General features: G+C 32.4%; 49 protein-coding genes (1 of these 49 running past the window's edge). 38 read left to right on the forward strand and 11 right to left on the reverse strand.

All coding sequences use genetic code 11. The annotated features are described in order from the left end of the window. On the forward strand, nucleotides 1-263 hold a 263-nt coding region (locus AB8B52_RS08810; protein WP_406027217.1), incomplete at its 5' end, for a hypothetical protein. A 79-nt stretch (nucleotides 264-342) separates the two neighbouring features. Here AB8B52_RS08810 and AB8B52_RS08815 read toward each other — a convergent pair. The 3 genes from AB8B52_RS08815 to AB8B52_RS08825 form a co-directional block, all read right to left on the reverse strand. Further along, the gene (locus AB8B52_RS08815; RefSeq protein WP_406027218.1) at nucleotides 343-1,101 is read right to left on the reverse strand and encodes a hypothetical protein; all 759 of its coding nucleotides are present in this window, start codon (nucleotides 1,099-1,101) and stop codon (nucleotides 343-345) included. 4 nt (nucleotides 1,102-1,105) lie between these two features. Then, nucleotides 1,106-1,723, reverse strand: coding sequence for a LysE family translocator (locus tag AB8B52_RS08820; RefSeq protein WP_406027415.1), 618 nt, complete (start codon nucleotides 1,721-1,723; stop codon nucleotides 1,106-1,108). A gap of 111 nt (nucleotides 1,724-1,834) precedes the next feature. Further along, on the reverse strand, nucleotides 1,835-2,863 hold the full coding sequence (locus tag AB8B52_RS08825) for a quinone-dependent dihydroorotate dehydrogenase (RefSeq protein ID WP_406027417.1): 1,029 nt from the start codon (nucleotides 2,861-2,863) through the stop codon (nucleotides 1,835-1,837). Nucleotides 2,864-3,011: 148 nt separating this feature from the next. On the opposite strand from AB8B52_RS08825, the gene AB8B52_RS08830 reads away from it, so the two are divergent. The 5 genes from AB8B52_RS08830 to AB8B52_RS08850 all read left to right on the forward strand — a co-directional run bounded on the left by AB8B52_RS08830 (nucleotide 3,012) and on the right by AB8B52_RS08850 (nucleotide 6,526). Then, on the forward strand, nucleotides 3,012-3,842 hold the full coding sequence (locus AB8B52_RS08830; RefSeq protein WP_406027220.1) for a universal stress protein: 831 nt from the start codon (nucleotides 3,012-3,014) through the stop codon (nucleotides 3,840-3,842). A gap of 100 nt (nucleotides 3,843-3,942) precedes the next feature. Next, nucleotides 3,943-5,187 (forward strand): peptidase T, encoded by a 1,245-nt coding sequence (gene pepT / locus AB8B52_RS08835; protein WP_406027222.1) that lies wholly within the window; start codon nucleotides 3,943-3,945, stop codon nucleotides 5,185-5,187. A gap of 1 nt (nucleotide 5,188) precedes the next feature. Further along, on the forward strand, nucleotides 5,189-5,908 hold the full coding sequence (locus tag AB8B52_RS08840) for an acetolactate decarboxylase (protein ID WP_406027224.1): 720 nt from the start codon (nucleotides 5,189-5,191) through the stop codon (nucleotides 5,906-5,908). A 40-nt stretch (nucleotides 5,909-5,948) separates the two neighbouring features. Next, nucleotides 5,949-6,161, forward strand: a complete 213-nt coding sequence (locus tag AB8B52_RS08845) for a DUF1801 domain-containing protein (protein ID WP_406027226.1) — start codon at nucleotides 5,949-5,951, stop codon at nucleotides 6,159-6,161. After that, nucleotides 6,137-6,526, forward strand: coding sequence for a YdeI family protein (locus tag AB8B52_RS08850; protein WP_406027228.1), 390 nt, complete (start codon nucleotides 6,137-6,139; stop codon nucleotides 6,524-6,526). The genes AB8B52_RS08845 and AB8B52_RS08850 overlap by 25 nt, the downstream gene beginning before the upstream one ends. A 35-nt stretch (nucleotides 6,527-6,561) precedes the next feature. On the opposite strand, the gene AB8B52_RS08855 is transcribed toward AB8B52_RS08850, so the two are convergent. Continuing rightward, nucleotides 6,562-7,269, reverse strand: a complete 708-nt coding sequence (locus tag AB8B52_RS08855) for a hypothetical protein (RefSeq protein ID WP_406027230.1) — start codon at nucleotides 7,267-7,269, stop codon at nucleotides 6,562-6,564. 116 nt (nucleotides 7,270-7,385) lie between these two features. Then, on the reverse strand, nucleotides 7,386-8,900 hold the full coding sequence (locus AB8B52_RS08860) for a DEAD/DEAH box helicase (protein ID WP_406027232.1): 1,515 nt from the start codon (nucleotides 8,898-8,900) through the stop codon (nucleotides 7,386-7,388). A 135-nt stretch (nucleotides 8,901-9,035) separates the two neighbouring features. Between AB8B52_RS08860 and AB8B52_RS08865 the strand changes: the two genes are divergently transcribed. After that, the gene (locus AB8B52_RS08865; RefSeq protein WP_406027234.1) at nucleotides 9,036-9,602 is read left to right on the forward strand and encodes an ExbD/TolR family protein; all 567 of its coding nucleotides are present in this window, start codon (nucleotides 9,036-9,038) and stop codon (nucleotides 9,600-9,602) included. Nucleotides 9,603-9,662: 60 nt separating this feature from the next. Here AB8B52_RS08865 and AB8B52_RS08870 read toward each other — a convergent pair whose 3' ends face one another. Both AB8B52_RS08870 and AB8B52_RS08875 read right to left on the reverse strand, forming a co-directional pair. After that, complete coding sequence (locus tag AB8B52_RS08870) at nucleotides 9,663-10,079, reverse strand: 3D domain-containing protein (RefSeq protein ID WP_406027236.1); 417 nt, start codon at nucleotides 10,077-10,079, stop codon at nucleotides 9,663-9,665. Between the two features lie 415 nt (nucleotides 10,080-10,494). Further along, a complete protein-coding gene (locus AB8B52_RS08875) occupies nucleotides 10,495-12,810 on the reverse strand; it encodes a T9SS type A sorting domain-containing protein (RefSeq protein ID WP_406027238.1) in 2,316 nt (771 codons plus the stop codon). A gap of 226 nt (nucleotides 12,811-13,036) precedes the next feature. Here AB8B52_RS08875 and AB8B52_RS08880 point away from each other — a divergent pair, with 226 nt between their 5' ends. Further along, the gene (locus AB8B52_RS08880) at nucleotides 13,037-14,296 is read left to right on the forward strand and encodes a dipeptidase (protein WP_406027240.1); all 1,260 of its coding nucleotides are present in this window, start codon (nucleotides 13,037-13,039) and stop codon (nucleotides 14,294-14,296) included. A 63-nt stretch (nucleotides 14,297-14,359) separates the two neighbouring features. Here the strand turns inward: AB8B52_RS08880 and AB8B52_RS08885 are convergent, their stop codons facing one another. Both AB8B52_RS08885 and AB8B52_RS08890 read right to left on the reverse strand, forming a co-directional pair. Beyond that, complete coding sequence (locus AB8B52_RS08885) at nucleotides 14,360-15,259, reverse strand: DUF6892 domain-containing protein (RefSeq protein WP_406027242.1); 900 nt, start codon at nucleotides 15,257-15,259, stop codon at nucleotides 14,360-14,362. A gap of 2 nt (nucleotides 15,260-15,261) precedes the next feature. After that, nucleotides 15,262-17,262, reverse strand: a complete 2,001-nt coding sequence (locus AB8B52_RS08890) for a thiamine pyrophosphate-dependent enzyme (protein ID WP_406027244.1) — start codon at nucleotides 17,260-17,262, stop codon at nucleotides 15,262-15,264. 146 nt (nucleotides 17,263-17,408) lie between these two features. Between AB8B52_RS08890 and AB8B52_RS08895 the strand changes: the two genes are divergently transcribed. The 5 genes from AB8B52_RS08895 to AB8B52_RS08915 all read left to right on the forward strand — a co-directional run bounded on the left by AB8B52_RS08895 (nucleotide 17,409) and on the right by AB8B52_RS08915 (nucleotide 21,550). Further along, nucleotides 17,409-18,359 carry an isopenicillin N synthase family dioxygenase gene (locus AB8B52_RS08895; RefSeq protein WP_406027246.1) on the forward strand — a complete coding sequence of 317 codons (951 nt, stop codon included), beginning with the start codon at nucleotides 17,409-17,411 and terminating at the stop codon, nucleotides 18,357-18,359. A gap of 87 nt (nucleotides 18,360-18,446) precedes the next feature. Next, nucleotides 18,447-18,776 carry a translation initiation factor gene (locus tag AB8B52_RS08900; protein ID WP_406027248.1) on the forward strand — a complete coding sequence of 110 codons (330 nt, stop codon included), beginning with the start codon at nucleotides 18,447-18,449 and terminating at the stop codon, nucleotides 18,774-18,776. Between the two features lie 5 nt (nucleotides 18,777-18,781). Beyond that, the gene (locus tag AB8B52_RS08905; RefSeq protein WP_406027249.1) at nucleotides 18,782-19,723 is read left to right on the forward strand and encodes a DUF1835 domain-containing protein; all 942 of its coding nucleotides are present in this window, start codon (nucleotides 18,782-18,784) and stop codon (nucleotides 19,721-19,723) included. Further along, nucleotides 19,713-20,585: a nucleoside phosphorylase gene (locus AB8B52_RS08910; protein WP_406027251.1), complete on the forward strand. Its 873-nt coding sequence runs from the start codon at nucleotides 19,713-19,715 to the stop codon at nucleotides 20,583-20,585. Before AB8B52_RS08905 ends, AB8B52_RS08910 begins: the two co-directional genes overlap by 11 nt. A gap of 110 nt (nucleotides 20,586-20,695) precedes the next feature. Further along, complete coding sequence (locus tag AB8B52_RS08915) at nucleotides 20,696-21,550, forward strand: substrate-binding domain-containing protein (RefSeq protein ID WP_406027253.1); 855 nt, start codon at nucleotides 20,696-20,698, stop codon at nucleotides 21,548-21,550. Nucleotides 21,551-21,876: 326 nt separating this feature from the next. Here the strand turns inward: AB8B52_RS08915 and AB8B52_RS08920 are convergent, their stop codons facing one another. Beyond that, nucleotides 21,877-22,551, reverse strand: a complete 675-nt coding sequence (locus AB8B52_RS08920) for a uracil-DNA glycosylase (RefSeq protein ID WP_406027255.1) — start codon at nucleotides 22,549-22,551, stop codon at nucleotides 21,877-21,879. A 111-nt stretch (nucleotides 22,552-22,662) separates the two neighbouring features. Here AB8B52_RS08920 and AB8B52_RS08925 point away from each other — a divergent pair, with 111 nt between their 5' ends. The 13 genes from AB8B52_RS08925 to AB8B52_RS08985 all read left to right on the forward strand — a co-directional run bounded on the left by AB8B52_RS08925 (nucleotide 22,663) and on the right by AB8B52_RS08985 (nucleotide 37,403). Beyond that, nucleotides 22,663-24,831 (forward strand): endonuclease MutS2, encoded by a 2,169-nt coding sequence (locus tag AB8B52_RS08925; protein WP_406027257.1) that lies wholly within the window; start codon nucleotides 22,663-22,665, stop codon nucleotides 24,829-24,831. Nucleotides 24,832-24,892: 61 nt separating this feature from the next. Beyond that, nucleotides 24,893-25,312 (forward strand): thiol-disulfide oxidoreductase DCC family protein, encoded by a 420-nt coding sequence (locus AB8B52_RS08930; RefSeq protein ID WP_406027259.1) that lies wholly within the window; start codon nucleotides 24,893-24,895, stop codon nucleotides 25,310-25,312. Between the two features lie 315 nt (nucleotides 25,313-25,627). Next, nucleotides 25,628-25,936, forward strand: coding sequence for a DUF4139 domain-containing protein (locus AB8B52_RS08935; RefSeq protein ID WP_406027261.1), 309 nt, complete (start codon nucleotides 25,628-25,630; stop codon nucleotides 25,934-25,936). Between the two features lie 197 nt (nucleotides 25,937-26,133). Next, nucleotides 26,134-27,333 (forward strand): alanine dehydrogenase, encoded by a 1,200-nt coding sequence (locus AB8B52_RS08940; RefSeq protein WP_406027262.1) that lies wholly within the window; start codon nucleotides 26,134-26,136, stop codon nucleotides 27,331-27,333. A gap of 42 nt (nucleotides 27,334-27,375) precedes the next feature. Next, nucleotides 27,376-27,753: a hypothetical protein gene (locus tag AB8B52_RS08945; RefSeq protein WP_406027264.1), complete on the forward strand. Its 378-nt coding sequence runs from the start codon at nucleotides 27,376-27,378 to the stop codon at nucleotides 27,751-27,753. A gap of 89 nt (nucleotides 27,754-27,842) precedes the next feature. Then, a complete protein-coding gene (locus tag AB8B52_RS08950; protein WP_406027266.1) occupies nucleotides 27,843-28,862 on the forward strand; it encodes an NAD-dependent epimerase in 1,020 nt (339 codons plus the stop codon). A 157-nt stretch (nucleotides 28,863-29,019) separates the two neighbouring features. Beyond that, nucleotides 29,020-30,399, forward strand: coding sequence for a nucleotide sugar dehydrogenase (locus AB8B52_RS08955; RefSeq protein ID WP_406027268.1), 1,380 nt, complete (start codon nucleotides 29,020-29,022; stop codon nucleotides 30,397-30,399). A gap of 85 nt (nucleotides 30,400-30,484) precedes the next feature. After that, a complete protein-coding gene (locus AB8B52_RS08960; protein WP_406027269.1) occupies nucleotides 30,485-31,525 on the forward strand; it encodes an alpha/beta hydrolase family protein in 1,041 nt (346 codons plus the stop codon). A 146-nt stretch (nucleotides 31,526-31,671) separates the two neighbouring features. Further along, a complete protein-coding gene (locus tag AB8B52_RS08965) occupies nucleotides 31,672-32,769 on the forward strand; it encodes an acyltransferase family protein (RefSeq protein WP_406027271.1) in 1,098 nt (365 codons plus the stop codon). A 3-nt stretch (nucleotides 32,770-32,772) separates the two neighbouring features. Continuing rightward, nucleotides 32,773-33,876, forward strand: a complete 1,104-nt coding sequence (locus AB8B52_RS08970; RefSeq protein WP_406027273.1) for a glycosyltransferase family 4 protein — start codon at nucleotides 32,773-32,775, stop codon at nucleotides 33,874-33,876. Further along, entirely contained in the window at nucleotides 33,877-34,833 is a 957-nt protein-coding gene (locus AB8B52_RS08975; protein ID WP_406027275.1) for a hypothetical protein, read from the forward strand. 5 nt (nucleotides 34,834-34,838) lie between these two features. After that, nucleotides 34,839-36,272, forward strand: a complete 1,434-nt coding sequence (locus AB8B52_RS08980; RefSeq protein ID WP_406027277.1) for an MBOAT family O-acyltransferase — start codon at nucleotides 34,839-34,841, stop codon at nucleotides 36,270-36,272. Between the two features lie 30 nt (nucleotides 36,273-36,302). Further along, nucleotides 36,303-37,403 (forward strand): O-antigen ligase family protein, encoded by a 1,101-nt coding sequence (locus AB8B52_RS08985; RefSeq protein WP_406027279.1) that lies wholly within the window; start codon nucleotides 36,303-36,305, stop codon nucleotides 37,401-37,403. Between the two features lie 219 nt (nucleotides 37,404-37,622). On the opposite strand, the gene AB8B52_RS08990 is transcribed toward AB8B52_RS08985, so the two are convergent. Beyond that, nucleotides 37,623-43,214, reverse strand: coding sequence for a T9SS type A sorting domain-containing protein (locus AB8B52_RS08990; RefSeq protein ID WP_406027281.1), 5,592 nt, complete (start codon nucleotides 43,212-43,214; stop codon nucleotides 37,623-37,625). A gap of 670 nt (nucleotides 43,215-43,884) precedes the next feature. Between AB8B52_RS08990 and AB8B52_RS08995 the strand changes: the two genes are divergently transcribed. The 12 genes from AB8B52_RS08995 to AB8B52_RS09050 all read left to right on the forward strand — a co-directional run. Continuing rightward, nucleotides 43,885-45,432 (forward strand): lipopolysaccharide biosynthesis protein, encoded by a 1,548-nt coding sequence (locus AB8B52_RS08995; RefSeq protein ID WP_406027283.1) that lies wholly within the window; start codon nucleotides 43,885-43,887, stop codon nucleotides 45,430-45,432. A gap of 33 nt (nucleotides 45,433-45,465) precedes the next feature. Continuing rightward, nucleotides 45,466-46,047, forward strand: coding sequence for a serine O-acetyltransferase (locus tag AB8B52_RS09000; RefSeq protein WP_406027285.1), 582 nt, complete (start codon nucleotides 45,466-45,468; stop codon nucleotides 46,045-46,047). Next, on the forward strand, nucleotides 46,040-46,978 hold the full coding sequence (locus AB8B52_RS09005) for an ATP-grasp fold amidoligase family protein (RefSeq protein WP_406027287.1): 939 nt from the start codon (nucleotides 46,040-46,042) through the stop codon (nucleotides 46,976-46,978). The genes AB8B52_RS09000 and AB8B52_RS09005 overlap by 8 nt, the downstream gene beginning before the upstream one ends. Further along, nucleotides 46,971-48,053: a glycosyltransferase gene (locus AB8B52_RS09010; protein WP_406027289.1), complete on the forward strand. Its 1,083-nt coding sequence runs from the start codon at nucleotides 46,971-46,973 to the stop codon at nucleotides 48,051-48,053. Before AB8B52_RS09005 ends, AB8B52_RS09010 begins: the two co-directional genes overlap by 8 nt. A 6-nt stretch (nucleotides 48,054-48,059) precedes the next feature. Continuing rightward, nucleotides 48,060-49,211 carry a glycosyltransferase gene (locus tag AB8B52_RS09015; RefSeq protein ID WP_406027291.1) on the forward strand — a complete coding sequence of 384 codons (1,152 nt, stop codon included), beginning with the start codon at nucleotides 48,060-48,062 and terminating at the stop codon, nucleotides 49,209-49,211. 12 nt (nucleotides 49,212-49,223) lie between these two features. Continuing rightward, nucleotides 49,224-51,128 (forward strand): asparagine synthase (glutamine-hydrolyzing), encoded by a 1,905-nt coding sequence (gene asnB / locus AB8B52_RS09020; RefSeq protein WP_406027293.1) that lies wholly within the window; start codon nucleotides 49,224-49,226, stop codon nucleotides 51,126-51,128. A 6-nt stretch (nucleotides 51,129-51,134) separates the two neighbouring features. Next, nucleotides 51,135-52,271, forward strand: coding sequence for a glycosyltransferase family 4 protein (locus tag AB8B52_RS09025; protein WP_406027295.1), 1,137 nt, complete (start codon nucleotides 51,135-51,137; stop codon nucleotides 52,269-52,271). Nucleotides 52,272-52,279: 8 nt separating this feature from the next. Next, nucleotides 52,280-52,894, forward strand: coding sequence for a sugar transferase (locus tag AB8B52_RS09030; protein WP_406027296.1), 615 nt, complete (start codon nucleotides 52,280-52,282; stop codon nucleotides 52,892-52,894). Between the two features lie 420 nt (nucleotides 52,895-53,314). After that, nucleotides 53,315-54,442 carry a DegT/DnrJ/EryC1/StrS family aminotransferase gene (locus AB8B52_RS09035; protein ID WP_406027298.1) on the forward strand — a complete coding sequence of 376 codons (1,128 nt, stop codon included), beginning with the start codon at nucleotides 53,315-53,317 and terminating at the stop codon, nucleotides 54,440-54,442. Further along, nucleotides 54,436-56,331: a polysaccharide biosynthesis protein gene (locus AB8B52_RS09040; RefSeq protein WP_406027300.1), complete on the forward strand. Its 1,896-nt coding sequence runs from the start codon at nucleotides 54,436-54,438 to the stop codon at nucleotides 56,329-56,331. Before AB8B52_RS09035 ends, AB8B52_RS09040 begins: the two co-directional genes overlap by 7 nt. Before the next feature lie 44 nt (nucleotides 56,332-56,375). Next, complete coding sequence (locus AB8B52_RS09045; protein ID WP_406027302.1) at nucleotides 56,376-57,146, forward strand: polysaccharide biosynthesis/export family protein; 771 nt, start codon at nucleotides 56,376-56,378, stop codon at nucleotides 57,144-57,146. A 16-nt stretch (nucleotides 57,147-57,162) separates the two neighbouring features. Continuing rightward, a protein-coding gene (locus AB8B52_RS09050; RefSeq protein ID WP_406027304.1) for a GumC family protein crosses the window boundary here: on the forward strand, nucleotides 57,163-57,671 show its 5' end (the start). 1,870 nt of this gene lie beyond the right edge of the window; the window shows 509 of its 2,379 coding nt (coding positions 1-509); it begins with the start codon at nucleotides 57,163-57,165; the stop codon falls past the right edge of the window.

Genomic DNA, 57,671 nt, shown 5'->3' on the forward strand with positions numbered 1-57,671 from the left:
AAGATGAAGAAGAAGATGAAGATGAAGATGAAGATGAAGATGAAGATGAAGATGAAGATGAAGATGAAGATGAAGATGAAGATGAAGATGAAGATGAAGATGAAGATGAAGATGAAGATGAAGATGAAGATGATAAGAAAAAATTAAATTATATTTTTCACTTCGTTAGTGTTGAAACTGGGTTTTCCATAAACCTTCTTCTTACACTCAAATTTATATTTAGAAAAAAAGCTCATTATTTCTTAAAGCTTAAAACCTTGTAAAAAGGTACTATTCAATTTTATCTCTTAAGAGATCATTTAATTAAGTAAAATTTAAAGGTCTTATAGCCATTTTTTTTTATTAAAAACGAAATAGTAATTCACCCAAAAAACCAAACCATAACACAAAACCCAAAATGCCGCCAATAAAGCCTGAAATTATAAAGGTAAATCGAAATTTCAATGGTATAATTTTCAACATGACATAAGAAGATATCACTAATCCTAAAATCATGGTGAATGTTGGGATTACCCATTCATGATAACCCAAATATCTTGAAATTCGGAACTCATCAGCGTGAAAATTAGATTCAGAATTAACAATCGTTGCAAAAAAGGCTTGGACGAAATTAAAGACTTCGCGCAATGCAAATAATGCCATAAAAACAGTCAACCAGTCGATAGTTTCAAATTTAGTTGTCCATTTTCTTCGTCTTATAAATAGTACCAGTAATCCTAGAAAACTTGTGAGTAGTGTTTGTGCTGGTCCACCGATGGTAATCCAAAAACTATCTGTCTTAAATGCTTCATTATTAAAATAGGTAGCATTAATGGTCTTTTGTAAAGCTTCAAATTTAAATTTTAAGTCATCTGGCCATTTGTCATAAGCTATGGTTTTGTAGTCTTTTGTTATTCTTTCTAATGCTAGTACATTTTCATCTCTATTATAACCTTTAGGAAGATAATTCATACTACCATAATCCAATGTGGTGTCATAGCCTAAATATTTGGCTACTGCAATATGACCAAATTCGTGAGACAGTGTTCCGACGATGGTAAAAAGAACAAATATGAAAACAACTAGGATAGAAAACTTCGGTAGAAACTTAAACGTTAACATGGTATTAAATTAGTATAAAAATAGCAATACCAATAAACACGACGATTTGAAGCCATTTTAAAACGAATCCAGAATTTCGATTTTTAACCGTGAACGTTTTAATTTGACCAGCTAATAAGGCTATAGCTGAAAATATAATAAACGAAACCAACATAAAAATGCCACCCAAAATATAAAACTGAATCACAGAACTCATGGCATCGCTAAATAAAAACCCTGGAAAAAAGGCTAAAAAAAAGATGATGACTTTAGGGTTGAGGACATTCATAAAAAAACCTTGAACGAATAACGCTTTCAAGCTTTTCTTGGGCACCACATCTGCATCTAAATTTAATTGATCGTTAGATTTAAATACTTTATAAGCCAGATAAATTAGATAACAAGCACCTAATACTTTGATTCCAAAGAATATATTATCATTCGCTTTAATAATCGCAGAAACTCCAAAAGCTAATAAGGTCGTATGAATAATACAGCCTGTAATTAATCCACAAACCGTTGCCATGCCATAAGATTTTCCATTGGTAATACTTTGTACTAAAACATAGATATTATCTGGTCCTGGCGAAATGGCTAAAGCTGATGTGGCTAGTGCGAAGGATATGAGGATGTCGTAATTCAGAAGATTTGTTTTATATTATTTAGACACGGATTTCACGGATTTACACAGATTAGTTAAGACCTTTGAGGTTTTGAAAACCTGAAAGATCTGTTAATATGTAACAAACCATTTTTATTTTAACAAAGCCTTATTAATTTTCTTTATCAAACTTGGTCCTTCATACACAAAACCAGTATAGATCTGCACCAAATCTGCACCAGCTTCAATTTTTTGTAGAGCGTCTTCCGCAGAATGAATTCCTCCTACTCCAATAATCGGAAATGCTTTGTGACTCTTATCTGCTAAATACTTAATGACTTTTGTTGACTTTTCCTTAATAGGTTGTCCGCTTAATCCACCATTACCTATTTCTGTAAGTCGTGCTTCGGTAGCTTTTAAACCTTTTCTATCTGTAGAGGTATTACTTGCAATGACACCGTCTAGATTAGTTTCAGCGACCAACTCAATAATTTCATCGAGTTGTATATCGTTTAAATCCGGTGCAATTTTAAGTAGAATTGGTTTTTGCTTACCAAACGTCGTGTTCGCGTTTTGCACAGCACCTATAAGTTCTAATAAATAATCTTTATCATTCAATTTAGCATGGCTTCCTACATTTGGACAACTCACATTCAAGACAAAATAATCAACATAAGGATGCAAGGCATTAAAACATTCTAAATAGTCTTTGGTATAATTTTCTGGTGTTGTTTGTGTATTCTTCCCAATATTTCCACCAATAATTAGTTGGCCTTTATTCTTTTTAAGTTGACTAATAGCAGCATCTAAACCTTCGTTATTAAAGCCCATTCTGTTAATGATGCCTTTATCATCTTTCAATCTAAATAATCGCTGTTTTGGGTTGCCTTCTTGTCCTTTTGGTGTTACGGTACCTATTTCAATGAAACCAAATCCGAAGTTGGCGAGTTCATTATACAACACGGCATTTTTATCAAAACCTGCGGCTAAGCCTACGGGATTACTGAATTTTAAACCGAATAAATGACGTTCTAAGCGTTTGTCTTCAATGACATACAGTGATTTAAATAGACTTTTAATACCTGGAAGTTTAGATAAATTCCGAATTAAAGAAAACGTAAAATAATGTACTTTTTCGGGATCGAAAAGAAATAAAATAGGTCGGATTAACGCTTTATACATACTCATTAATTTGCACTACAAAAATAAGCATCTATTCTATAAATTCAGATTTTAAATTCGTCTATAAATTTCATAGAAACTGTCATTTATCATAATTTATGCAAATTGAATTGTTTAAATTTGAATTCCTAAATAAAATATATACAACATGAAAAAAATTATAGTTCCTGTCGATTTCTCAAAACACTCAGAATATGCCTTAGAAACAGCTGCAGCATTAGCAAAACAGCACAATTCAGAATTAATTATAATGCACATGCTAGAAATGTCTGAATCTATTTTCTCTGCATCCAGCGATGAACGTGGCGAAGAAAATGCATTTATGCTTATGGTAGCCAATAAAAAGTTTGAAGCTTTTTTAGATCAACCCTATCTTGAAGGTATAAGCCTTACACCTATGGTGAAATACCATAAGGTACTAAAAGAAGTTGCAAGCGTTGCAGGTGATGTTAAAGCCGATTTAATTGTAATGGGCTCAAGAGGTCATAGCGCACAAGACGGATTATTTACAGGTTCTAATACTGAAAAAGTAGTGCGTTACAGTGATACACCTGTTTTAGTGGTAAAATCTAAACCAGATAGTGTAAATTTTGATCATATTGTTTTAGCTACTGATTTTTCTGATGAGAGTGTTTCTGCAGTTAAAAATGCGCTAGAATTGTTGGCAGAACTGGGTAAAAAAACAACCTTATTACATATTAACTTACCAAACTTAGGCTTTTTAAGTACTGATGAAATTGACGAAAAAATCGCTAATTTCTCTAAGAAAGCCAAATTGAATACAGAGGCAGTTCATATGGCACGTATTTCAGATCATAGCGTAGAAGATGGTGTCTTAAATTTTGCGAAACGCCAAGGTGCTGATGCTGTAGCCATGATTACGCATGGTAGAACAGGATTAAGTCATTTCTTTGGTGGTAGTATTTCTGAAGATATCGTTAACCATACAAAACTTCCTGTAGTTACATTTAAACTTTAAATTTTTTAAAATAAACCTATGAATCACAAACTCATAGGTTTATTTTTTTATCTACTTTCTACCGAATATATAGTCTTCAAATTATTTAAACACCAATGTTATGCAGCATATTATTGACCGTTTTATAGGTTATGTAAAAATTGATACCGAGTCTGATCCTAATTCTGACACAACGCCAAGTACAGCCAAACAATGGGATTTAGCCCATAAATTGGTTGAAGAACTTAAAGCTATTGGACTGAGTGACGTCAGTATTGACGAAAATGCCTATATCATGGCAACTTTGCCAAGCAATGTAGATCACAACGTGCCAACGATTGGGTTTATTTCACATTTTGATACCACACCAGATTTTACTGGTGCCAACGTGAAACCTCAAATTATTGAAAATTATGACGGTAAAGACATTATTTTAAATACCGAACAAAACATTGTATTATCGCCAGATTACTTTGAAGATTTGCTTCAATATAAAGGACAGACCTTAATTACAACTGATGGCACTACCCTTTTGGGAGCTGATGATAAAGCCGGAATTACGGAAATTGTGACCGCCATGGAATACCTCATTAACCATCCTGAAATTAAACATGGTACTATAAAAGTTGGGTTTACACCAGATGAAGAAATTGGCAGAGGTGCGCATAAATTTGATGTTGAAAAATTTGGAGCCGATTGGGCTTACACTATGGATGGTAGTCAAATTGGTGAATTAGAGTATGAAAATTTTAATGCTGCAGGTGCAAAAATCACAGTAAAAGGTAAAATTGTACATCCTGGTTATGCTAAAGGCAAACTGATAAATTCTATGCATTATGCTTCTGAATTTATAAATACATTACCTCGACTTGAAACACCAGAACATACTGAAGGTTATGAAGGTTTTTTCCATTTACACAACATGAAAGGCGCCGTTGAAGAAACCATACTTGAGTATATTGTTCGTGATCACGATAAAGATAAATTTGAAGCTCGTAAAGCTTTATTAGAAAAGATTGTTCTTGATTTAAATAACAAATACGAAAGTAACATTTTTGAAATTGAACTGAAAGATCAATACTTCAACATGAAAGAAAAGGTAGCACCTGTAATGCACATTGTAGACATTGCGGAAGAAGCCATGAAAGCTGTTGGTATTACACCATTAATTAAAGCCATACGCGGCGGAACTGATGGCTCGCAACTTTCGTACATGGGTTTACCTTGCCCAAATATTTTTGCTGGAGGTCATAATTTTCATGGACGTTATGAATATGTGCCAGTAGAAAGTATGCAAAAAGCTGTAGAAGTTATTGTTAAGATTGCTGAGTTGACGGCTCATAAAAATAGAAAACTAATCTCTTAAGATGAAAAAAATCATACAAGGAATTTTGATATTTTGTCTATGTAGCTGTAATTCTAATCATAAAAAAGAAACGTCTAATGATACCTACCCAAACGTGAAAGTTGTCGGTGCTATGAAAAACGTCATGTGGAAAGGCGAATTAGCAGGTACTATTGATCTTGATACCATATCTAACAAAACAGGACTTTATGCACTTGGGCCTGAAAGTTATCTTACTGGAGAATTACTAATTAATAATGGAATAAGCTACGTTTCAAAAGTGGCATCTGACTCTACAATGACTGTTGCAAAAACATTTAATGTGTCAGCTCCTTTCTTAGTTTATGCTAATGTTAACGCATGGGAAGCAATAGAATTAGAACCAAATATAAAAACGATAAATGCACTCGAACAATTTATTGATCAAAAAACGCAACACTTCAAAAGACCTTTTGCTTTTAAATTAATTGGGCAAGTATCCAAAGCTACTATTCATATTCAAAATTTACCGAAAGGCACAAAAGTAAGCTCACCAAAGGAAGCACATCAAGGTCAAACCAACTACCAAATTAATGATGAAGAGGTCACCATTATTGGGTTTTTCTCAACGGAACATAAAGGGATTTTTACGCATCACGATAGTAATATCCATTTACATTTAATTACAAAAGATGAACGTAAAATGGGTCATTTGGATGCTATGGAAATTGAAAACATGACACTATATTTACCAAAAAAATAGTAGTTTTACACTTTATTATCATTTAAAACACCAAGAATAATTGAAAAAAGTCTATTCCATAGAAGAATATATTGAAATCAATTCGCATTTTTCGGATGCTCTTACAACATTAAGAAGCTTAATTAATTCTACAGAATTAGAAGAGACTATTAAATGGAGCATGCCAACGTATTGCTTAAATGGAAAAAATGTTTTAGGACTTGGCGCATTTAAAAACCATTGCTGTATTTGGTTTCATCAAGGTGTGTTTTAAAAGATACGCATCAGCTATTGGTTAATGCCCAAGAAAACAAAACAAAGGCCTTGCTCCAAATGCGTTTTACAGATCACCAAGAAATTAACAACACATTAGTTTTAGATTATATAAAAGAAGCGATTGAAAACCAACGTTTAGGACGTGAGTTACTGCCTGCACGACAGAAAAAACCTCTAATAATTCCTGAAGAATTAAAACGAGTGTTTCATAGTAATTCCGAATTAAAGATAACTTTTAATTCATTATCACTATCTAATAAAAGGTTGTACTGTGATTATATAAGTGCTGCAAAGCGAACAGAAACTAAAGCAAAACGCTTAGAAAAAATTACACCAATGATTTTAAATGGTAAATATCGTTAGCTAAGATTACATTTAAAAAAAGAAATAGGAGCTAATTAATTATTTGAAGCCGTTTCAGATTTTGCTTCTTCAGGAGTTTTCTCTTTAATCACCGTTTTTTCGTTATTAAAAATAATAGTTGCTTTGACACCAGTAAGTAGGTTCCATTCTTTTGAAGAGATGACACCACCCTTATCATCGTAAACAACAAACTCTGCTGTATTTGGTCCGGACTCACCTTGGTTAAGAGCAACGATTTCTACTATATTTTTACCATCTACCAAATCAACTTCTACACGTCGGTAACTCCCAGTAAGTAGTAGATTATTTTTTACAATAGTACCATTCAATAAAATTTGCACACGGTCACCATCAGGATATTGATGATCTCTACAAACAATATTCACGAATTTAGTATCTACGCGATGTTCTCCCAAAAATTGATCAGACATGGTTCTAATAATTCCGCCTTTAGCGGCTTCTTTATTCCAGCGCTTTTCAAAAATTTCACTTGGACTTTTTAAACCGTCATTTTCAGTCATAGAGAAAGGCTTTTCAGTTTCTCTAAATACAAATTTCTTTTCTTCGTCTTTAGATTTACCACTGGCCTTATCGTCTTCCTTTTTTAGCTTAGGAGCGACTTTCACTTTAATTAAAGCCGAATCTTTTTCCTTCTTAGATTCTACTGCAGGAATACGGATCGATTTATTTTCTTTATCCTTAATTTGGGCAAAAACCATACTGCTGCAGAAGATGCAGAACATTAACGCTATGATTTTAATCCTTTTCACTTTAGATAAAATTTGTTAATTCTTAAATAACAAAAACCGTTCCCCTTTCAAATTAAACGCATAAAAATCAAAAACCTAACAAAAAAACGTTAAAACTTACCATTAAAACTAATTCTTAACTTTCGGTTGTACTCTTCAAAAAGCCAATCTTTATAGTTTTGAGTGCTATTCATTATACAATAACAATACTGTTTTATTCTATATGCAATTTCGTCTTGTAAATCTTTAGTAAGTTCTCTGGCATCAAACACATCTTCACTATTATCGATGCACATTTGCGAGTGCTGTGCAATGGACCGTTCAATCACTGTAAAAGACTTTTTTCCTGAATTAATGACATCTTTATATTCGGCTTTTACATCAAAATTTAAAGTAAATGATTTTTTAAATTTCACTTTTAAAGAATCTGGCATTTTGTAAACAAAATCACGTTCCAGCAAATCATCATCCACAATATTTTCGAGATAATAATCCGGATGCTTAAAAATATGTTGCCAATCTACAGGTTGATCCCATGATCCAAAACGCGCTTCATTATTTCCTAAATCAATCACTTGAAACGTGTTACGATCTTTGTAAATTCGGCTACCACGACCAATCATCTGAAAATATAACGTTAAAGATCGTGTAGCTCTATTCAAAATTATAGATTCCACAGAAGGTTCATCAAAACCAGTAGTTAAAATACTCACTGAAGATAAAACGGCATCTGGTGTCTGTTTAAACCATTTTAAAATATCCTTGCGTTCTTGTTTTCCAGCCGTATTATCTAAATGTTGTACGTTATAACCAGCTTTTTTAAACGTATAATATACTTCTTTAGAGGTATAAATTCCGTTATTAAAAATTAAGGTCTTTTTCCCTTTGGCCAATTCCTCATAAGCAAACAACAGTTTGGATTGCATGAGACTATTGGTATACAATGCTTCGGAAGATTTTACCGTATAATCACCATTAATCCCAATTTTTAGAGAGGTCAGTCCTACATCGTAATTAGAGACTTCTGCTCTGGCTAAAAATCCATTTTTAATTAAGGTAGAAATATCATCACCAACGATAAGTTTATTGTAGTTATCTTTCATTGGTAGTTTTATATTACTACTCAATGGTGTGGCTGTAACACCAAGAATAAAACAATTTTCAAAAAATTTGAATAGCTTTCGGAAGGAATTGTAATGCGCTTCGTCAATAATAACTAAACCTATATTTTTGAGTTCAAAATCATTGTCGGACAAGCGGTTATTCAAAGTTTCTACCATGGCAACAAAACACTGAAAATCGTCTTGGTCTGGTAGTGTTTTTACTTTACTATTAATCACTTTATTCTTAACATTAAACCCAGACAGTACATTTGAAGTTTGCTTACAAAGTTCAATTCTGTGCGTTAATATCACGACCTTTTTGTTATGTTGCTCAACATACCGCCTTACAATTTCTGAGAAAATAACGGTTTTTCCACCACCTGTTGGCAACTGATATAAGAGGTTAAAATCCTCAGATTCATCGCGCATGACATCAAAAATGCGATTTAAGTCTTTGATTTGGAAATCGTACAGACTTTTATCACTCGCTTTTTGTGTTATGTTTTCAGGTGATTCCGACATATATGAATTTTAGACATAGTTAATTTTGCAAAAATAGCACATTGTAAAGGTTTTGTAATGTATTGTTAACAAGATTTAACAAGAATGGTACTGTTCTTGTATCCCTTTCTAACTTAACATTTAAATCTTTTTATTATGAAACAATTTAGAAGACATTCTGTAGCGGTCAATGCAGGATCTATGGCAGACATTGCGTTTTTACTACTTATTTTCTTTTTAGTAACAACCACAATTTCGGCAGACAAAGGCATTTTAAGACAATTACCACGTGTTTGCGATACACCAGAATGTATTGCAGATATTGAAAAACGTAACCTGATGCGTATTTCTATGAATGACAAACAAGAAATTATGATTGAAGAAAACGTCGTAAAATTAGGAGACATTAAACCACTCGTAGAAGCCTTTGTTGATAATAACGGACTTGATAGATGTGATTATTGCGAAGGCACAAAGCTGAGTTTATCTTCTGATCATCCACAAAAAGCTGTAATTTCATTAAGTCACGGTGCTTTAACTAAATACGATTTGTTTGTTGCTGTACAAGATGAAATTACTAAAGCGTATTACGATTTACGAACGCGTTATACCAAACAGAAGCTAAACAAAACACCAGAACAATTGACAAAAGCTGAATTGGAAACGGTAAAAAAAGCTTACCCATTTATGGTTTCTGAAATTATGGTGATACCTACTGAGTAGAAACGGTTCTGATAATTATCGGAGTTGAAAGTAAATATAGAATGTTGCACCTTAGCTATATTATTCAATTGAATCCTTAACAGCTAGGCAATACTCAATATTTACTTTCTTTTTGCCCCATTTTTTTGCTTTTTTAACATCAGTACCCATATAAATATCAATACGTTTTCGCCAGCGTCGATTCATTTTGTCTTTTACAAGGAATAAACTATCAAACCCTTGAATTTTCACTTTAGTATTATGTACTAAGCCAGAATCTAATAAATCGCGAGACACAGCAATATAATTTAATCCTGGTTTTAAACTATCTCCAAAAGCGGTGATACTTGGATTAGAATTGGTTTGGTACGCCAAAGAATTATAAGCCGTTGCGGTAACTTCTAATTGTTTTTTTAAACAATGGTCTTCTCTTTTGCTATGGCAACTAGAAATTATAGTGAAAACTAGTATAAAGATGATGTAACGATGCGCAGTCATAGCATGAAAGATACAATTTATAGTTAAACTATGTTAAATTGTACTATGTTATGCAAAGTACTGTAACAATCTTTACTTCTCATCGTCTTATAAGTGTAATCAATTAAAAAACAATAATCATGAGAACTTTAAACAACAATCAATTATCAAGTACATCTATCGAGACTAAAAGTTTCACTTGGAACCAAAAAAGACGTTACAGATAGAACGACAGTCATCAATTAATCAATCAAAAAAAACAAATCAAAATGAGAGCTTTATCTAAAATTGTCAATACATCTAATAGTTTAGATGATGACCTAAATCAATTTAAAAAACAATATTGAATTGTAGTATTGTTAGTAGATACTTCAAATGAGAAAAGTCAGTCTTCCAAAAAGAAAACTGACTTTTTTTTATAGTGTCTACTTAGACTTTAGTTCTTAATGAGCTTTTGTGTCATAGCACTAGTTGTTGTTGAAAGTTTAACGAAATAAATACCACTTTCATATTCCGACATATTCATAACATGCTGCGCATTAGCCGTCAAAATCCCTTTGCCAACGGTTTGTCCTAACGTATTATATATGTTGTAAGTCACATCATCGTTACTAGTCATCATATCAATAGTTAAAATATCAGTCACGGGATTTGGATAGACCTGAATAATACGAGATAAATCAAACTCATTAATATTTAATGGGTTTTGAATATTGAATAACACCGATTCACTGCTACCAAATTGGCCTCCTGTGATAATAACATTACCACTATCATCTTGTAAATTATAATTGCCATTACCAAACTGACCACAACAAATACCATCATCTGCATCATCAAATATGGTAAATGTATAGCATTCTCCAGAAACCACGGGAAGTGTAATATTTTCTTGAAATGTTGTTGCATTGGTATAAGGAGTGCTTGGTCCTGCGGCAATAATATTACCTGAACCATCTACAACGTTCCATGTTGTTTCGATACCATAATTATCTGTAAGAATGTTAAAAACTAAATTAGAGGTTACAAAAGAAGGCGAAACTTCAAAGTTAAATATGAAACTATCATTAGACGTATTTTGGTCCGTTGTACCATTAGGATTTGAAACGTTAATGGTAAATGAATGCGGACCAGGACTTAAATCAGAGTACGTTGGTGTCGCTACTATATCACTTTCACCAGTTGCCAAATTTCCTGACCACGATACAGCCGTTGGAGCATCAGAATCTAAAAAGTAAGATACGTTAGCCGAAGTTAAATTTAAATTACCTGGATTAAGAATAGTGACCTCTGGTGCAAAATCTTCACCACATATTTCAGTACTATTATTGCCAGCAGTAGCTCTAGCATCGTTATCAAACGTTTCTAAGGGAGGAAATTGATCTAAAACTACAACACCTGAGTTAGATGGATCTAACCATTCTCTAACGCGTGTTGCTTGTGAACTTCCAAAGTCCCACGCCACGCCAAAACGTCCATAAAAATCAACTCCGCCATTATTAGACGTACCACTACAAGCAGCAGAACCACCAGATAACATACCAATTAAATGACCTGTTTCATTGAATAATGCTGATCCTGAAGAGCCAGGCTCAGTAACACCAAGTTCCCATTCATCAATAAACCACATTTGGGTATTAGAATTGCCATTAAAGTTTACAACCGCTCTATAAGCTCCATCGTCTTCTCTACATACTTTTTGAATATCTCCACTTGGATGGTGAATTCCGAAATTAACCACAGGTGTTTGTGTCGTTGATCGGTTCCAACCAGCCCAAACCACATCTGGATTATTATTAAAGAAACTCATATCGTTAATTTCAACGAGTTCCATATCAGATTGTGAACTTGTTGCTCTTATCGTTGCACCACTGACGGTTTGATTGAAAGATCCATTAGGACTTGCAGCAAACGTAGAACACGATGGACTAGGACTTCTCCAATTAAATCGGAATGCCCAAGTGCCTTCTCCGCCTCCACAGTGATTAGCGGTCATAAAATATGGAGTGCCATCATTGTTTGTATTATTTACTAGCGTACCAGAACACCAATCTGTGCCTTGTCTTAAAACTAAAGCACTCGATTTTTTGATATTTTCTTTAACCGTATTTAATCCAAAAGGATCTGAAGGAGGTGTAATATCACAATCTACATCTTGATTACACGCACCAGAATCTCCCAAACCTTTGGCATAATCTTCTGCCGTACGGTAACCATGCACAACAGAACCTACCGTAAGTTTAGCTTCACCAACAACATTTGCAGGTTGGTAATATTCTAAATAAGCGGTATTGCCTTTTACTAACCAAGTTCCTAAAACTTCTTCAGCATTATTGTTATGATGCGTAAATGGTCTTAATAAATCTGTTTTATCCTCATTATAAACATAAAGTTTAGCGCCTTCAGGAATTTTAAACACATCGAACAAAAAGTTAATAGATTGTGCATCTTTAGACGTGTAAGCCATGCGCCAAATGCGATCTCCGTTATCTAAAGTTCTCCATTCTCCAACATCATTAAAATCGTGATCCACATAAATATCATGACCAAATCTCCAAGGAATAGATTTATTTTGATCGTTAATGACATCTTCTGCTTGCAACTTTTTTAAATCAAAAGCTGGCAATTTGTGAGGTACTAATTCAGACACCGTATTTAAACTCCAACTTGGAGGTTTTATTTCATCGGGAATTTGCTGCGCAAACATTAAACTGCACATAAGGGATAATGCTAAAATAAATTTCAATTTCATAGTTAGTATGTTTTAGATGCCTAAAAATAGGATATTATATCATTAGTAACTTCAATTCATATTTCTATTCATTTTCAAATAGATTAAATGCAAATTACATCGACAAAAGACTTCGTTTAGACAAAAACATAAAATTCTATGCATTCGACTGAATTTCTATTTATTTTTAGGAAAATTCCATTTTAAGATGTATCACAAATCTATTTTTTACTTAAGTATCGTTTTTATGATCACAACAAGTTGCAAGTCAGAAATTTCGAAAGAAGATCAATTAATCGCTAAGGCAAAAGCCATACACGACCGTATTATCACCTTAGATACACATTGCGATATTAATGTGAAGAATTTTACGGATGACGTTAATTACAGTCAAGATCTAGATACACAGATTACCTTACCGAAAATGAAAGCAGGTGGTCTGGATGTGGCTTGGTTAGTGGTCTACACAGGACAAGATTCATTAACAGAAAAAGGTTATGAAGATGCTTATAAAAATGCAATGTCTAAGTTTGATGCGATTCATAAATTAGTCAATGACATTGCACCAAACGACATAGAATTAGCTGTAACTTCAGATGATGTAAGACGTATAGATGCTAAAGGTAAAAAAGTAGCAATGATAGGTATTGAAAACGGCTATCCTGTTGGACTTGACATTTCTAATGTAGAAAAATTCTACAACCTTGGTGCACGTTACATGTCGCTATCTCATAATGGTCATAGCCAACTCTGCGATAGTAATACTGGCGAAAGTGATGACATTTGGTTGCATAATGGCTTAAGCGAATTAGGAAAAGAGGTGGTTACAGAAATGAACCGTTTAGGAATGATGATCGATGTTTCTCATCCTTCAAAAGAAGTAATGAAACAGATGATTGAATTAAGCAAAGCACCAATAATTGCCTCACATTCATCTGCTCGAGCACTTTGTGACCATAGTAGAAATTTAGACGATGAACAATTGGGTTGGCTGAAAAAGAATGGTGGAGTTATTCAAACCGTGGCTTTCACCTCCTATTTAAATACCGAAAAATTTGAAAATCGTGTTGGTATTGAAGTCGAAATTGCGAAAGAAATTTTAGATTCTATGGGAGTAAAATGGGTTGAACGTAAAGACCAAAAGTTAATGTCAGCTGATGAACGCAACACGTATTACGGACATTTGGGTAAAATGGTTCCTATTCGTAAAAAGAAATTAGCCACTATGACAGACTTACCTCCTGCTGTTGATGTATCGGATTTTGTAAATCATATTGATTATTTAGTTAAAAAGATTGGTATTTACCATGTTGGAATTAGTAGCGATTTTGATGGTGGAGGCGGCATTGAAGGTTGGTCGGATGCGTCTGAAACTTTCAACGTGACTTTAGAATTGGTAAAACGTGGCTATACCGAACAACAAATTGAACAACTTTGGAGTGGGAATTTATTGCGTGTTTTGGATAAAGTTGAAGCTGTAGCAAAAAAAATACAGTCTGAAAGTTAATTGATATAACATGTTGCGGGTTTTAAATAATGAAACAAGCATTGTTGCATTTACAAACCGTTTCTAAATAAAGGTCGCTTCAATTTCCATAGCATTCAGTTCATTAACTACATTTTCTTTTGCATAACCTAGCGCTGCCTTTTTTAAATTAGGAAATTGTTTAGCATCTTCCGCTGTTTCAATATCCCAATAATCTTCCCAACCTTCACCAAATCTTAATAACTGTAAATAGATGGTATTACCTCCATCTTGATAAATTTCTGTAACTTCAGAAGCCAAGCGTTTTGGAATAGGCAAATCTCTAAAATATTGAGTGACTTCTGCAATGGGCTCATAGCCTTCTTTTTCAATATCAATAGTTCTTTTACTGTACCATTTTATAAAATCATACAATTCGAATTTAGGCTGTAATAATTTTTTCTGATACATTAATTCTTGAATAATACATAATTTAAATCCGAAGTCCTTAAACGTGAGAACCTCTTCTTCTAAATCTTTAATTACGTATTTATCAACCTCTATAATTTCTTTATAATTAAAATTTTTTCCGATGGCAATACAGTATGGCTCTGTTTGCCCTTTGTAAGTGAGTTGTTGGATTTTGTTTTTAGTCAGTTCCTTTATTTGAAAATCACCAAGTAAGATCTCTAAACTATCTACAAGTATTCGACCTTTAAAAAAGGATTTAGGAAAGTGCTTTAATTTGTGTGAATTAGTATATAAAAATTTAACGTCGAGAATAGTATCCCACGCAGCATATTCTGTATAAATGCCTAAATCATCCCAAACCACACGCCAAAGTAAATCGTGTTCTTGTTTTGTAGGTTCGCCAAAAATAGATATCAAGGTATTTAGATGTGTTGGGAACTCAATTTTTACACCAGCAATGTAGACCACATCTTCGTAACATTCTATTAAGATGTTAGAGGAAGCATTGGTTTTCTTTTTAAAAAAGTTGAACATTTCTAATAGTTAAGAAGCTCACGCAAACAACCTTCAAACTTCCCTTTAGCCATATACTGCTCTTCTAAATGACCAATAAAAGGAATCGGAGTTTCCATACTAGCCACACGTTTTACAGGTGCATCTAAATATTCGAAGCATTCTTCCATGAGCATCGCAGAAATGTCACTAGCAATACCGCCAAACAATGAATCTTCTTGAAGAATAATAGCACGTCCTGTCTTTTTCACAGAATTGAAAATAGCAGCTTTATCTAAAGGCTGTAAGGTTCTTAAATCTAATACATCCGCAGAAATATCTGGATTTTTATCTAAAGTATCTAAAGCCCAATGAACACCTGCACCATAAGTGATAATGGTAACCGCAGTTCCTTCTTTTAAAAGTGCAGCTTCGCCAAACGGAATGGTAAAATAATCGGTTGGTACTTCTTGTCTAATACTACGATACAAGGCTTTATGCTCAAAAAATAACACAGGATTGGGATCATTAATTGCAGTTGCCAATAACCCTTTAGCATCAGATGGAAATGCAGGATACACCACTTTTAAACCTGGTGTTTTTGTAAACCAAGCTTCATTGGTTTGTGAGTGAAACGGACCTGCAGCCACACCTCCACCACAAGGCATTCTTATCACCACATCTGCTTCTTGTTGCCATCTGTAATGCGATTTTGCTAAATAATTAACAACAGGATTAAAACCAGAGGTTACAAAATCAGCAAATTGCATTTCTACAACAGATTTAATACCTGAAATAGATAAACCCATCGCTGTTTCCACAATAGCAGATTCGCAAATAGGTGTATTTCTCACACGATCTTTACCAAAGGCTTCTAAAAAACCATCCGTTATTTTAAAAACACCACCATATTCGGCAATATCCTGTCCCATAATTACCAAATCTTTATGTTTTTCCATAGACTGTTTTAAGCCTTCAGAAATAGCATCGATTAATCGGAGTTCTTTTGTCTCTTTAGATGGACTATATGCCTTATAATCAAATGATTTAAAAACATCATTTAATTCTGTAGTTTCATTCGGGATGATGTGAGGTTCAGCAGAAGCAGATTCTAATGCTTTATCAATTTCGGCTTTAATTTCCGCTTCATAAGCTTCATCTGTAGATGGACTCAGAATTTTTTTACTGTACAAATAACTTCTAAAATTTTCTATAGGATCTTTAGATTCCCACTCATCCATTAATTCTTGAGGTACGTATTTTGTGCCGCTGGCTTCTTCATGTCCACGACGCCTAAATGTTTTAAATTCAATTAAAATAGGTCTTGGTCGTTTTCTAATACTTTCTGCTAATTTTTGAATTTTTGTATAGGTTTCAATGATATTATTTCCATCTAAAATAAAAGATTCAATACCATAACCTTTACCTCTATCTGCCAAATGTTTACAATGATACTGCTCACTAGTTGGCGTAGATAAGCCGTAACCATTATTTTCAATACAGAAAATTACTGGCAATTGCCAAACTGAGGCAACGTTTAAGGCTTCATGAAAATCACCTTCACTTGTACCGCCTTCACCTGTAAAAACAGCAGTTATATTGCCATTTTTCTTCAAAAGGTTAGCCAAAGCAATACCGTCTGCAACACCTAATTGTGGCCCTAAGTGCGATATCATACCCACAATATTATAGTCTTGAGTGCCAAAGTGAAACGATCGATCTCTACCTTTAGTAAAACCACTCGCTTTTCCTTGCCATTGGGCAAATAAACGATGTAAAGGAATTTCGCGCGTTGTAAAAACCCCTAAATTTCTATGCATTGGTAAAATATATTCGCTTGGTTTTAGTGCCATTGTAACACCAACTGAAATGGCTTCTTGTCCTATACCAGAAAACCATTTAGATACTTTACCTTGACGAAGAAGAATCAACATCTTCTCTTCTATAAGTCGCGGTTTAAGCATGTTGTAATAAAGCTTCAGTAAAGTTTTATCACTTAAATTTCTTTTATCGTAGGCGATGTTACTTTTTGTGATTGTTGGCATAAAATGTGGTTTCTGTAATCCTTCAAATGTAAATAAAATTGCATCAATAAACCATAATAGACTTCAAATTGCAAATAATTCCGACCTAATTTTTAGCACTATTATGGTTACATTTGTATATTGACAAAAATTTAAATAAAAATCCAATGGATAGAATACCTAGCGTAGATTTAAAGGATTTCATTTCTGATGATCCAAAACGAAAACAAAAATTTATAAACGACATAGGAAAAGCTTATGAAGACATTGGCTTTGTTGCTCTAAAAGGTCATTTTTTAGATGATAGTCTAGTTGATAATTTATATGGAGAAGTTAAGAATTTTTTCGATCTGCCTAAACCTGTAAAGGAAAGCTACGAAATTCCTGGTATTGGCGGACAACGTGGTTACGTCTCTTTTGGTAAAGAAAGTGCTAAAGGAAAGAAAGAAGGTGATTTAAAAGAATTTTGGCATTTTGGACAATATGCAGACGATGATGCCGAACGACGCAAAGAATATCCTGAAAATGTTGAAGTTCAAGAATTACCAGAATTCAACAAGGTAGGAAAACAAACCTACCAAATGTTAGAAAAAACAGCAAAGTATGTCTTACGTGCTTTGGCATTATATCTCAATTTAGAAGAAACGTATTTTGATAAATATATCCATAATGGCAACTCCATCCTGAGACCAATCCATTATCCACCAATCACTGAAGAACCTAAAAATGCTGTAAGAGCCGCTGCTCATGGTGATATAAATCTCATCACCTTATTAATGGGTGCACAAGGTAGAGGTTTGCAAGTTCAACGTAACGATGGTGAATGGATTGATGCTATTGCAGAACCAGATGAGTTAATGATTAATGTTGGTGATATGCTTTCACGTCATTCTAATAACAAATTAAAATCTACGATTCATCGGGTTATAAATCCACCAAGGGAACTTTGGGGAACGTCGCGCTACTCAATGCCATTTTTTATGCATCCTGTAAGCGAAATGAAATTAGATGTTTTAGAAAGTTGTATTGACGAGGATAACCCGAAGCAATTTGAAGACATTACTGCTGGCGAATTTTTAAATGAACGTTTAATTGAGCTTGGACTTATTAAAAAATAGTATTTAGTCTCAGTCCCAGTTTTCAGTAGCACACCGCTACTACTGAAATTGACTGAACACTGCGACTGAAAACTGTAAACTGAACCCATGGATTTACAAGACCAATTAAAAAACCTGTTTCCAGAGCATACACCAGAGCCTGAGGTTACGTCTAACGCTTCCGAAGCTAAGATTTGGTTGCAAGACGATCCGATACTTTGTAAGTACGAAAAACGAAAAGGCAAACCAATTACCATTCTCGAAGGCTATACTGGTGCCACCGAAGATTTTAAAAAATTAGCCAAAGAACTCAAAACCAAACTCAGTGTTGGTGGCAGTTTTAAGGATGATAAAATCATTATTCAAGGGGATTATCGCGATAAAATAATGGCGATGTTAAAAGATAAAGGATTTAATGTTAAACGTGTTGGAGGTTAATTTTTATGACAAAAAATGCTTTGCATATTACCAATGGTAATGCTCTTACAAATTATTTAAGAGAATTAAATTTTACAGAAGATATGCTCACATGGCAAGAAATGCTTTGTGAAGGGCCTACCATTCCTGCCATCGATTCTGAAGAATTCTTTAAAATTAGATCTCAATTTCTTAAAACCTATTACGATATTGAAGTTGATGCTGAAGACATGCTCAAAGAACTTTCAATGTTAGATGATGTTGAAGATTATACAGAAATTAATCTTTGGTTTGAATATGATTTATTTTGCCATATTAATCTACTCGGTGTGATTAATTTATTGCATCAAAAAGAAATCAATAAACCCTTATATCTTATTTGTAGCGGTCGTGTAAAAGGCGAAAAAAATATGAAAGCCTTAGGAGAATTAAATGCCGAACAAATTAAATCGCATTATAAAAACAAAGTGCTTTTAACGCAAGACGATATTGATATGGCCATTGCGTTATGGCGCACCTATTGCGGAACAGATCATAATATTTTGAAACCCTATATTGTTAAAAACTCTAGTTTTAAGTATCTCAGCAGTTGTTTAAAAGCACATTTAAAACGTTTTCCGCATTATCAAAGTGGTTTGGGTACGCTTGAAGCTCATATCTTAAATCTTATCAAACAAAATGATGTTAAATCAGAAGATCATTTACTTGGGTATTGTTTAAATTACCAAGGCTATTATGGTTATGGAGATATGCAATTAAAGCGTAAAATAAAAGAACTACATTTTTTCTTCGATAAAACAGAAGACGGTCTAGAATTGAATAGAAAAGGGCACGAAGCCTTATTAAAGCAACATAACTTTGCTTCGGAAGTGAATAATGACATGACTTATGGTGGTGTCAACCGTTTAGAATTTCAATTTAGCGAAGACCAAAACAAACTTATTAAAACGATACCAAATGGCAATTAAAGATTCAGAATTGATATTAAATCCAGATGGTAGCGTATATCATCTCAATTTAAAACCTGATGATATTTCGGATACCATTATTTTTGTTGGTGACCAAGATCGTGTTGAGAAAATCACCAAACATTTTGATAGTATTGACTTCAGTACTCAGAAGCGTGAATTTAAAACGCAAACAGGGTATTATCAAGACAAACGTATTACGGTAATTTCTACAGGAATTGGACCAGACAATATCGATATCGTTTTAAACGAACTCGATGCTTTGGTGAATATCGATTTAAAAACACGTCAGCCCAAAACAGAATTATCTAGTCTTAATATTATACGCATCGGAACTTCTGGATCTTTACAGCACGATATTCCGGTGGACTCATTTTTAATAAGTACGCATGGCTTAGATGTTAACGGCATGCTACATTTTTATCAAATTGAAGGCATCAGCAATCCTGAAATCGAAGATGAATTCATTAAACATACAGATTGGGACAAAAATAAAGCAAGACCAATTGTTATTAATAATAGTAAGTATTTAGAAAAGTATTTTGAAGGAGATAAGATCTTTAAAGGCATGACAGGCACTGCTGGTGGTTTTTACGGACCACAAGGGCGTGTATTGCGTTTACCTCTGCAAGACGCTGGTTTAAATGCCAAATTAGATAGTTTTAATTATAAAGATTTTAGAATCACTAATTTTGAAATGGAAACCTCAGTGATTTATGGTCTTTCAAAATTATTAGGTCATGAAGCCTTGTCGCTAAATGCTATTATTGCCAATAGAGCTAATGGAGATTTTAGTAAAGATCCGAAGAAAACGGTTGATAAATTGATTTTGTATGCTTTAGAGCGTATTGTGAATATTTGAAATTGTCTTCTAAATTTAACATTAGTTCCTTATCGCATAGAAAAAATAAAGTTTAATATACAGAGATAACCACTTTCGTGGGCTTAGATACTGAAACGAGTTCAGCATAAATGAAAAAAGTAAACATAGGAGGCGTACCAGAACATTTTAATTTAGCCTGGTATCTCACACTTAAAAACGGCGAATATAAAGCCGAAGACATTAATTTAAGATGGCACGATTATCACGGAGGCACTGGTGCTATGTGCAAAGCTTTGCGCTCTGGTGAAATTGACATGGCTGTGATTTTAACCGAAGGGATTGTAAAAGATATTATTGATGGTAATCCTTCTAAAATCGTTCAGACTTTTGTTGAAACACCCTTAATTTGGGGAATTCACGTTGCGGCAAAGTCAGAATTTAAAACCATTGAAGATATAAAACGCACAAGAGCAGCGATTAGTAGATATGGTTCTGGCTCTCACTTAATGGCTTATATCAATGCCAAAAACAATCATTGGAATTTAGAAAATGACCTTAATTTTGAAGTCATTAAAAATTTAGATGGTGCTATAAGAGGTTTAACCGAAGGTAAAGCCGATTATTTTATGTGGGAGAAGTTTACTACGAAGCCTTACGTAGATAATGGAATTTTTCGACGTATTGATAATTGTCCATCACCTTGGCCATGCTTTGTTATTGCAGTGCGCGAAGATTACATTAAAAACAACGAAGCCGATTTAAAAACTATTTTAGAAATTATAAACGGTACAACGGCAGACTTTAAATCGATACCAAGTATAGATAAAACGATTGCAAATCGTTACGAACAAGAGTTAGAAGATGTACAAGAATGGTTGTCTTTAACAGAATGGTCTCAAAGTGTAATGGATGAAAAAACGATTAAGAATGTGCAAGATCAGCTCTTTGATTTAAAGATTATTCCAGAAAAAGTAGCTTATTCTAAACTAATCCATCAATTGTAATTTTTAGTAGTCGTAAGTACTTCGAAGACATATTAACAATATCACCCCTATAATCACTAGATTATTCACCTTAAGACCCTGACCCTAAAGTTTTTTGTATTTGTAGCGAAACAGTTTCGGTTGATAACTTTCAATATTTCAAAATTTTTATTACATTTGATATAACCTCAATTAAAAAATTAATATGATTCTTACGACTATTCTAATCTTATCCGCTTTAGTTGCCGTAAATTTTTTATTATTATTTTTTAGTTGTAATAAAACGACAAAAAAGTCAGATAATAGGTTGCCTAGAGCTATGAAAGCGATAAAAACTGAGAAATCACCTAAGGTAATCGCCAATCAATCAAAGTCTCGCCAGCTTGCTCCAACAGGGAGTTAGTTTTACTAAAATGTTTATTTCCAAACCAATACCCTCTATTAGCACTTAATGGAGATGGATGTCCACTTTCTAAAACAACATGCTTCTTAACATCAATTAATTTCTTTTTCTTTTTTGCAAATCCTCCCCAAAGTAGAAAAATGACATTTTTATTTTCCTCACTAATAGTCTTAATAACCGCATCTGTAAATTGTTCCCAGCCTTTTTTCTGGTGACTACCAGCTTCATGTGCTCTAACGGTTAATGTGGCATTTAAAAGTAAAACTCCTTGTTTTGCCCATGACATTAAGTTGCCACTTTGAAGATATGGTATTTCTAAATCTTGTTCTAACTCTTTAAAAATATTAATTAATGACGGAGGATGTTTTATACCGTCATTCACGGAAAAGCACAAACCATTGGCTTGTCCGAGACCATGATAAGGATCTTGACCAATAATGACCACTTTTACATCATGAAACTTACACTGATTAAATGCATTAAAAATTTCAGCACCTTTAGGGAAACAATTATATTTCTGGTACTCGTGCTTCACAAAGGTCACTAAATCTTTAAAATAGGGTTTTTCAAATTCAATGTTAAGCGGTTCTTTCCAGCTTTCGTGAATATTAATGGTCATGAGTTTCTATAATTTTATTCAAAAATAAGGATTTAGAAAAGTAATTGAGAGTATTAGGCATCTAGCCACATTTACGCTAAATTTGTAGTACTATAAAAAGAAAAAGATTACATGATAAATATTCACGAAAAAACCTTAAAAGACCTTGAGTTTTTTACGGTTTTAGAACATATAAGTGAACTTACGATTACCGCTCTAGGAAAAGAAGCTGCGTTGTCTATTCTTCCCTTTGAAGAAGAAGACCTACTTATGCGCGAACTTGAGTATGTTAATGAATATTTATCGTCTTACGACAATGATAACCGCATACCAAATCATGGGTTTGATACCATTTCAAAAGAATTAAAACTTCTAAAAATTGAAAACACCTACTTAGAAGTTAAAAGTTTACAACGCATTGTTAGCACCTCACTAACCGTAAATGGTATTTTAAAATTTCTAAATAAATTTAAAGACTATTATCCAAAACTTCACCAATACAGTTTGCACGTAGAACTCAATACAACCATGATTGAGCAAGTTGATATCGTTGTTGATCGCTTTGGTGATATTAAAGATGATGCTTCACCTCTACTTTTAGAATTAAGAAGAACCATAAGTAAGCTAAAAGGCAAAATTAATAGTAGTTTTTCTTCGGCATTAAACACTTATCATAATCTCGATTATTTAGATGACATTAGAGAATCAGTTGTAGAAAACAAACGTGTACTCGCTGTAAAAGCGATGTATCGTAAAAAAGTACGAGGTGCCATAATGGGAGGCAGTAAAACCGGAAGCATTGTTTATATTGAACCCGAAACAACCTTGCAATATTCTAGAGAACTCAACAATTTAGAATACGAAGAAAAAGAGGAAGTTGTTAAAATTCTTAAAGAACTAACCAATTACGTTCGTCTTTTCTTACCGTTATTAAAAAATTACCAAGCGTTTTTAACTAAAATAGATTTAATTTCTGCTAAAGCAAAGTATGCACAAAGCCTGAATGCTATTTTACCACAATTCTCTAAAGAACGCACCATGCATTTTAGAGATGCCTACCACCCTATTTTATACCTTACGAATAAAGAAAAAGGCGAAACCACATTTCCGCAAACCATTGGCTTAAGTGAAGACAGCCGAATTATTGTCATTTCAGGCCCAAATGCTGGTGGAAAAAGTATTACACTAAAAACCGTTGGTTTATTACAAACCATGATACAGAGCGGTATGCTTATTCCGGTACATGAACGCAGTACCGTTTGTTTATTTGATAGAATTCTTAGTGATATTGGTGATAATCAATCTATAGAAAATCATTTGAGTACCTACAGCTATCGTCTAAAACAGATGAATTATTTTCTAAGAAAATGTAATAAAAACACCCTCTTTTTAATTGATGAATTTGGCACAGGTAGTGATCCTGAGCTTGGTGGTGCCTTGGCTGAAACCTTTTTAGAAGTCTTTTATGATAGAAAAGCCTTCGGTATTATAACCACGCACTATTCTAATTTAAAACTCTTAGCTAACGAGTTGCCTTACATGCAAAATGCCAACATGCTTTTTAACGAAAAAAGCTTAGAGCCTATGTATAAGTTGGTTGTTGGACAAGCAGGAAGTTCGTTTACGTTTGAAGTCGCACAGAAAAACGGTATTCCGTATAGTTTAATCAATAAGTCGAAGAAAAAAATTGAACGTGGCAAAGTGCGGTTTGATGCGACGATTGCAAAACTTCAAAAAGAACGCAGTAAGCTAGAACGTACCGAACGAGCGCTAAAAGAAAATGAAAAGAAGAAATTATCTGAAGCAGATAAGCTTGAAGAAGTGAATGCAAAGGTTCAGAAAAAACTCGAAAGTTTTCAAGAATTATATGATGCCAACCAACGTCTTATTTATTTAGGTCAGAAGGTCAATGATATTTCAGAAAAATACTTTGATAATCAAAAGAAGCGCGAATTGATGGCTGAGCTATTTAAATTAGTTCAGATTGAAAACTCTAAACGCAAAAAAGTTTCTGCTAAACAAAAACGCGCCGAAAAAAATAAAGAACAGCAGATAAAGCAAGAAGCTGAAAAGAAAGTTGACGTTATTAGGAAAAAGAAAAAAGCTGCCAAACAAAAAGAAGTTAAAGTAGAAAAACCAAAACCTATTTTAAAAATTGGAGACAAAGTAAGAATGCACGATGGCAGAGCTGTTGGAAGTTTAGATGCTATAGAAAAAGGAAAAGCTATTGTGAATTATGGTATGTTTACCACTAATGTGAGTTTGGATTTATTAGAATTGGTTGAGGCTAAGAAAAGGTAATCTCTTAATTCAATGTTAATGGCTTATCATCTAAATTTCTAGTCTTTATCTTTGTGAAATTATGATTAATATTCCAAATAACAAAAAACTTATACTCTTTGATGGCGTCTGCAATCTCTGCAATAGCAGTGTATTGTTTGTGATAAAACGCGATAAAAAAAATCAGTTTTTATTTGCGCCTTTAGAAAGTGATATTGGAAGTGAAATCATCAAAAAATTTAACATCGATACAAATAAAACAGATTCGATATTACTTTATAATTCTGAAAAAAATCACTTAACTTATAAATCTACCGCTGCATTATTAGTTGCAAAACAATTGGGATTTCCTCTAAACATATTGTCAGTTTTTTTTGTGATACCTACTTTTATAAGAAATTGGGTGTATGATTTTATTGCGAAAAACCGTTACAAATGGTATGGTAAAAAAGAATCTTGTATGATTCCATCACCAGAACTTAAAGCAAAATTCTTAGCATAATAAAAGCCCTTTCACAACCAATGAAAGGGCTTTTCTAAATTAACAACTTACTTAAAACTAATTTAATCTAAACAAAACTTGTATTTTCAATGCTATATAATAAGGGAAAATTTAGCATTAATTCATAGCACATTATTTTGTTATCGTAAATATATAATCATCTCTAAAACAGACCTAAAAAACTCGTTATAAACCGTTTTATATTTGTTTTAGATGTTAAAAGTGCAAATTCTATCTATTAATTGCAGTTTAAAAACGTACATCTTACTAAATGAAAAGTAAGGTTTACTCGTCTTAACCTCGGAATTTATTGTGGTGAAACGCACACAACTAAATGATTTTAAAAAGACCACATTTATCGGCAATAATAAAGTCATTCAAAAAGCATTTGAAATTGAAATAAAGAACAACAAGCAAACAGCGATTCAATTAACCCTTCTCGATCGTATTCCTAAAAGTCAAAACAAAGCCATTAAAATTGATGATATTGAAACTAGAAATTCAACTTATAATAAAGAAAAAGGTGTAATGACTTGGGTTATTAATTTAAAATCAGGACAAACTGACAAGTTGAAACATGCTTACACCGTTAAATTTCCTAAAGGAAAACGTGTTAACTTATAGTTTCCATTTTAATTGTAACTCAGACCAATCATTTTTTATCGATTGGCTGAGTTTTTCAATTCAAAAAAACAAAAACAGTTTAATTTAATTTGAATAAAAGTGCTTTAAAATTTAGTGTCTCATAAAAAGAATAATCATTTTCGTTAATATCGCCTTATTCGCTATATTGCAATAGAAAACCAAAGCCACTTGCTTCAATGAGTACATCGCTATCACCATTTACCAAAGCACAACTATTACCTCAAGAAGAAACCCTAGAAATTCTGAAAAAAAAAGGAGAACTTTTTATTGGTATTCCTAAAGAAGCGCACTTCCAAGAACGTCGTGTCTGCTTAACACCAGATGCCGTTTCTGCTTTAACGGCTAATGGTCATCGTGTACTGTTTGAGTCTGGTGCAGGTGAAGGAGCCAATTTTAAAGATAAAACTTATAGCGAAGCAGGTGCTGAAGTCACTAAGGATACTGCAAAAGTGTACTCCTGCCCTATTATTTTAAAGGTAGAGCCACCCTCTTTAGACGAAATTAAACTTATAAATCCACAGACCCTTTTAATTTCTGCGCTTCAGATAAAAACACAAGAAAAATCATATTTTGAAGCCTTAGCGAAAAAACGAATTACAGCTCTGGCTTTTGAATATATTAAAGATGACGATGGTGCTTATCCTGCCGTAAGTTCATTAAGCGAAATTGCAGGTACAGCCTCCATATTAATTGCTTCAGAATTATTATCTAATGTCAATGGTGGCAACGGTTTAATGATGGGCAATATTAATGGTGTTCCACCGACAGAAGTCGTGATTTTAGGAGCTGGCACTGTGGGAGAGTTTGCGGCTCGCTCTGCTATTGGTTTAGGTGCAAATGTAAAAGTATTTGATAGTTCAATCACGAAATTACGTCGGATGCAAACTAATTTGGGTCGCACTATTTATACCTCAACTATGCAACCTAAAAGTCTTTTAAAAGCCTTAAAACGTTGTGATGTAGCCATTGGAGCTGTACGTGGTACCAATCGTGCACCAGTTGTAGTTACAGAAAGTATGGTATGCAATATGAAAGCAGGCTCCGTAGTTATAGACGTCAGCATTGATATGGGAGGTTGCTTTGAAACCAGTGAAGTTACCTCACATAATAAACCTACGTTTGAATATAATGGAGTGATTCATTATTGTGTTCCAAATATTCCTGCACGTTACTCCAGAACAGCTTCGGTATCTATAAGTAATATCTTTACTCCTTATTTATTAGAAATCGGAGAATACGGAGGCATAGAAAATGCGCTTCGATTTGACCGTGGTTTAAAAAATGGATTGTATTTTTACCACGGCATTTTAACTAATAAATCCGTTGCAGAATGGTTCAATTTAGATTATAACGATGCCAATTTATTAATTTTCTAGTACTGAACTTGTTTCAGTATCTGTTCACTTCATTAAATTTATATGAAATTTGTACATCGTTTAGGTTATTATCTTGGTGGGTTTGCTATTGGTTTACTGCTCCTTATGTTCTTTTTAAACGGTAAAGATGCATCTTGCGATTATAGCCCAAATGCCAGAACAACAAAAAATATTAGTTCTAAACCTATTGCTTATTCAACTAAAGCAAGCAGTTTCATTATGCAACAAGAGCTAGATTCAACAACCATAACTAACTTAGTAAAGTTTGGCAGTGTCGATTTTTCAAAGAGTAAAACCAAAATGGACTCTTGTAAAGTATACTTCATTGAAAACACTTATAAAACGTGTGATCTGGAGTTGAAAATTAAAAATTGCGATTCTATAGCGACGCTCCTCGATATTAATTACACAAACATCTAATAAATTGAAATTCTTCTATTTATAATTTAGAAGTTTCATTCTAAATTTTAATATTTGAAATCATTTAAAAAAAGTAAAACGAAATTATTATGAAAATATTAGTAACAGGTGCAGCAGGATTTATAGGATTCTATGTTTCTAAAATTCTACTATCCAAAGGACATCAAGTTGTTGGCTTGGATAATATCAATGATTACTATGATGTTAATTTAAAATATGCACGCTTAAATGAATTAGGAATTTCAGAATCTGAGGCTTCGAAATTTGATATACTTTGCAATAGTAGCTCGAGTAATTTTACATTTGTTAGAATGAATCTCGAAAATCGTGATGAACTTCCAAAGTTATTCAAAAATGAACAATTTGATATTGTTTGTAATCTAGCCGCTCAGGCAGGTGTAAGATATAGTTTAGAAAACCCTGAAACATATGTAGATTCTAATCTAGTAGGCTTTTTAAACATTTTAGAATGTTGTAGAAATAATGATATTAAACATTTGGTGTATGCTAGTAGTTCTAGTGTTTATGGTATGAATAAAAAAATACCATTCTCAACAGACGATAATGTAGATCATCCTATTAGTTTGTATGCAGCGACTAAGAAAAGTAATGAACTTATGGCGCATACTTATAGCCATTTATTTAATATTCCGACAACCGGGTTACGATTCTTTACCGTTTACGGACCTTGGGGACGACCAGATATGGCCATGTTTTTATTTACAGATGCCATTGTAAATGACAGACCCATAAAAGTATTTAACCATGGGAATATGGAACGCGACTTTACGTATATCGATGATATTGTAGAGGGGGTTGTACGTATTATTGAAAAATCAACGGAAAAGCGCATAGAAGATAAAAACCTTTATAAGGTTTACAATATTGGAAACAACAACTCCGTAAAATTATTAGACTTTATTAAAGAAATAGAGGTTAATTTAGATAAAGTTGCTACTAAAAATATGATGGACATGCAACCTGGTGATGTGGAACGTACCTGGGCAGATGTTGATGAATTGATAAAGGATTACGATTATAGTCCCAATACTTCAATAAAACATGGAGTAAAATCTTTTATAGACTGGTTTAAAGGCTATTACAATTAATAAACAACCATTAAACGATATATCTGGTCGATTAATTTAATGTGGTGAAGTTCATCGTAAAAAAATGTCGTTAATATAGAAATTTAGAAGACTACAATAATTTAATTGAAATTTGCAGTCATTAAGGAATTCACCCGAATCTAATAAACTTAAAATTATGAAAATTACAAACATTTGTTGTATTGGTGCTGGCTATGTCGGTGGCCCAACCATGGCAGTAATAGCAAAGAAAAATCCTCATATTAACGTCACTATTGTAGACATTAACCAAGATCGTATTGACGCTTGGAATGATGCTGATGTATCTAAATTGCCTATTTACGAACCAGGATTAGCAGAAATAGTTGCTGAAACTAGAGGAAAAAACTTATTCTTCTCTACAGAAATTGACAAAGCGATTAAAGCATCTGAGATGATTTTTATTTCAGTAAATACTCCTACCAAGACCTATGGAAAAGGTAAAGGTATGGCTGCTGATTTAAAATATGTTGAGCTTTGTGCTAGAAATATTGCACAAGTAGCAACAACGGATAAAATTGTGGTTGAAAAATCTACATTACCAGTAAGAACGGCACAAGCTATTAAAAGCATTTTGCATAACACTGGCAGTGATGTTAAGTTTGACATCTTATCTAATCCTGAATTTTTAGCTGAAGGGACTGCTGTACAAGATTTATTAAATCCAGATCGTGTTCTAATTGGTGGAGAATCAGAAGATGCAATTGAGAGTTTAGCAAGTGTTTACGGAAGTTGGGTATCTCAAGATCGTATTTTAAGAACTAATGTTTGGTCTTCAGAATTATCGAAGTTAACTGCAAATGCATTTTTAGCGCAACGTATCTCTTCAATTAATGCTATTTCAGAATTGTGCGAGCATACAGAAGCCGATGTTAACGAAGTTGCTAAGGCTATAGGTATGGACTCTAGAATTGGATCAAAATTTTTAAATGCGTCAATTGGTTTTGGAGGTTCTTGTTTTCAAAAAGATATTTTAAACTTGGTCTACATTGCCAGAAGTTATGGACTTAATGCCGTAGCTGACTATTGGGAACAAGTGATTATTTTAAACGACCATCAAAAACGTCGTTTTTCAGACAACCTTATCAGTACGTTATACAACACTGTTTCGGGTAAAAAAATTGCAATGCTTGGATGGGCTTTCAAGAAAGACACTAATGATACTAGAGAATCGGCAGCTATTTATGTTGCAGATCATTTATTAAGTGAGCAGGCTCACATTGCTGTCTTTGACCCAAAAGTATCCGAAACAAAAACGCAAGCAGACCTCAATTATCTTAATACTAGAACTGAAGAAGAAAACCAAGCATTAGTCACTACATTTTCAGATCCTTATGAGGCTGCCAAAGATGCTCATGCTATAACAATTATGACAGAATGGGATGAGTTTAAAACTTACGATTGGAAAAAAATATATACTAATATGAAAAAGCCTGCATTTATTTTTGATGGTAGAAACATATTAGACAAAACTGAAATGGAAGCTATTGGTTTTGAATATTCTTCGATAGGAAAGTAAATTACTAGGGTTTTTTTAATCTATATATTTTAGAAAAACCCTGATTTTTTTATTAAATCTGATATATTGAAAAACACGAGTAGCAATGAAAGGCAATATTCTAAAATTAGTATTAGTCCTTATTACCTTGTTGTTAGGCGTTATTCTAGGAATATATTTAAGGCATAATGATTCAATTTGGACCTCGATTAGCACACCTGTTTTAAATTCGCATCAATCGCTTTTTAAGACTAATAAGCGAAAATGGGGAGACCAATTTAAAATTGTAAATATTAAATCGAGCCAAGATTCAACATATCAAAAATCATACATTTATAACTCTAAATCCGAAGAATCACAACCTTTAATTGTCAGTCTACACACTTGGAGTGGCGATTTCTCTCAGTATGATCCTATTGCCCAACTGTGTTTAAAAAACGATTTAAACTATATTCATCCAAACTTTCGTGGCCCAAATAACACCATTAGTGCTTGTGCTAGTGACTTAGTTATTGCAGATATTGATGACTCCATTAGTTATGCTAAATCACATTTTAATGTAGATAACTCAAATATATATGTAATTGGATTTAGTGGAGGAGGTTATGCTACGTTAAGTAGTTTCATGAAATCCAAGCATAAGATTAAAGCTTATTCGGCTTGGGCATCAATTTCGGACTTGGTGGCTTGGTATAAGCAAAGTAATCTTAGAGGAGAGAATTATAAAGAGGATATTCTAGCATGCACAGGATCTCTTGATAAATTGAATGTTGAACGGGCTAAAGAAAGATCACCAATTTATTGGGATACACCGATTGAAAAACTAGATAATCAAAAATTATATATTTATGCAGGTATATATGATGGTATCCAAGGAAGTGTACCAATAACACAATCAATAAACTTTTATAATAAAATATTGAGTGATTTAGCAGTAAAAGATGCATCCAAATATGTATCAGATTTAGAAAAAATGAAATTACTTGAACAAAGAGAAGCTCTCGGTAATTTCGGTCACATCAATAATAGAGCTATTTGCTTGAAAAAAGAACAGAACAATGTTCGCCTAACAGTCTTTAAAGGTAACCATGAAATATTAACAGAATTTGCTTTTAATGATTTACTAGAAAAAAATGACATTAATTGAAACATTATTTACACTGATTATCAATAAAATCAGCACAAAAATTCATTTCATTGAAGCATATCGATGTTTTTTTCCTATTAGCTTAAAAACAATTCATTATTAAAGTCTTTTTTACATATTTGAAATCTAAATCTACACATTAACTAATGAGTACTACTCTAGTCAAAACAGAAAGGCTATATCATCTTGATCTGATAAGATTTTTAGCCGCCTTATATGTTGTTTTTTACCATTATTGTTTTAGAGGCTTTGCCAAGGATAATTATTCAATTTTAGAGTTTGAACCTTTAGAAAGTTTTTCTAAATACGGTTATCTTGGTGTCGAGTTATTCTTTATGATTAGTGGTTTTGTAATTCTAATGTCTGCAAAAAACTCTAATCTTATTGACTTTTGTATTTCACGCTTTACAAGGTTATATCCAGCCTTTTGGTTTTGCGTCTTATTAACTGCTACAATTATACTTTTATATGGTGCGCCACTATTTAGTGTTAATTTAAAGCAAGTATTAATCAATTTAACCATGTTTAATGGCTTTGTTGGTGTGGAACATGTAGACGGTGTCTATTGGTCTTTAGTTGTAGAATTAAAATTTTATATTCTTATTGGTTTACTACTTTTTTTTAGACTTATAAAATATATTAAAATTTTTGCTTGGCTTTTGTTATTAGTAACAGTATTGCAAATTATTCTGCCATTGTCAGAAGCTCCAACTTTTATGAAAATCATATACTTAGTATGTTTTGCCAGTAAGAGCCCCTATTTTGTTGCTGGCATGTTTTTTTTCTTATTTAAAACTGAAAAAAACATAATCAAAAATATTTTGCCAATTATTGCTTCATATGCATTAGCTATTTATTTAATGTCTAAAGATATTTTTGAACGTAACTTAAAATATGATAATGCTTACGATATAAATGTTGTTTATATATTAATTACGCTTTTCTTTGTACTTATGTTTTTAGTAAGCAGTAATAAATTATCCGTTTTTAACAAAAAGATATTCCTATATTTTGGTGTATTAACATACCCTTTATATCTTATTCATCAAAAAATAGGATATATCATCTTTAATAATTTTGGTGAGTATATAAATAAGTGGGTGCTATTAATTATTGTAATAACGGGTATGTTAGCATTTTCATATCTAATAAATAAATTTATTGAGAAACCTTTAGGAACTTACTTGAGAAAAAAACTTAAGGAAAATAATTTTTTAAATAAACTTAAATCTAATTCTATCTAGGTTATGACGCTTAAAAAAAAGAAAATAGCATTTGTTATTGGAGGTTTAACGCCTGGCGGTGCAGAACGTGTTATAACAAATTTAAGTAATAGTTTATTAGAAGATTTTGATGTTACAATCATTACTTTTATTGAGTCAGATCCGTTTTATACTTTACATGAATCAGTTAAGGTGATATCTTGTTTTAAAGAATTACGAAGATCAACATCTATTATTGATTCATTAAAACTAAATTATATAATTCTTAAAAAAGTAAGTGAAATTACAAAACAAGAGAAGATCGATTTGCTTATTGGTTTTATCACACAAGCCAATGTGAAAGCTGTGTTAGCAGCAAAAATGAATAAAATCCCCTGTTTAATAAGTGAACGTAATGATCCCTTAAAGAGTGATATTCCAAAATTGTGGGTAATACTCCGAAAATATATCTATCCAAAAGCCAATTGTTTAATTGTACAAACTGAAAAAGTAAAGCAACTCTATGGAAGTATGATTAAAACAAAGGAAATGGTAGTTTTACCTAATCCTATATCCACAGAATTTTCCCAACTTAGGAAACCTTACACTACTAATAGGGAAAACATTATATTATCTGTTGGTACTTTTAATGACGACAAAAGGCAAGAGAGAATTATTCAGGCCTTTAATGAGCTACAATTAGATGACTGGGAATTATTACTAGTTGGTGATGGACCTAACAAATCTAAACTCGAAAAATTAATTAAAGAGTTGAAGTTGTCACATAAAGTTAAATTGATATCTAAAGTAAAGAACGTACAAGATTATTACAATAAAGCTTCAATTTTTGCATTTTCCTCAAAGGCAGAAGGTTTTCCTAATGTTTTATTGGAAGCTATGCACTTTGGATTGCCGTCGATATCTACTGATTGTAATTATGGACCTTCTGAGTTAATTAATGATGGAGAAAATGGCTTTTTAGTCCCTGTAGACGACCAAGATATATTTGTTGAAAAATTAGGTGAATTGGTTAAAAGTGATGAATTACAAATGTCATTTTCAAATAAATCTAAAGAAACAACTAAAAATTTTCTTGACACTTATGTCAGTTCTAGCTGGAAAAATTTAATTTTAAGACATTTACGTTAAATGAAAAAATTCTTAAAGCAAATTGTTTTTGGGGTATTTATCTTTGTATTAATCAATTTGATAATACTGGTTATTTATGAATATCCTGCATATAAAGCCATTAAAAATAAGACACACAAAAACTATTTAAAATGGAACGATATTCATACCAATAAAAACAAATACGATTTAGTTATACTTGGATCAAGTAGATCATATACCGCATTTAACCCAGAGATAATAGACAAATATTTAAACCTAAAATCTTATAACATGGGGACTTCGGCTCAAGATATTGCTGAATCTTATTATTCTTTAAAAGAAATTTTAGATTATCAAAATCCAAAATATGTGGTCTTAGAATTCTACTTTGAAACTTCAGATAATAGTCATGATTTTTATCAAATCTTTTCTAATGCTTCATTTTTTAATTCAACAAAACATAAATTTGATTTAATCACTGACGGCTACGGAGAAAAAGGTGTTAGGAATTATATTTTACCATTGTTGAAATTCAATAATTACATAAAGCAAGATTTCGTAGCGTTACTATCTAATAAAAGCGAAAAAAGAAAATCCGATAAATGGATTAAAGGATATTTGTATGATACAACTACGGTAACAGCTAATAAAATAAAATCTTTTGACCCAATAGGTAATTTAGAAACTACATCCTTCAATGAAGAAAGATTTGTAAATTTTTTTTCAAAAATTGAAGACCTTGCAGCAGCCAATAATATCAAATTAATTTATATAAGAACACCTTATCCTCCATCTCGAGTTGCCAAAACAATAAAAACTGATGAGAGCGATTATTATAATAAATTTTCAAGTGAAAAGCAGATACCGTACTATGATTTTAATAGTTACAAAGACTATAAATATTTAGATACGGATTTTACTGATTATCACCATTTGAATTATAGAGGTGCTGAAAAGGCTAGTAAACAACTAATTGAAACCATTAAAGAAAACTAGATCCTATGCTTTTTAATTCAATAGAATTTTTTCTGTTTTTGCCTATAGTTTTTGCGCTGTACTGGCTTATTGGTAGTAATCGGATTAAAAGCCAAAATGTTTTAATTGCTATATCTAGTTACGTTTTTTATGGTTGGTGGGATTGGCGCTTCTTATTTTTAATATTATTTAGCTCTGTGGTAGATTATACCATGGGTATATTATTAAATTCTGCCAAAAATCAATCTAGACGTAAACTTTATCTGTGGATTAGTATTTGTGTTAATCTTGGCTTTTTAGGATTCTTTAAATACTATAATTTTTTTATCAATAGCTTGGTAGACTCTTTCACCTTTTTTGGTGAAAAACTTAGTATTAATACGCTTAATATTATTTTACCAGTAGGTATTAGCTTTTATACCTTCCAAACTTTAAGTTATACTATTGATGTATATCGAAAAAAATTAGAACCAACTAAAGACTTTATTGGATTCATGGCTTTTGTTAGTTTTTTCCCTCAATTAGTTGCAGGTCCTATTGAAAGAGCGACTAATTTATTACCACAATTTCATAAAAAACGTAAATTTATATATAGTAATTCTGTAGATGGATTGCGCCAAGTACTTTGGGGACTATTTAAAAAAGTGGTCATTGCTGATAACTGCGCAAAGTATGCCAATATCATCTTTAATAATTATGAAGACTACTCTGGTAGTACATTAATGCTGGGTGCATTTTTCTTTGCGTTTCAAATCTATGGTGATTTTTCAGGTTACTCTGATATTGCAATTGGTATCTCTAGATTATTTGGTTTTGATTTAAAACGAAACTTTGCATTTCCATATTTCTCTCGAGATATAGCTGAATTTTGGAGACGATGGCACATTTCTTTATCTACATGGTTTAGAGATTACCTCTATATTCCTCTAGGTGGTAGTAGAGGTGGTTTAAAAATGAAGATTAGAAATACGTTTATAATTTTTATTGTCAGTGGCTTCTGGCATGGTGCTAATTGGACTTTTGTAGTTTGGGGAGCTTTAAATGCAATCTATTTTTTGCCTTTACTACTTCTTAATAAAAATAGAGTTAATACAGATATAGTAGCGCAAGGCAAGTATCTACCGAGCCTAAGAGAACTTTGGCAAATGAGCACTACCTTTTTTATAACACTAATTGCATGGGTATTCTTTAGAGCTGATAATGTTACTCATGCCTTCTTGTATTTAAAGAATACATTTACGAGTTCTTTATTTTCGAAAACTGAAATATTTCCGAGTTCTATACTAGCCTTAGTAGCATTTTTTCTTTGTATTGAATGGTTAGGTAGGTCAGGTGAATATGCAATTAACAAAATAGATACTATTAACAAACCCTTACGATGGTCGTTTTATTTTTTAATAATTATTTTGATTTTCAGTTTTACGGGAGAACAACAAGCATTTATATATTTTCAATTTTAATATAATCTAAAATGATCAATAGAAACTAAAATGAAAATTTTAAAATATATAACTTTTGGTTTAGTCATATTAAATATACCATCAATTTCGTTATCTGCATATGGAGGTACAGTAGGAGGACTTATGAGTTATGCGACTATTGTATTATTGGCATTGTATTATTTTTTGGAAAAGAAAACAACACCCAATTGGTGGCTAATTATTATTTCTATTTTATTTTTTATGATTGGTGGTTTTAACTATACAGGAGAAACCGTTCAATTCATTATGGATACAATAAAATATTTTATTTATCTTATAAGTGCATATGAATTGGCTAAACATATCAGCACAGGAGAGTATAATTTTTTTTTATTAATAGGTTCCTTAACAATTGCACTAGAGGCTATATTATTTACTAGTGAATTTGGTAGATATAGTGGATTTTATTTAGCACCAAATGAAGCTGGTTTTATCTGTATCATAGGTTATGCTTCTACCTATGGATTAAAAAACAAAGTGTTTAAACTATCAGGGCAATTCATATTTACTTTGGCGGGCTTACTAACTTTTTCAAGAACATTTATTGTTATTTGGCTATTAATTAATGTCATATCCTTAAAAATAAGCTTAAAAAATATTAGAATATTTGGTCTTGGATTTCTAATTGTTAGTACGCTATTTTTAATTGACGAAGTTGTAGGTTTAAACAACCCAAGGTTTGAACAACTGAAAAGTTTTGTAAATAATGACAATGCTGTTTCATCTGAAGAACTAAATGAAGATTCAAGATCAGATACTTGGGCGAAGTTTTATGACGAGATTTTAGAATCCCCATTATTAGGAAATGGTTATGGTTCTTTTACTGGTAAACTAGGAAGATTGGGAGCTCACAATACCTTTTTAGCTATACTTGGTGAAGCAGGTATATTACCATTTATACTATTCTTGGTATACATGGGCTACCTCATATATAAAAGCATAGTATACTTTAATAAAAAGCCTAATTTGATTATGCAAATGATAGGGTTGTCTTTATTTCTAATGGCTAATCATAATTTTTTCACATTCTATTACGTTTCATTTGCCGCCATGTGGATACAATATCAAATTACTGCAATTGAAGAACAAGAACTGCAATTAGTAGATTAATAATAATAATAATATAGCAAATAAGTTCTTAGCCGTGCTTAATCCTAATTAATAAAATGACTGGAATATAAAAATTATTACTCTAAAATTCAACAACAATTTTTGTCGGTATTACCTTATATTTACAACCGAAATTCTTTTATAAAAAGTTTATCAGAATTTTAAATCAAAGTGTGACTAAATTGATATTTCTTGTAAAAAGAAAACTTATAACTAACATTATTTGACAATAAGTTTCTCAATAATATCTTTTTCTTCCCCTATAAGTTTTATAAAGTACACACCAGATTGAAGCGAACTAATATCAATCTGTTGTGTTGCACTGAGACTAACATTCTCGTTGGATACTTGAACACGCTTTATTAACTTCCCTGTAACTTCGTAAATATGTACATCTGATACTTCAAATACACCTGAATATTTAATATTTAATATATCCGAAGCAGGATTTGGATATATATCAAAATCAAAATCTCTTGGTATACCTATAGGATTAATAACTGTTTGTCCTTCACAATTATTCTCTATTTCCACAGTCACAGTTGCTTCATCAAAATCTAAAGGATTAAATACAGTTACCGTATAATCTGTGGTTTCACTTGGGGAGACTTGAATAGATTGCGTCGTTTCGCCCGTACTCCAAACATATTCATCTCCACCAGTAGCTGTTAATGTAGTTACATCGTCTAAGCAGATAATTACATCTTCACCTGCATAAGCCTCTACTGGTTCATATACATTTATCACTACCGCTTTTTCGTCAAAGCATTCTCCTATAAAACCTGTTACTTCATAAACCGTAGTTACGGATGGACTTACAGCAATGTTAGGTTGTGTTGCTCCATTATCCCATTGGTATGAATTTGCACCAGATGCAGACAATGTAACGAAGTCGCCACTTAATATATCTATACTATCGCCATTTGAGATTACTACTTCTGGGCTTGGATCTACATATACTATGACATCGTCATTATCTTCTTGTCCATTATTGGTGACTGTAACAGTATAAGAGGCCGTAGATAATGGACTAACGGTAATACTCTGTGTTGTTTCACCTGTGCTCCATAAGTAACTATCTCCATCGTTTGCGGTTAAAACTACTTCAGTAGTTTGATTATCACAAACACGCTCATCAACACCTGCTGATGCAATAAATAAAGGTTCTACAATTACCGTAATTTGTACGGTTTCACTACTACATCCATTTGTAATTCCTGTTACGGAATATGTCGTCGTGACTGATGGAGTTACTAAAATAGTATTTGACGTCTCACCTGTATTCCATATATAGTTTTGCGCTCCGTTTACACTTAAAGTTGTGCTTTCACCTTCAATTATAGTGATATTGTCACTTACATTAATAACAGGTAAGGGATTAACCGTAACTGTAACGCTATCCGAATCTGAATTACCATATTCATCAAAGGCAGTAACAGTGTAAATTGTAGTCTCATTTGGAATAAAAGTTCTTGTAGCGCTGGTTCCACCGTTATCCCAAGCATAAGTTACACCACCAGATGCATTTAAAGTAACAATTTCACCTAAACAAATTGAAACATCTGGTCCTGCATCAGCAATCACTTGTGGTATAACTGTTACCGTTACTTCCTCTTGGGTTTCGCAACCATTTTCAGAAAAACCAGTAACATTGTATGTTATTGTTTCTGTTGGACTGACACTAATAACATTTGTTGTTTCACCTGTAGACCAAAGGTAACTTGCAGCACCATTGACAGCGAGTTCGGTTGTTTCACCTTCAATAATCATTATATTTTCACTAACTGTGAGTGTTGGCAAATCATTGACTGTAATTAAAATACTATCCGTATCAGAATTTCCAAAATTATCAGATACGGTAACTGTATATTCTGAAGTTTCTGTAGGATTCAAAGTAATTGAAGGACTTGTTTCACCTGTACTCCATACATAATTTTGAGAACCCAATGCAGTTAAAGTAATACTCTCACCTAAACAAATTGAAACATCTGGTCCTGCATCAGCAATCACTTGTGGTATAACTGTTATAGTTACTTCCTCTTGGGTTTCGCAACCATTTTCAGAAAAACCAGTAACACTATATGTTATTGTTTCGGTTGGACTGACACTAATAACATTTGTTGTTTCACCTGTAGACCAAAGGTAACTTGCAGCACCATTGACAGCGAGTTCGGTTGTTTCACCTTCAATAATCATTATATTTTCACTAACTGTGAGTGTTGGCAAATCATTAACTGTAATTATAATACTATCCGTATCAGAATTTCCAAAATTATCAGATACGGTAACTGTATATTCTGAAGTTTCTGTAGGATTCAAAGTAATTGTAGGACTTGTTTCACCTGTACTCCATAGATAATTTTGAGAACCCGATGCTGTTAAAGTAATACTCTCACCAAAACAAATTGAAACATCTGGTCCTGCATCTGCAGACACTTCTGGTACAACCGTAACACTAATGCTTTCAGAGGTTTCACATCCATTTAATGAGAATGCGGTTACACTATATATTGTTGTTTCTGTTGGACTGACTTCTACACTTTGATTAGAATCACCTGTACTCCATAAATAAGAATCGCCACCAGAAACTTCAAGTATAGTTGAATTACCTGTAACTATAACTACATCCTCAGACAATACAAGATTAGGCGTTGGTAAAACTGTAACGCTAATCTCAGCAACATCAGAACAAGAATTGGATATAACTTCAACGGAATAAATGGAATCTTGATTGGGACTTACAGTAATAGAACTTGTTGTTTCTCCAGTATTCCAAAAGTATGTATCGCCACCATTTGCTGTAAGTGTTATAGATTCACCTTCACATATAACTTGATCTTCACTTACATCTGCAACTGGAATTGGATTAACTGTGACTGTAACGTCGTCTGAATCTGAATTACCAAATCCATCAGTAACCGTAACTGTATAAGTTGTAGTTTCACTTGGAGTAACATTAGGATTTGGACCTACATCTCCATTATTCCAAGTAAAGGTAATACCACCAGATCCATTTAAAGTCACACTTTCGCCTAAACAAATAGACACATCATTACCTGCATTAGCACTTAAAATATCAACTACAGTTACGATAATTTCATTGATACTTTCGCAGCCGTTAACACCAGTACTTACAACACTATATGTCGTTGTAACTTCTGGGCTTACAAAAATCTCAGGGGTAGTTTCACCAGTACTCCATTCATAGCTTTCTCCACCATCTACTGTTAATGTAGCTGTATTACCTAACATAACAAATACATCTTCACTCGCAGTTATACTTGGTAATTCATTAACCAAAACAGTAATTTCATCTGAATCTGTAAAGTCATAGTCATCTTCAACTGTAACCGTGTATGTTGTGGTTTCAGTTGGTGAAACCGAAAGTTCAGCACCTGTAGATCCAGTATCCCAAAAGTAAGTGGATCCACCAGATGCTGTGAGCGTAATTGTATCACCAAAACAAATTGAAACATCAACACCTGCATTAGCAATAACCTCAGGTACAACAGTAACTGTAACAGTTTCACTAGTAACACAACCACTAGCAGTGGTCGTTTCAACAGTGTAGATTGTTGTTGCTATTGGTGAAACAGAAATAGATGATGTAACTTCATCTGTGCTCCACAGATAGTTATCACTATCACTTGCTGTTAAAATAGTAGAATCTCCTTCAACTATGACAACATCATTAGTAACAGTTAAGCTTGGAGACGCATTTACAAAAACAATAACTTCGTCAGTACTTGAGCAATTGTTCGAAGTTACTTCTACATTAAATGCTGTATCTTCCGTCGGATTCACTTCTATTGTCGCAGTAGTTTCACCAGTACTCCATAAATAGGTGTCACCACCAGATGCTGTAATGATTATGGTATCGCCTTCACAAATGGTTTGATCTTCACCAGCATCTGCTACTGGGACTTCATTAACCGTTACAACAACACTATCTTCATCCGAATTACCCTCACCGTCAGAGACAATAACCGTGTATATAGTTGTTGTTTCTGGTGTAACCTCAATAGAGGCAGTCGTTTCACCATTATCCCATAAAAAGTTTTCACCATTAGAGGCTGATGCAGTTAAAGTAACCGTTTGACCCACGCAAATCTCTTGATCTTCACCTGCACTAGCTTCAAATGGTTCAGGTAAAACCGTTATCAATGATGAGTTTGAAAAAGCACCATCATTAGATGTAAAAGTAATAACCACTTCTCCGGCTGATATAGAATTTACCAATCCATTTTGATCTACTGAAGCTACCGATGGGTTACTCGACGACCAAATACCACTTTGGTCAGTGGTATTGCTCGGTGAAAAAAAAATCAATAAAGATAAAGCTTCTGGCACAGTTAGCGTATCTGTATCAGGTGTAATTGATACACTTTCAGCTGTAATTAACTCACCATCAACTTGATTAATATACTCTTCTAATAAAGTATAACCAGAAGGTTGTGTTTCATTATGAATACTTGCATTTCCAACGATTCCTCTACTTTCTAAGTATGCTTCTGGAATATGAGCGTTACTTTGATAAAAATTATCAGGTCTAGAATTATTTTCAGTAGGTATTTGAGGCAAAGTTATAGCATAAGAAATATTTGACGAAGTTTGAGTTAAATCCTCAGTAATAGCTTGATTAATTGCTGAACTATCTATCTCATCTCTGTTCTCTGTGACTAACCCATTATTGTCAATGTATTTATAAGCACCAACATACGGCAAAACTTCTGTTTTTAAATTTATATGCGGAAGGATGTTAAGTGTTTCTGGATTGTTATATCCAAAAGGTGTATCTACAAATTGTGACGCAGGTAATGGATCAACTCTTGGCTGGTCAAAATCAGTCCAAGCATGCCCCGAATAACCCGGATCCAAATAATTATCGTTATCGTAAATTAAACCATTGTTTGTTCCAAAATAAGCGGTATTTGCTAAATTAGTACTTCGTCCACCTTTAGAATAATAATTACCAATATGATTAAGCGTATAATCCCAATCATCTATTCTAATTAAACGCGTAATCCAATTATGAACTGCATTATTTATAACATCTAATCTCACTGCACCACCAATTTTACCTGGTGCTCTATGACCGACATTTACAAATAAATTATTTATAATTGAATATTCTTCATTGTGAGTATTATTTGGGGGCGTTGTATCTCCTAAAATAAATCCTAACCCGGAATTAGATACTAAACAATTTTGAATTGTCTTTCCTGTTGTGAGTAGCTCAGAACTATTAGATACGATACTGAAAGTAACTTCAGCACTCTCAACATGACTACCAGATAAATGATCATACATTATATTATTTGCATCTTGTGACTGTAAGCATCCATCTACGTTCCTTGTTGACCTGAACTTAATGTATCTCACTACTACGTCATCTATAGCTACTAAAAATATTTTTCCTCCCGTAATTGTTATTCCACCTTCTGGAGCTGTTTGACCTGCTATTGTTATGCCATCTGCGTAGCCTCCTTCATCTCCCGCTCCATTACTAGCGTATATGTCTGACTGTAAATTAATTATACCACTAACGTCAAACACTATAGTTCTACTCACACTTTTATTAGAAGAATGTGTTAATGCCCATCGAAGGGAGCCAGTTCCACTGTCGTTTAAATTTGTAACATGTACAACTTCACCGCCTCTTCCGCCAGTGGAGTAAGCGCCAGCACCCATGGCTGTTGGAAATGCTAATTGCTGTGCGTTTATATGTACAAAACAATTTAAAATTAAAATTAACAGACAGAATTTTATTTTATTCTGTATGCATCGTAGGCTATTAAAACTCATCTTCATTTTTCTTTGCTTTAATCAATTTTAGGGCATTTGCAATAAAGTAAATAATTTTGGTTTCCTACCTCTAAATACATAATTATTCGATTAAATGATTTAAAAATGTAAGAAAAAACAACCAAAAATATTACTTAGACCAATTAATTATAAATACGCCTAAATTCAACCTTTAGATCTTAGCTCTGTTTATTTAACATTTCTTTAATATTTTATCATAATCATTAGAAATAAATATCAACTAAATTTAAAGAAAATCTCTAAATAAAAATAAACAGTACTATTTACATAAAAAAGACTATTCTCTTTTGGAAATACAAAGCTAAAAATCTGATAATTAAACTTATTAGAAATTTTAACATTGTTATCTTATAGTTATTAACACATAAAGAAAAAGACAACTTAAGTTGAAATAGTATGCAGTCCGATCCGTATTTTAATATTAACAAAACGAAGCTAAATGTATTTTAGACCTGTTTTATTGTAAATTATCATGAAAATTGATAATAATAATTTTCATTTTTTAATATTTGTCTTTCAATAATTTAATATTAAAGTTATTAGTTCTTAGTGATTACTCTGTTTAACCTACAGAAAACAGAGTATGTATCTTGATTAATTATTAGTATATAAAAATAATTCGTGGGTAATTATTGCCTATGAGAATAAACTTAAAATGTCTAGAGTCTCCAAATCTTTAAAAAATGCTAAGGTTGGTGTGTTTTTTTTCACCATATCTATTTTTATTCAATTTTTTTCTAGAAAAATTTTCTTAGATGAACTTGGTGATGACTTTATTGGGCTAGAGTCAACATTAAGAAGTATTCTCGGTTTTTTAAATTTAGCGGAGTTGGGTATTGGAACTGCAATAGGCTTTACCTTGTATAAGCCTCTTTATAACAACAACCAAAAAGAAATAAATAAAATAATAGCCCTACTTGGTGTACTTTATAAAAAAATTGGACTAGGCATATTAGCTGTTGGTTTAATCATATCATTATTCTTCCCGTATATATTTTCTGACACTCAGTTTTCATTGGCTCTTATATATTTTGTGTTCTATACTTTAATGATATCTACACTATTAGCTTATTTTGTCAATTACCATGCTAGTTTATTTGGTGCTGATCAAAAAGGTTATATTATTCAAAAGTACTTTCAAAGCTTTCATATTATCCGAGTATTACTTCAGGTAATTATTGTCTTATATTACAAAAATTTTTTCCTGTACATAATACTAGAGCTAGTGTTTAGCATCATTTATAGTATTGCCCTAAGAAAAAAGATAAAGCAAATTTACCCTTGGCTTATAATTAATTACAATAAAAAAACATCCGTAATTAAGGAATACCCAGAAATAATAAAAAAGGTAAAACAAGTATTCTTTCATAAAATAAGTGAATTTGTAAAAAATGGTACAGACAATCTATTAATCTATGGTTTAATTAATCTTCAAAGTGTAGCACTTTTTGGTAACTATTTTTTGGTATTTTCAAAATTAAATAGTCTTATTATGATGGCATTTGCTGGCACTGGTTCAGCTGTTGGAAATCTAATTGCCGAAGATGATAAGGAAAATGTAAATAAAGTATTTTGGGAATTGATTTCAGTACAATTTTTTATCGCTGGTTTTTTTAGCTTAAGCATCTATTACACAATGGATCAGCTGATTTTATTATGGTTGGGTGAAGAATATGTACTTTCTAAAATAATACTTATTTTATTTATAGCTAATTTCTTTTTGATGCAAGTTACAGCAACTATAAATCGCTTTAAAAATGCTTATGGCTTGTATTCTGATATTTGGGCTGCAATATCAGAAGCAATAATAAATTTGTTGGTTTCTTTTACGCTTGGTAGCATATATGGTATTTCTGGTATTGTAGCCGGTACAGTAAGCAGTCTATTTATAATTGGTGTATTATGGAAACCTTATTATTTATTTAAATATGGCTTTAAAAAGAGCGTTTTTATTTATTGGAAAGGATTAACACCAATAGTTTTAAGCTTAGTATTATCATGTTTATTAATTAATTTTTGTATCAATCATTTTTTAATCATCGATAATGAACTAAGTTTTTTAAGTTGGTTTTTTTATAGTTGTAAAGTAAGTTTTCTAATTGTTGTAATTTATGGCGCACTACTCTACTCTTTTAATAAAAGCTTTAGAGTATTTTGGACACGTATTAAAAACCTAATAAAGAAAACTTTAAAACTAAACTAGATAATTTCAGACTCCATTTAAATTAGCAAACAAATGATAAAAAATAAGACTGATTATATTAATTATCTGGAACGTGATCGGATAGCTCTAGAGATATATAACGATTCAATATCGAGTAAAATAAAAAACTTCCTTTTTCCAAATCCGGTTTGGACTTTTGAAAAACGAATGAGAAAACTAGAATATTACGTTAATTGTAAAAATAAAGGTATTTACAAACTTTATATACTATACATTAAATATCGATATCGAGCAATTTCGGTAAAACTTAATTTCTCTATTCCAATAAATATATTCGGCCCAGGGCTTTCAATAGTGCATTATGGTACTATTATAATTAATTATACCACAAGAATTGGCGCCAACTGTAGAATGCATGCTTGCGTTAACATTGGTGCTTCTGGTGGTGAAATACAAGGTCCTATTTTGGGAGACAATGTATATATTGCACCAGGTGCTAAAATATTTGGTAACATTAGAATCCCAAACAATACAGCTATAGGTGCTAATGCGGTAGTAAATAAATCCTTTGAAGAAGAAAATACAATGATAGCTGGTATACCTGCTAAGGTATTAGGTAATATTGATATAAAAAAATTAATAAGGCATGAGTAATTCAGATAAAAAAACAATGAGAGAAATAATTTCAAATTTCTATAGAAATTCTGACCTAGGCTATCATTTACTAAGGCCCTTTTATAAAGTTTATGAATATGGTATTAGATGTATACCAGATAAACAATTTATAAAATGGTATTTTAAAAGATATATGGGTTACTCTATTGATTTAGACAACCCTAAAACATTAAATGAAAAAATAACTTGGTTAAAATTATATGACAGAAACGATCTACACACCTTAGTAGCAGATAAATACACCGTTAGATCTTATGTTGAAGAAAAAATTGGAAAAGAATACTTAATTCCTCTCATCTATCAAACAAAAAATCCATCTGATTTAATTCCAGAAAATTTTCCAGATTGTAGTTTTATTATTAAAAACAACCATGATAGTGGAGGTTATGAAATTGTAAAAGATAAATCTTTGGTAGATTGGCCTGAGGTTCAAAAAAGATTTAAACGCAGTTTAAAAGATAATTTTTACTATTCAACTAGAGAGTGGCAATATAAAAACATTGAACCGAGAGTTATTGTTGAAGAACTTTTAACTACAGAAGATGGCGAAATTCCTAATGATTATAAATTTCATTGTTTTAATGGAAAATTAGCCTTTGTTCACGTAGATATTGCCCGTTTTGGTGATCGCAGAAGAAATTTATACGATGCCAATTGGAATTTTATTCCTTGCGTCTGGCAATATGAAAATGGTGAGATGGAAGAAAAACCAGAATTATTTGAAAAGATGAAAAGTTTAGCTGAAACTATAGCCAAGGACTTTATTTATTCAAGAGTTGATTTTTATGCAGTAAAAGGGAAAATCTATTTTGGTGAAATTACGTTTCACCATCACTCTGGAACACAGAAATTCAAAACTGAAGGGTGTGATCTTAAATTTGGACAGCTCTTAAATTTAAATAATGAATAATAAAAAAATTAAAATATTCTTTGTTTTACCAACCTTGTTTGCAGGTGGTGCTGAACGCGTTATCACTTTTGTATCTAAAAATTTGGATAAAACAAAATTTGATGTTTCCTTAGTTGTCATCGGATTTGAAAAAGACAGTAAATATGACGTTTCTGGTTTATCAGTCATTTATTTAAACAAAGAACGTGTGTTATCTAGCGTATTCACAATAATAAAATTGTTAGCTAAGCATAAACCCAATATTGTTTTGAGTTCTATATCTCACCTAAACATTATGATGGGCTTAATCTCTAAGCTTTTTCCCAAGATAAAATTTATAGGAAGACACGCAACAATTACCAATGTCGCTTCCAAATACAAAAAGCAAAAAAAGAAATCTTTAATTTCATCTATTATAAATACCGATCAAATAGGCACTAAAAGTCTCGATTATATTATCTGTCAGTCATTAGACATGAAAAACGATTTTCTTCAAATTTATAAGATTAATGAGAAACACATAAAAATTATTCACAATCCAGTAACCCAGATCGATTTTTTAAAACAAGACAACGGACAAATCAATGGAGTTAGGCGATTTATAACGGTCGGAAGAATGACTAAAATAAAAGGTCAAGCCAGACTTTTAGATATTCTAAGCAGACTTACAATTCCTTTTGAGTTTACCATTATTGGCGATGGAGGAAGTAAAGCAGAGATACATAAAAAAATTGAAGACCTTCAACTCACTGACAAAGTTAAGCACATAGAACATTCTGACGATGTGTTTAGCCATTTGATTAAACACGATATGTTTTTGCAAGGGTCATATTCTGAAGGTTTTCCAAATGCCCTATTAGAAAGTTGTGCCGTTGGTTTGCCAGTAGTCGCATTTAACGCACCAGGCGGAACAAGGGAAATCGTTACCAATGGTGTAAATGGTTTCATTGTAGAAAATGAAGATGAATTCTTAAATAAACTTCAAGAAAATAAAGTTTGGAATCCAAAAGAGATTAGAGCATCAGTCTACAAAAAGTTTAATAAGGATAAAATTATAGGTGATTATGAACAGTTATTCTTTGACATTTTAAAATAATTTGTAGTGCTAAATAACTCTAAAAAAAACATATCAATTTTAAGCATAGCTCTAGGTAGTGGTGGCGCAGAAAAAGTAATTAGCTTACTTTTAAAGGTACTAGTAAAAGATTATAATGTACATCTCGTATTGTTATATAAGGAAATTCATTTTCCTATACCAGAAGAAGTTAATGTTACATTTTTATCAAACAAAGCGCCTAACCGACCTTTTTATCTCAAATTTTTTGAAACTATAAAATTCATTTTTGCGTACAACCGTTTTATAAAGCGAAATAACATTAGTGTTTCCATAGCCTTTTTGGCGCTGCCAAATTTAATAAATGGCATTGTGGCTGCTCGAAACAAGAATCTTAAAACTATTATTAGCGAACGCGGTTTCCCTTCAGATAACGTAACAAGTAAATTATCACTTTATATTTCTAAAATATTCTACCCTCTATTTTACAACCGCTGCGATAAACTATTTTCAAATTCTTATCACATTAATAAGGATTTAAAGGATAATTTTGGAATTAAAATTCCGATGGAAGTCATCTATAATCCTATTGAGATCCCTCCTAATACTATTATCTCCGCATCTTTGAATACAAGCGTTGATAAACTAAAAGTAATTACAGCTGGTACGTTAAACAAAAGAAAAAATCAAATTATGGTTATTAAGGCCATAAAAGAATCTTTATTAGCATACGAATTTTCAATTCTTGGAGGTGGTGATTTAAACGACTTTTTAAGCAAGGCAATAACTGATAATCAACTTGAAAACAGTGTCTTTCTTAAAGGAAAAGTAAAAAACGTTAATGAGTATCTGTTAGAAAGTCAATGTTTTGTATTATCGTCGTTTACCGAAGGATTTCCTAATGCATTAATAGAAGCCATGGCTATTGGTTTACCAAGTATATCAACCAACTGTTTATCTGGTCCATTAGAATTACTTAATGAAAATGAGGATGTAACTATTAAAAATGGAGAGTTTTTTATTGCTAAATATGGTCTATTGATTAATAATGATGACCATGTAGGATTAAGTAAAGCGCTAGACTACTTCCATAAAAACCCAGAAGAACGAGAAAAATACAGCAAATTAAGTTTGCAACGCTCCAAAGCATATCAGTTAGATAGTATCTACAAAAAATTTAACCAATTTATACAGAATTAATACAAGAATACCATGTGCGGAATTAACGGCATCATAGCCAAAACCAATCGAAATAAAGACGAAGTAACAGGCATACTTAACTCCATGAATAATCTCATTATTCATAGAGGACCAGATCAAGACGGTTTATTTTCGGAAGAAAATGACCAATTTACAGTTGGTATGGGTATGCGACGATTATCAATTATCGATTTATCTTCAGGAAAGCAACCCATTTTTTCAGACGATAAGCAAATTGTAATCGTTTTTAATGGAGAAATCTATAACTACAAAGTCATTAAAGCAAAATTAGAAGGAGAAGGAGTAACCTTCAATACCTCTAGTGATACCGAAGTGATATTAAAAGCTTACGAAAAATATGGTGTCGAATCCTTTCAGTGGCTCGATGGCATGTACGGATTTAGTATCTATGATAAAAACATTAATAAACTTTTTATTGCGCGCGATTTCTTTGGAGAAAAGCCATTGTATTACACACATACAGATGAGGAGTTCATTTGGGCTTCAGAGTTAAAATCTATTATCAATACTATAGATTTCACTCCTAATATTTCAAAAAAAGGTTTGAATCTTTATTTCAGATTGACTTACATTCCGGCTCCACACACCATTTATGAAGATATTTATAAATTAGAAGCCAATCACTACATGGAGTATGATTTAGCGACGCACCAAACCACCATTCATAAAATTAATGCAGAACCAAAACCAAAAGCGATTAATATTTCTTTTGATGATGCCAAAGCAAAAACTAAAGATCTGGTTTACAAAAGTGTCGATAGCAGATCCATTGCAGATGTTGGTTTAGGGACGTTTTTATCTGGAGGTGTCGATTCTTCAATCATTTCATTGTGTTTAGCGCAATCCACGGACAAAAAAATTGATACGTTCTCTATCGGTTTTAAAAAAGCCTCTTATGATGAAACTGATAAATCTAGAGTCGTAGCTAAAATGTTAGACAGTAATCATCATGAGTTTATTATTGATGAAGATGATCTTAAAAATAACATTCACGAAATTTTAGTCAATTTTGATGAACCATTTTCAGATACGGCTGCCCTACCGACGCACTTATTATCTGAAAAAACGAGAGAACATGTTACGGTTGCTTTAACTGGAGATGGTGGTGATGAAGTATTTGGTGGTTATAACAAATACTACATTGGCAAAATGAACAAAAAATACACAGGTGTAGTGCCTAAAGGCCTTCATAAAACCATAGCGAAGTTAAGCAACAAATATTTGGTTGATAAGGACGACACGCGTGGGAGAAAGTTTCAGATTAATAAATTATTAAATGCCATAGATCACGATGGTGATTTTTATTGGGATATTATTTCTTTAGCTAATACAAGTTCGCAATTGGCAGAAATTATGTCACCAGATTATTATGATGTTGATATTTTTAAAGAATATAAAGACGTTTTAGGCAAACAAAAGATAGAAACGCTTACTGATTTTAGGCTTGTCGATAAAGTATTAAGTTTAGAAGGTGGCATGTTGGCAAAGGTAGATAGAACCAGCATGATGACGTCTTTAGAATGTAGAGCTCCTTTTTTAAACAAAGATTTATGGGAGTTTACCAATACGTTGCCGGAAAATTATTTAATGAAAGGCTGGAATAAGAAGCATATTTTAAAAGAAGCTTTTAGAGATCAGTTTCCCGAAGAATTTTTAGAAAAAGGAAAAAGTGGATTTGGAAGCCCTACAGGAGATTGGTTAAGACAAAGTCTTAGAAAAGAATTAGAAGAATATATTGATCCAAAATTACTAAAATCTCAGGGCATATTTAACGTAGAAGTAATTACAAAATTAGTAAATGACCATTTAGATAGTAAAAAAGATAGCACTTTTAGGGTATGGTCTTACTACTGTTTCCAAAAATGGTACAAGTACAACTTCCTTAAACAAAACTAAATAGAGATGAATAAAAAAAGAATACTCGTTATTGCATCTTTTGCTGGCTCACTCATACGGTTTAGAGGTGACTTTATTAAAAGTATGGTTGAAAATGGTTTTAAGGTATTTACAGCGGCACCAACTTATACAGAAAGCGACTTAGAAAAAATTAATGCTTTTGGCGCTACTCCTATTGAGTTTAATCTGCAACGTACTGGACTTAATCCTTTAAATGATCTAAAATCGATTAAAGAACTAAAAACCATAATGAAAGACAATAAAATAGATTTAGTCTTTCCGTATACAGTAAAGCCTGTAATTTATGGTTCTATGGCCGCGAACAGTTGTAAAATACCTGTCATTTCTTTAATCACAGGTTTGGGCTATGCCTTTACAGGCCTTTCAGCTAAAGCTAGAGCATTGCAACGTTTTAATGAAATCTTGTACAAACTCTCTATTAGAAAGAATAAAATGATTGTGTTTCAGAATAAAGATGATTATCAATTATTTTTAGATCGAAAGGTCATTTCTAAACAACAACCTGTAAATTTTGTGAGTGGTTCTGGCGTAAATCTTAATCAGTTTAGATTTAAAGAAAAGAACCCAGTAGATCAAGTAAAGTTTCTGTTAGTTGCAAGATTAATTGAGGAAAAAGGCATTGCACTTTATCTGGAAGCAGCTAAACGATTAAAAGCTAAGTATCCTCAAACAGAATTTCATTTAATAGGCGCACCAGAAACGTCTCCATCAGCAATTAGCGAAGATGAATTAAATGCTATGCATAAAGAAGGCATTATTGTATTTCATGGAAGACAAACAAACATTGAAGAACATCTTCACAATAACGATGTTTTTGTGCTACCAAGTTATTACAGAGAAGGTTTACCAAGAACAACGCTAGAAGCATGTGCCTGTGGTAATCCAATTATAACAACGGATTCTGTAGGCTGCCGAGAAGCTGTAAAAGAAGGAGAAAATGGTTTTCTTATTAAACCTCAAAACTTAGAGGCTTTAATAGAACCCATGGAATTTTTTATCACAAATCCTGATAAAATAAAACAAATGGGTATTAACAGTAGAACATATGCCGAAGAACGTTTTGATGTCAATATCATCAACAACGATTTAATAAAATTAATAAAAGGGGTTCTAAAAATATAAGTGATGCTATGAAACTATATACTAATTTTGCAAAGCGTCTTTTCGATTTTTTTGCTGCGTTTGTTGGTCTATTAGTAATATCACCAATATTTGTGATGTTAATGATCTGCCTTCTTATTCTTAATAACGGAAAACCTTTCTTTTACCAAGCACGTACAGGCAAAAATGGAAAGTTATTTACAATTATTAAGTTTAAAACTATGACAGATAAAACGGATGCTGATGGTAATTTACTGCCTGCATTAGAGCGTGTGACTAAAGTTGGGAACATTTGTAGAAAATTGTCTTTAGACGAATTACCACAATTATTAAACATACTCAAAGGTGATATGAGTCTTATTGGGCCACGTCCACTATTACCTCGTTATTTAGAGCGTTATAACGAGCGCCAAAACAAAAGACATGATGTTCTACCTGGTATTACGGGTTGGGCTCAAGTTAATGGCAGAAACACCATAAGTTGGGAACAGAAATTCGAATACGACGTGTATTATGTCGAAAATCAATCCTTATCACTAGATGTTCGTATTCTCTTAAAAACAATCGATAAGGTAATTAATAGAAAAGATATTAATAGTTCTGAAGATGTTGATATGCCAGAGTTTACAGGAACAAAAAACTAAAAGAGTCCCTAAAGCAATTACAATATTCTTAAACTTTATAATATATGTTTTTGATTAATTTTAAGGTGTCATGTATCGACTAGACTTCAAACAAGTATGCGACTAAAGCTTTAGCATTTATTTTGGTTAGAACAACGCAGTTATTAAGTGCTTTTTAGCGATAAAACAGGTTAAATTTCATGCTGTGCTGAACTACCCATATCATATATTAAAGTATTTATAACCAACTTTCTAAGTTTATTTAACTGTTTCAATCTCACAGATAACAATCAATAACGTAAATATTTACTTTTTATCGTTTTATTTTGGGCTATGTCAACTAATTAACGCATATTTATCCCATAATTTGATCGTGTCCCAGATCCCTCTATTGACATGAAATTGAATAGTAATAGTAACCGTTACTTAACAATTTTACCTATGAAACCTAAAATATGGCTATCATCACCACACATGAGTGGTAATGAACTCTCTTACATAAAAGAAGCATTCGATTCTAACTGGGTAGCACCCTTAGGGCCAAACGTTAATGGCTTTGAAAGTGATTTAGAAACTTATCTTAAGGAAGATGTACATGTAGCGGCTTTAGCTTCTGGTACTTCTGCATTACACTTATGCTTAATTTTGTTAGGCGTGAGTCATGGAGATGAAGTTATATGCCAAACTAAGACGTTTTCAGCGTCAGCAAACCCTATTGCTTACCAAGGTGCAACACCTGTTTTTGTAGATAGTGAAAAAGACACTTGGAATATTTGTCCCGAACAATTAGAAATTGCAATTAAAGATAGAATTGCAAAAGGAAAAAAGCCTAAAGCGATTATTGCCGTTCACTTATATGGCATGCCTTATAAAGTTGAAGAAGTAAATCGGGTCGCTTCTAAATATGATATTCCAATCGTAGAAGATAGTGCAGAATCACTCGGAAGTACTTATAAGGGCATCAATTGCGGAACTTTTGGTGATCTTTCGATATTATCATTTAATGGTAATAAAATCATAACCACTTCTGGTGGCGGTGCCATTGTTACTAAGACATTAGAACATAAAAATAAAGCGGTATTCCTTGCAACACAAGCAAGAGATAATGCTCCACATTACGAACATTCTCATATTGGTTATAACTATAGAATGTCTAATATCGTAGCTGGTATTGGTCGTGGACAAATGACTATTTTAGATAGCCACGTGGCAAAACGTCGTTCTAACCATACATTTTATGTGAATGCTTTTAAAGACATTTCTGAAATTTCATTTTTACATGAACCTGAGGGTTATTTTTCTAACCGTTGGTTATCTTGCATACTATTAGACTCTAAAGAGACACGCGAAGGATTAAGATTATCATTAGAAGAGGAAAACATAGAGTCCAGACCTTTGTGGAAACCCATGCATCAGCAACCTATTTTTAAGGATGCTCCACAATATCTAAATGGTGTATCTGATGATTTATTTGAAAGAGGTCTATGTTTACCAAGTGGATCAAATTTAACTGATATCGAGTTAGATAGAGTAATTTCTGCAATAAAAGCGTACTTTGTAACATGCTAATTAAATTCCTAAATAAAATATCGGAAAAATATGCCTCTAAATGGATGGTGCTACTATTTGACGTTGCAGTTGTAGTTGTTACCTTTTTTATGGCTTATTTAATTAGATTCAACTTCATTATTGATTTTGATTTTCTACTCGTTTTAAAGCAAATTCCTTATGTTGTAGTAGTCGCAGGCATTAGCCTTATAGCCGTTGGCACTTACAAAGGAGTTGTTCGGTTTACAGGATTTAAGGATATCGTAAATATTATTATTGGTGCTAATATCATGGCAACAATTCTTATTTGCTTTACGTTTGTGAGTCGAAAATTCATGGATGATAGCAGCTTATTCGATATTTCTGGTTCCATTGTTTATATTCATTTATTATTGAATATTTTATTCTTAATTGGCGCCAAATTATTTATAAAATCTCTTTATAGCCATATCACCCAAGACTTTCAGTCTATTTCTAATGTATTAATTTTTGGAGCAGGAAATTCTGGAATGCTAACCTACGATGCCATTCAAAATGACACTAAAAATGGCGTTGAAGTTGTCGGTTTTATAGATGATGATGAAAGAAAAATAGGCAAGAAAATAAACTTATTGAAAGTTTATAATATCAACACCATTGACAAAAAATTTATAGAAAAAAATCAGGTTGAAGATGTTATTATATCAATTCAGAATATTGACCCTTCAAGATTACTTCAAATTACAGGAAATCTTTTTTCACTTGGATTAAAAGTTAAAATTGTACCACCTGTACAAAGTTGGATTGATGGCGACTTAAGTGTTGGCCAGATCAAAGAAGTTAAAATTGAAGATCTTTTAGGAAGAGATCCAATAAATATTAAAAATCCAGATTTAGAAGATCAGTATGATAACGAAGTTATATTAATAACGGGAGCTGCAGGATCAATAGGAAGTGAAATTTGCAGAAAAGTTAGCTTATACAATTATAAAAAACTGATTCTTGTGGATAATGCAGAATCTGCACTTTATGATATTCAACAAGAATTTAGACAGCAAGGCTTAGAAAATATAGATGCTATTGTCGCCGATGTAAGAAACGGAACACGAATTGACCAAATCTTCAATCAATACAAGCCAAAAATTGTGTTTCATGCTGCCGCTTATAAGCATGTACCTTTAATGGAAAATAATCCATTTGAAGCGGTTTCTGTTAATATTGGAGGCACTAAAAATGTGGCTGATATTGCAGTAAAACATAGCGTTGATAAATTTGTTTTAATCTCAACAGATAAGGCTGTAAACCCAACAAATGTAATGGGTGCAACCAAACGTATTGCAGAACTTTATGTCACTTGCCTTAAAGGAAAAGGCCATACAAAGTTTATTACCACACGCTTTGGTAATGTTTTAGGATCTAACGGTTCTGTAATTCCTTTGTTTAAAAAACAGATTGAAAAAGGTGGACCATTAACTGTTACACATAAAGATATTACAAGATATTTTATGACCATACCTGAAGCCTGCCAGCTCGTAATTGAAGCAGCCGCTATGGGCAATGGTGGAGAAATTTTTGTATTCGATATGGGTGAACCTATTAAAATTTTTAATTTAGCAACCAATATGATCATTTTGTCTGGTTTGCGTTATCCTGAAGATATTGATATTAAAATTACAGGCTTAAGACCCGGTGAAAAAATTTATGAAGAATTATTGGCAGATGGTGAAAACACTAAGAAAACCTATCATGAAAAAATTATGATTGCAAAGTCACGACATGTTGATATTGATTTTGTTGAAAAACAAATTAATACATTAACAGATATTAATTCCTTAACACAGCCTTTAGAAATAGTCTCATCAATTAAACAATTAATACCTGAATATATCTCTAATAATTCTACTTACGAAGTATTAGACACAAAAAAGTAAATCAAATACTTATTACTTAACCTTTATATATATTAAAAATGAAAATGCGAATTCTCTTAATCACCATATTAACCATTGCCATGTGCACGTCTTGTGCATCTCGAAAAAACATCGTTTATTTTCAGGATGAACCAATTGAAAAAGGAGTTTTAACATCGGAACCAGGTCAATTGACATACAAAATAGATGATATTTTAACCATTAATGTCTCAGCATTTCTTCAAGAAACAGTTGCACCATTTAATTTAACAGTAGGCTCTTCTGGAGGTAATAATGCTACCTCTATGCAAGGGCAAATGCAACTTCAAACATACTTGGTAGATTACGACGGTAATATTGATTTTCCGGTATTAGGAAAAATTAAAGTTGCAGGTCTTACAAGACCTCAATTAACTGCATATCTTGCAGAGCGCATTAGTGAATACGCCAAAGAGCCAATTATTAATGTGAGATTAGCAAACTTTACGGTAACTATAATCGGTGAGGTAGCTAGGCCAGGAACTTTTACTATTCAAGATGAAAGGGTAACAGTTTTAGAAGCGCTAGGAATGGCCAACGACTTAACAATTTTTGGTAAACGTAAAAATGTGCTTATAATCAGAGAAATTGATGGTAAAAAGAAATTCGCAAGTATCGATTTAACCTCTATTAATACCGTTAATTCACCATTATACTATTTACAACAAAATGATGTTATTTATGTAGAACCAAATAAAGCCAGAATGCGATCGTCTACTTACAATCAAAATAATGGTGTTCTTATTTCCGCTATTGGTACATTAACAACTATCATTGCAGTATTCTTATTAAATTAATTGTATCAAGTATCATATGGAATCCGAATCAGCAACTACCGATGTAAAACAAAAAGTAGAGTTATTTCTTTCTTATTGGAAGTTAATTTTTTTATGTGCTATAATAGCAATACTACTTGGCTTTTCATATCTTAGGTATGCAACCTACCAGTACAAAGCGAGTGCTACTATTAAAATTAGAGATGAAAAACAAGCCACTAAATTACCAAGTATTGAGGATTTTAGTGCAGAAGGTTTGTTTGCTCAAGGAACCGACAAAATAAAAGATGAGATTAAAATCATACAATCTAGAACTATTGCCGAAAATATAATAAAAACATTAGGGTTAAACATTCGTTGTTTTGCAGAAGGAAAAATAAAAGAAAAGGAATTATACGAAAACCCACCAATTAAGATTAGCTTTTTTAAAAGTGACTCTATTATAAGCAAAATAAAAGCCACTATTTTTATTAAAGTAAAGTCTAAAACAGAATTTATATTGTTTAAAGACGATGGTAAATCCCTCATCGATAGAGACAATAAGGA

Source organism: Winogradskyella sp. (genome assembly GCF_045105575.1).
In the GTDB taxonomy this organism is placed as follows: domain Bacteria; phylum Bacteroidota; class Bacteroidia; order Flavobacteriales; family Flavobacteriaceae; genus Winogradskyella.

Excerpts from the sequence above, each read along its gene's own strand:
- AB8B52_RS08815 (WP_406027218.1), bottom strand. The coding sequence starts at position 1,101 with ATGTTAACGTTTAAGTTTCTACCGAAGTTTTCTATCCTAGTTGTTTTC.
- AB8B52_RS08825 (WP_406027417.1), bottom strand. The coding sequence starts at position 2,863 with ATGTATAAAGCGTTAATCCGACCTATTTTATTTCTTTTCGATCCCGAA.
- AB8B52_RS08830 (WP_406027220.1), top strand. The coding sequence starts at position 3,012 with ATGAAAAAAATTATAGTTCCTGTCGATTTCTCAAAACACTCAGAATAT.
- pepT (WP_406027222.1), top strand. The coding sequence starts at position 3,943 with ATGCAGCATATTATTGACCGTTTTATAGGTTATGTAAAAATTGATACC.
- AB8B52_RS08840 (WP_406027224.1), top strand. The coding sequence starts at position 5,189 with ATGAAAAAAATCATACAAGGAATTTTGATATTTTGTCTATGTAGCTGT.
- AB8B52_RS08855 (WP_406027230.1), bottom strand. The coding sequence starts at position 7,269 with ATGTTCTGCATCTTCTGCAGCAGTATGGTTTTTGCCCAAATTAAGGAT.
- AB8B52_RS08860 (WP_406027232.1), bottom strand. The coding sequence starts at position 8,900 with ATGTCGGAATCACCTGAAAACATAACACAAAAAGCGAGTGATAAAAGT.
- AB8B52_RS08865 (WP_406027234.1), top strand. The coding sequence starts at position 9,036 with ATGAAACAATTTAGAAGACATTCTGTAGCGGTCAATGCAGGATCTATG.
- AB8B52_RS08870 (WP_406027236.1), bottom strand. The coding sequence starts at position 10,079 with ATGACTGCGCATCGTTACATCATCTTTATACTAGTTTTCACTATAATT.
- AB8B52_RS08875 (WP_406027238.1), bottom strand. The coding sequence starts at position 12,810 with ATGAAATTGAAATTTATTTTAGCATTATCCCTTATGTGCAGTTTAATG.
- AB8B52_RS08880 (WP_406027240.1), top strand. The coding sequence starts at position 13,037 with ATGATCACAACAAGTTGCAAGTCAGAAATTTCGAAAGAAGATCAATTA.
- AB8B52_RS08885 (WP_406027242.1), bottom strand. The coding sequence starts at position 15,259 with ATGTTCAACTTTTTTAAAAAGAAAACCAATGCTTCCTCTAACATCTTA.
- AB8B52_RS08890 (WP_406027244.1), bottom strand. The coding sequence starts at position 17,262 with ATGCCAACAATCACAAAAAGTAACATCGCCTACGATAAAAGAAATTTA.
- AB8B52_RS08895 (WP_406027246.1), top strand. The coding sequence starts at position 17,409 with ATGGATAGAATACCTAGCGTAGATTTAAAGGATTTCATTTCTGATGAT.
- AB8B52_RS08900 (WP_406027248.1), top strand. The coding sequence starts at position 18,447 with ATGGATTTACAAGACCAATTAAAAAACCTGTTTCCAGAGCATACACCA.
- AB8B52_RS08905 (WP_406027249.1), top strand. The coding sequence starts at position 18,782 with ATGACAAAAAATGCTTTGCATATTACCAATGGTAATGCTCTTACAAAT.
- AB8B52_RS08910 (WP_406027251.1), top strand. The coding sequence starts at position 19,713 with ATGGCAATTAAAGATTCAGAATTGATATTAAATCCAGATGGTAGCGTA.
- AB8B52_RS08915 (WP_406027253.1), top strand. The coding sequence starts at position 20,696 with ATGAAAAAAGTAAACATAGGAGGCGTACCAGAACATTTTAATTTAGCC.
- AB8B52_RS08920 (WP_406027255.1), bottom strand. The coding sequence starts at position 22,551 with ATGACCATTAATATTCACGAAAGCTGGAAAGAACCGCTTAACATTGAA.
- AB8B52_RS08925 (WP_406027257.1), top strand. The coding sequence starts at position 22,663 with ATGATAAATATTCACGAAAAAACCTTAAAAGACCTTGAGTTTTTTACG.
- AB8B52_RS08930 (WP_406027259.1), top strand. The coding sequence starts at position 24,893 with ATGATTAATATTCCAAATAACAAAAAACTTATACTCTTTGATGGCGTC.
- AB8B52_RS08940 (WP_406027262.1), top strand. The coding sequence starts at position 26,134 with ATGAGTACATCGCTATCACCATTTACCAAAGCACAACTATTACCTCAA.
- AB8B52_RS08945 (WP_406027264.1), top strand. The coding sequence starts at position 27,376 with ATGAAATTTGTACATCGTTTAGGTTATTATCTTGGTGGGTTTGCTATT.
- AB8B52_RS08950 (WP_406027266.1), top strand. The coding sequence starts at position 27,843 with ATGAAAATATTAGTAACAGGTGCAGCAGGATTTATAGGATTCTATGTT.
- AB8B52_RS08955 (WP_406027268.1), top strand. The coding sequence starts at position 29,020 with ATGAAAATTACAAACATTTGTTGTATTGGTGCTGGCTATGTCGGTGGC.
- AB8B52_RS08960 (WP_406027269.1), top strand. The coding sequence starts at position 30,485 with ATGAAAGGCAATATTCTAAAATTAGTATTAGTCCTTATTACCTTGTTG.
- AB8B52_RS08965 (WP_406027271.1), top strand. The coding sequence starts at position 31,672 with ATGAGTACTACTCTAGTCAAAACAGAAAGGCTATATCATCTTGATCTG.
- AB8B52_RS08970 (WP_406027273.1), top strand. The coding sequence starts at position 32,773 with ATGACGCTTAAAAAAAAGAAAATAGCATTTGTTATTGGAGGTTTAACG.
- AB8B52_RS08975 (WP_406027275.1), top strand. The coding sequence starts at position 33,877 with ATGAAAAAATTCTTAAAGCAAATTGTTTTTGGGGTATTTATCTTTGTA.
- AB8B52_RS08980 (WP_406027277.1), top strand. The coding sequence starts at position 34,839 with ATGCTTTTTAATTCAATAGAATTTTTTCTGTTTTTGCCTATAGTTTTT.
- AB8B52_RS08985 (WP_406027279.1), top strand. The coding sequence starts at position 36,303 with ATGAAAATTTTAAAATATATAACTTTTGGTTTAGTCATATTAAATATA.
- AB8B52_RS08990 (WP_406027281.1), bottom strand. The coding sequence starts at position 43,214 with ATGAAGATGAGTTTTAATAGCCTACGATGCATACAGAATAAAATAAAA.
- AB8B52_RS08995 (WP_406027283.1), top strand. The coding sequence starts at position 43,885 with ATGTCTAGAGTCTCCAAATCTTTAAAAAATGCTAAGGTTGGTGTGTTT.
- AB8B52_RS09000 (WP_406027285.1), top strand. The coding sequence starts at position 45,466 with ATGATAAAAAATAAGACTGATTATATTAATTATCTGGAACGTGATCGG.
- AB8B52_RS09005 (WP_406027287.1), top strand. The coding sequence starts at position 46,040 with ATGAGTAATTCAGATAAAAAAACAATGAGAGAAATAATTTCAAATTTC.
- AB8B52_RS09010 (WP_406027289.1), top strand. The coding sequence starts at position 46,971 with ATGAATAATAAAAAAATTAAAATATTCTTTGTTTTACCAACCTTGTTT.
- asnB (WP_406027293.1), top strand. The coding sequence starts at position 49,224 with ATGTGCGGAATTAACGGCATCATAGCCAAAACCAATCGAAATAAAGAC.
- AB8B52_RS09025 (WP_406027295.1), top strand. The coding sequence starts at position 51,135 with ATGAATAAAAAAAGAATACTCGTTATTGCATCTTTTGCTGGCTCACTC.
- AB8B52_RS09030 (WP_406027296.1), top strand. The coding sequence starts at position 52,280 with ATGAAACTATATACTAATTTTGCAAAGCGTCTTTTCGATTTTTTTGCT.
- AB8B52_RS09035 (WP_406027298.1), top strand. The coding sequence starts at position 53,315 with ATGAAACCTAAAATATGGCTATCATCACCACACATGAGTGGTAATGAA.
- AB8B52_RS09040 (WP_406027300.1), top strand. The coding sequence starts at position 54,436 with ATGCTAATTAAATTCCTAAATAAAATATCGGAAAAATATGCCTCTAAA.
- AB8B52_RS09045 (WP_406027302.1), top strand. The coding sequence starts at position 56,376 with ATGCGAATTCTCTTAATCACCATATTAACCATTGCCATGTGCACGTCT.